30 protein-coding genes and 9 pseudogenes are annotated in these 49,138 nt (G+C 60.1%); 14 read left to right on the top strand and 25 right to left on the bottom strand.

What is annotated here, in order from left to right; all coding sequences use genetic code 11:
• Nucleotides 1-1,856, top strand: a pseudogene (locus X743_RS1000000173105) (hypothetical protein); the annotation flags it as partial.
• Between the two features lie 285 nt (nucleotides 1,857-2,141).
• Here X743_RS1000000173105 and X743_RS01000000169670 read toward each other — a convergent pair.
• Together X743_RS01000000169670 and X743_RS1000000173100 are read right to left on the bottom strand one after the other, a co-directional pair.
• Nucleotides 2,142-2,822, bottom strand: coding sequence for a helix-turn-helix domain-containing protein (locus tag X743_RS01000000169670; protein ID WP_198028523.1), 681 nt, complete (start codon nucleotides 2,820-2,822; stop codon nucleotides 2,142-2,144).
• A 23-nt stretch (nucleotides 2,823-2,845) separates the two neighbouring features.
• Nucleotides 2,846-3,172, bottom strand: a complete 327-nt coding sequence (locus X743_RS1000000173100) for a hypothetical protein (protein ID WP_198028522.1) — start codon at nucleotides 3,170-3,172, stop codon at nucleotides 2,846-2,848.
• Nucleotides 3,173-3,270: 98 nt separating this feature from the next.
• Here X743_RS1000000173100 and X743_RS138850 point away from each other — a divergent pair, with 98 nt between their 5' ends.
• A complete protein-coding gene (locus X743_RS138850) occupies nucleotides 3,271-4,677 on the top strand; it encodes an FAD-binding oxidoreductase (protein WP_023769238.1) in 1,407 nt (468 codons plus the stop codon).
• Between the two features lie 568 nt (nucleotides 4,678-5,245).
• Here the strand turns inward: X743_RS138850 and X743_RS1000000170115 are convergent.
• Nucleotides 5,246-7,138 carry an adenylate/guanylate cyclase domain-containing protein gene (locus X743_RS1000000170115; protein WP_156934571.1) on the bottom strand — a complete coding sequence of 631 codons (1,893 nt, stop codon included), beginning with the start codon at nucleotides 7,136-7,138 and terminating at the stop codon, nucleotides 5,246-5,248.
• A gap of 313 nt (nucleotides 7,139-7,451) precedes the next feature.
• Nucleotides 7,452-7,816, bottom strand: a pseudogene (locus X743_RS1000000171680) (Tn3 family transposase); the annotation flags it as partial.
• Between the two features lie 552 nt (nucleotides 7,817-8,368).
• Here X743_RS1000000171680 and X743_RS138860 point away from each other — a divergent pair.
• A complete protein-coding gene (locus X743_RS138860) occupies nucleotides 8,369-11,029 on the top strand; it encodes an EAL domain-containing protein (RefSeq protein ID WP_031258776.1) in 2,661 nt (886 codons plus the stop codon).
• A 261-nt stretch (nucleotides 11,030-11,290) separates the two neighbouring features.
• Here the strand turns inward: X743_RS138860 and X743_RS138865 are convergent, their stop codons facing one another.
• Nucleotides 11,291-12,106, bottom strand: a complete 816-nt coding sequence (locus X743_RS138865; protein ID WP_198024008.1) for a DUF1194 domain-containing protein — start codon at nucleotides 12,104-12,106, stop codon at nucleotides 11,291-11,293.
• A gap of 228 nt (nucleotides 12,107-12,334) precedes the next feature.
• Between X743_RS138865 and X743_RS138870 the strand changes: the two genes are divergently transcribed.
• The gene (locus tag X743_RS138870; RefSeq protein ID WP_023769233.1) at nucleotides 12,335-17,146 is read left to right on the top strand and encodes a winged helix-turn-helix domain-containing protein; all 4,812 of its coding nucleotides are present in this window, start codon (nucleotides 12,335-12,337) and stop codon (nucleotides 17,144-17,146) included.
• Nucleotides 17,147-17,655: 509 nt separating this feature from the next.
• Here X743_RS138870 and X743_RS01000000169660 read toward each other — a convergent pair.
• The 3 pseudogenes from X743_RS01000000169660 to X743_RS1000000171675 all read right to left on the bottom strand — a co-directional run.
• Nucleotides 17,656-18,848, bottom strand: a pseudogene (locus X743_RS01000000169660) (IS91 family transposase).
• Nucleotides 18,849-18,851: 3 nt separating this feature from the next.
• Nucleotides 18,852-19,750: pseudogene (locus tag X743_RS1000000174070) on the bottom strand (site-specific integrase).
• A 185-nt stretch (nucleotides 19,751-19,935) separates the two neighbouring features.
• Nucleotides 19,936-20,220 (bottom strand): annotated as a pseudogene (locus tag X743_RS1000000171675) (hypothetical protein); the annotation flags it as partial.
• A gap of 215 nt (nucleotides 20,221-20,435) precedes the next feature.
• Here X743_RS1000000171675 and X743_RS1000000172580 point away from each other — a divergent pair.
• Nucleotides 20,436-20,603, top strand: a complete 168-nt coding sequence (locus tag X743_RS1000000172580; protein WP_023769227.1) for a hypothetical protein — start codon at nucleotides 20,436-20,438, stop codon at nucleotides 20,601-20,603.
• A gap of 34 nt (nucleotides 20,604-20,637) precedes the next feature.
• A complete protein-coding gene (locus tag X743_RS138875; protein ID WP_023769226.1) occupies nucleotides 20,638-21,825 on the top strand; it encodes a Fic family protein in 1,188 nt (395 codons plus the stop codon).
• Between the two features lie 2 nt (nucleotides 21,826-21,827).
• On the opposite strand, the gene X743_RS1000000173095 is transcribed toward X743_RS138875, so the two are convergent.
• From X743_RS1000000173095 to X743_RS1000000171665, 5 genes are all read right to left on the bottom strand, one after another.
• On the bottom strand, nucleotides 21,828-22,154 hold the full coding sequence (locus tag X743_RS1000000173095; RefSeq protein WP_198028521.1) for a hypothetical protein: 327 nt from the start codon (nucleotides 22,152-22,154) through the stop codon (nucleotides 21,828-21,830).
• Nucleotides 22,155-22,193: 39 nt separating this feature from the next.
• Nucleotides 22,194-22,949 carry a hypothetical protein gene (locus X743_RS138885; RefSeq protein ID WP_032923546.1) on the bottom strand — a complete coding sequence of 252 codons (756 nt, stop codon included), beginning with the start codon at nucleotides 22,947-22,949 and terminating at the stop codon, nucleotides 22,194-22,196.
• Between the two features lie 1,594 nt (nucleotides 22,950-24,543).
• Nucleotides 24,544-24,834: a DUF768 domain-containing protein gene (locus tag X743_RS1000000173090; RefSeq protein WP_023769223.1), complete on the bottom strand. Its 291-nt coding sequence runs from the start codon at nucleotides 24,832-24,834 to the stop codon at nucleotides 24,544-24,546.
• The gene (locus X743_RS138890; RefSeq protein ID WP_023769222.1) at nucleotides 24,831-25,691 is read right to left on the bottom strand and encodes an ATP-dependent DNA ligase; all 861 of its coding nucleotides are present in this window, start codon (nucleotides 25,689-25,691) and stop codon (nucleotides 24,831-24,833) included. Before X743_RS138890 ends, X743_RS1000000173090 begins: the two co-directional genes overlap by 4 nt.
• A 954-nt stretch (nucleotides 25,692-26,645) precedes the next feature.
• A complete protein-coding gene (locus X743_RS1000000171665; protein ID WP_023769219.1) occupies nucleotides 26,646-26,783 on the bottom strand; it encodes a KTSC domain-containing protein in 138 nt (45 codons plus the stop codon).
• Between the two features lie 461 nt (nucleotides 26,784-27,244).
• Between X743_RS1000000171665 and X743_RS138900 the strand changes: the two genes are divergently transcribed.
• A complete protein-coding gene (locus X743_RS138900; protein WP_245264352.1) occupies nucleotides 27,245-29,362 on the top strand; it encodes a PAS domain S-box protein in 2,118 nt (705 codons plus the stop codon).
• A gap of 640 nt (nucleotides 29,363-30,002) precedes the next feature.
• Here the strand turns inward: X743_RS138900 and X743_RS1000000172570 are convergent.
• From X743_RS1000000172570 to X743_RS1000000173815, 6 genes and pseudogenes are all read right to left on the bottom strand, one after another.
• Entirely contained in the window at nucleotides 30,003-30,335 is a 333-nt protein-coding gene (locus tag X743_RS1000000172570; protein WP_156934570.1) for a hypothetical protein, read from the bottom strand.
• A gap of 297 nt (nucleotides 30,336-30,632) precedes the next feature.
• On the bottom strand, nucleotides 30,633-31,970 hold the full coding sequence (locus X743_RS138910; protein WP_023769216.1) for an HlyD family type I secretion periplasmic adaptor subunit: 1,338 nt from the start codon (nucleotides 31,968-31,970) through the stop codon (nucleotides 30,633-30,635).
• Entirely contained in the window at nucleotides 31,967-33,667 is a 1,701-nt protein-coding gene (locus X743_RS138915; protein WP_023769215.1) for a type I secretion system permease/ATPase, read from the bottom strand. The genes X743_RS138910 and X743_RS138915 overlap by 4 nt, the downstream gene beginning before the upstream one ends.
• A gap of 180 nt (nucleotides 33,668-33,847) precedes the next feature.
• A complete protein-coding gene (locus X743_RS138920) occupies nucleotides 33,848-36,604 on the bottom strand; it encodes a VCBS domain-containing protein (RefSeq protein ID WP_245264354.1) in 2,757 nt (918 codons plus the stop codon).
• Nucleotides 36,504-36,941 (bottom strand): VCBS domain-containing protein, encoded by a 438-nt coding sequence (locus X743_RS1000000173085; protein ID WP_023769213.1) that lies wholly within the window; start codon nucleotides 36,939-36,941, stop codon nucleotides 36,504-36,506. Before X743_RS1000000173085 ends, X743_RS138920 begins: the two co-directional genes overlap by 101 nt.
• A 217-nt stretch (nucleotides 36,942-37,158) precedes the next feature.
• Nucleotides 37,159-37,611 (bottom strand): annotated as a pseudogene (locus X743_RS1000000173815) (VCBS domain-containing protein); the annotation flags it as partial.
• A 1,242-nt stretch (nucleotides 37,612-38,853) separates the two neighbouring features.
• Here X743_RS1000000173815 and X743_RS138930 point away from each other — a divergent pair.
• On the top strand, nucleotides 38,854-40,806 hold the full coding sequence (locus tag X743_RS138930) for a tetratricopeptide repeat protein (protein ID WP_023769211.1): 1,953 nt from the start codon (nucleotides 38,854-38,856) through the stop codon (nucleotides 40,804-40,806).
• Between the two features lie 262 nt (nucleotides 40,807-41,068).
• Here the strand turns inward: X743_RS138930 and X743_RS01245 are convergent.
• Nucleotides 41,069-41,277 (bottom strand): annotated as a pseudogene (locus X743_RS01245) (DUF3072 domain-containing protein).
• A gap of 137 nt (nucleotides 41,278-41,414) precedes the next feature.
• Between X743_RS01245 and X743_RS138935 the strand changes: the two are divergent.
• From X743_RS138935 to X743_RS1000000172565, 3 genes are all read left to right on the top strand, one after another.
• Nucleotides 41,415-41,672, top strand: a complete 258-nt coding sequence (locus X743_RS138935; RefSeq protein ID WP_023769209.1) for a hypothetical protein — start codon at nucleotides 41,415-41,417, stop codon at nucleotides 41,670-41,672.
• An 89-nt stretch (nucleotides 41,673-41,761) separates the two neighbouring features.
• Complete coding sequence (locus X743_RS0137555; protein ID WP_031258770.1) at nucleotides 41,762-41,947, top strand: hypothetical protein; 186 nt, start codon at nucleotides 41,762-41,764, stop codon at nucleotides 41,945-41,947.
• 198 nt (nucleotides 41,948-42,145) lie between these two features.
• Complete coding sequence (locus X743_RS1000000172565; protein WP_156934569.1) at nucleotides 42,146-42,301, top strand: hypothetical protein; 156 nt, start codon at nucleotides 42,146-42,148, stop codon at nucleotides 42,299-42,301.
• Nucleotides 42,302-42,628: 327 nt separating this feature from the next.
• Here X743_RS1000000172565 and X743_RS138940 read toward each other — a convergent pair whose 3' ends face one another.
• The 3 genes from X743_RS138940 to X743_RS138960 form a co-directional block, all read right to left on the bottom strand.
• Nucleotides 42,629-42,868 carry a hypothetical protein gene (locus X743_RS138940; protein ID WP_023769207.1) on the bottom strand — a complete coding sequence of 80 codons (240 nt, stop codon included), beginning with the start codon at nucleotides 42,866-42,868 and terminating at the stop codon, nucleotides 42,629-42,631.
• Between the two features lie 12 nt (nucleotides 42,869-42,880).
• Nucleotides 42,881-43,621 carry a Crp/Fnr family transcriptional regulator gene (locus X743_RS138945; RefSeq protein WP_023769206.1) on the bottom strand — a complete coding sequence of 247 codons (741 nt, stop codon included), beginning with the start codon at nucleotides 43,619-43,621 and terminating at the stop codon, nucleotides 42,881-42,883.
• A 1,417-nt stretch (nucleotides 43,622-45,038) separates the two neighbouring features.
• Entirely contained in the window at nucleotides 45,039-45,383 is a 345-nt protein-coding gene (locus tag X743_RS138960) for a hypothetical protein (RefSeq protein ID WP_023769203.1), read from the bottom strand.
• A gap of 1,047 nt (nucleotides 45,384-46,430) precedes the next feature.
• Here X743_RS138960 and X743_RS1000000173075 point away from each other — a divergent pair.
• The 3 genes and pseudogenes from X743_RS1000000173075 to X743_RS1000000173805 all read left to right on the top strand — a co-directional run.
• Entirely contained in the window at nucleotides 46,431-46,676 is a 246-nt protein-coding gene (locus X743_RS1000000173075) for a hypothetical protein (RefSeq protein ID WP_084018944.1), read from the top strand.
• Nucleotides 46,670-46,857: pseudogene (locus X743_RS1000000173810) on the top strand (hypothetical protein); the annotation flags it as partial. The gene X743_RS1000000173075 and the pseudogene X743_RS1000000173810, both read left to right, overlap by 7 nt.
• Nucleotides 46,852-47,264: pseudogene (locus X743_RS1000000173805) on the top strand (hypothetical protein); the annotation flags it as partial. The pseudogenes X743_RS1000000173810 and X743_RS1000000173805, both read left to right, overlap by 6 nt.
• Before the next feature lie 401 nt (nucleotides 47,265-47,665).
• Here X743_RS1000000173805 and X743_RS138990 read toward each other — a convergent pair.
• Both X743_RS138990 and X743_RS138995 read right to left on the bottom strand, forming a co-directional pair.
• Nucleotides 47,666-48,373: an SMC-Scp complex subunit ScpB gene (locus X743_RS138990; RefSeq protein ID WP_023769196.1), complete on the bottom strand. Its 708-nt coding sequence runs from the start codon at nucleotides 48,371-48,373 to the stop codon at nucleotides 47,666-47,668.
• Nucleotides 48,374-48,375: 2 nt separating this feature from the next.
• A partial coding sequence (locus tag X743_RS138995; protein WP_023769195.1) for a DUF1403 family protein occupies nucleotides 48,376-49,138 on the bottom strand: 763 nt, incomplete at its 5' end.

Genomic DNA, 49,138 nt, shown 5'->3' with positions numbered 1-49,138 from the left:
CCGCGCTGGTCCAGCGGGTCGTTGGCAGCGGGGAGCTGCCGAGCGACGTTGTCGCGGAGATCATCGAGCGCACGGATGGGGTGCCACTGTTCGTCGAGGAACTGACCAAGGCGGTGTTGGAGAGCGGCAACGCCAAAACAGTGCTCTCAAAAGCTGCCGCGACGGCGTTGAACGTTCCCGCGACGCTGCATGCCTCGTTGATGGCGCGGCTCGATCGCCTCGGCTCAGCCGTTAAGCAGGTCGCACAGGTTGGCGCGGTTCTCGGTCGGGAGTTCTCCTATGAATTGCTGGCAGCGGTCGCACAGGGAAATGCCGTTGAGCTAGATGGCGCACTGGATCAACTCGTCGGCGCCGGTCTGGTGTTCTGCCGCGGGACGCGGCCACTGGCCACTTACCTGTTCAAGCATGCGCTCGTTCAGGACGCAGCCTATGGCACGCTGCTGCGCGCTAACCGCCAGGAGCTACATAAGCGCGTCGCAGATGTGTTGGAGGAAAAGTGGACCGAAATCACTGAAGCGCAACCCGAGCTCCTCGCGCACCACTTTCAGGAAGCTGGGGATTGGGCGGGCGCGCTCGATCACTGGCAAAAGGCGGGAAGGGCCGCCCTGGCCAGAGCTGCCACTCGGGAAGCCGTGTCTCACTTTGCCAGTGCTATCGACTGCAGCCGGAGACTTGGCGACGTCTCCGTCGGCGCCGAACGGATGACACGTCTCCACCTTGCGATGGCCAATGCATTGATGCAGGCTGAAGGCTATCGTTCTGAGCGCATTAGGAAGGCGCTTGAAGATGCACGTCTTGCTGCCGCGAACACTGCATCTGTCGAATTGCAATGTGACGTTGCGCTGTCACTCGCTCCATTTTTTTATGCCACTGGGCGCAATCAAGATTACTTGACCTTGGCCGAAGGGCAGCTCGCAAACTGTGCCGATCTCCTTCCAACCGCCTATCTGAGCGGTCTTTGGGCATCAAAGGGGATCGCTCATTCGAACCGGGGAGAAGAGCCGCTGGCAGCGGAGGCCTTGCGCAAGGCCCTTGATCTGATTGATCCGGTTGACCCAAGTCGTCGTATTTTGTTCGCCGGTGCGGATCAACCCCGTTTGTCTGCCCAGGCATATCTCAGCGGATCGCTGACGATATTGGGTTTCTTTGATGCTGCAGTCGAAGAGAAAGAGCGCCTGATGCTAAATTTTGATCAGATCGATAAGCCCTTCGAAGTCGCGTGGCGTCTTCTCGGGCATTGCGAATTGTGCGCGCTACTTGGTCAATACGAGGAACTCCTTGAGAGCGCTACGAAGATCGTCGAGATTTGCGAACTGCATGGCTACACGGCGCGTCGAAGTAGCGGTATCAGGTGGCGTGGTCATGCCCGCTCGCATTTAGGCGAACTTTATGCCGGCATCGATGATGTCCGGGAGAGCGTGGTTCTTTGGCGTGGGCAGGGCGTCGTATTCCATACCCCTGAGAAAACATGCGAACTTTGTGATCTTCTCCTGCGGGCCGGTCGCATCGAAGAGGCATCGCAAATGCTTGATGATGTCGATACCCTCGTTTTCGATACGGACGAGGCGAGCTACCTGGCAGAATGTATTCGCCTTCGTGGCCAAATCGCCGCGGGCAGAGATGACCTGACAGGTGCCGCGCACCTATTCGAAACAGCAATTGCTACTGCCCGTCGGCAGCAAGCGAGACTCTTCGAGCTTCGCGCCACAACGCAGCTAGCACAAGTTCTGGCACGTCAAGGTCGTCTCCATGAGGCCGCGACGCGTCTGGAAGCGGTGGTCCACACATTTAACACTAGGTATCCAATCGTCGACCTCATCGCCGCACAAAGGGCGCTGGATGCGCTGAGCCGTTGAGGTCGCACCATCTGAGTCGGTTGCGACAACGTAGTTTGCGTCGATGTGATGCAAGCTTGGCTCGTTGCACGCCCGAGACTCGTGTTCGTTCGTTTGGACTGGAATGTAACGGAATGGTTGAGATGAGACGTTCACGCTTGTTCCCGCGTAGGTCCGAACATGGCTCAAGCGCGACCTTCAGTATGGTCAGCTGCGATGTCTGCTTTCGGGCGGACGCGAAATCCTCGGCTGCGGCCGCCATTGGGCGCAAAGCGGAATATGGCATCGCGCCGCGACGGTTGAGATTCAACCGCGGCTCAGCGCTCGCCGGAGAGCACTGAAACGAATGCGATATTGCGCCGGCGTCAGCCCGACCTTGCGGCGGAAGAGACGCCCGAAAAAACTCGCATCCTCGTAGCCGACTTCATTGGCCACCCCCTCGACCGCCAGGTCGCCGGTCTCCAGCAGTTCCTTGGCCGCTTCGAGCCGGAGCGCGTGGATGTAGTCGATTGTCTTCATGTCCGTGGCCCTGGCGAAGCGGCGCACGAAGGAGCGCCCGGACAGGCCTGACAGCTTGGTCATGGCGGCGACGGGCGAAGGGGTCCGGTAGTTGCGTTCGGCCCATTTCTGGCAGCGGTTGATCACCGCGTCGTCGGTCTGCCGAAAGCGCATCAGCGCGGCGAAGGGCTGCTGGCCCATGTCGTGCCACTGCAGCATGTAGACCTTGGCGACCTCCATCGCCTCCCTGAGGCTGACGAAGCGCGCGATCAGATAGAGGGCGAGATCCTGCCAGCTTGAGCCGCCCCCGGCCATGACGATGCGCTGGGCCTCGCCGCTCAACACGAGCGACTGGCCCGGCTTCACCTTCACGCCGGGATAGTTGTTCGTGAGCGTCTCGACATAGCCCCAGTGAATGGTGGCCTCGCGATTGTCGAGCAGCCCGGCCTCACCGAGCAGCACCGCGCCCGAACATGCGCTGGCCAGCATGGCGCCGTCGTCATGCGCTCGCTTCAGCCACGCGGCTTCGGCGTCATACTGCCCGGCAACGCTTTCGCCCGGATTGACGAAAAAATCTGGAATACAGACGATTCGGGTGGCGGGCAATCGGCAAGGCTGTGATCTGGGCGCACCCAGATGCCGTTTGCCGCGCGAAACGGGCTGCCGTCCCCGGCAACCACATAGGGCCGCATGCGTGGCGTGCCCGCGGCTCCGCTGGTGATGAACAGGAAATCCCTGCCGGGCGAGGAAAACAAGTCGAACATGCCGTAGATCGTGGAGGCGGTAGCCTGCGGAGCGGCAAGGATCGCTACATTCAATGGTCTGGTCTGTTCAATCATGGCAGAAATGACCGCCTTCCAGCATTTTCGACTTTAGCGGCCGTGCCCGTGCCGCGCTAGCGTGTGTGCATGCGTGCGTGAAACGAGGAGACCGCCCCATGGCCGCCACCGCTACCCTTGCACCATCGAGCATCGAAAGCTTCCGTTCCATCTTGCAAGGCGAGGTGCTGGAGCCGTCAAACTCATCCTACGACACGACGCGAACCGTCTGGAACGGCATGATTGACCGCCGTCCTGTCCTCATCGCGCGCTGCCTGCATACCGCCGATGTCGTGGCGTCGGTGAATTTTGCGCGCGAAAACGGGCTGGTGATCGCGATCCGCTCGGGCGGCCACAATGTTGCAGGCTACGCCGTCTGCGACGGCGGGCTGATGATCGACATGTCGCTTATGAAGGGCGTACAGGTCTCGCCCGACCTCGACCGTGCCTTCGTCGAGGGCGGCGCCACCTGGGCCGTTGTCGATGCGGCCACCACCCCGCTTGGCCGCGCCACGCCGGGCGGTCTCATCTCGGCGACGGGCGTTGCCGGCCTGACGCTTTCTGGCGGCATCGGCTGGCTGCGCGGCAGCCACGGTCTCAGCGTCGACAATCTGCTGGCCGCCGATCTGGTAACCGCCGATGGCAGCCTCGTCCATGCCGACGCTATGCACAACCCGGATCTCTTTTGGGCGCTGCGCGGCGGCGGCGGCAATTTTGGCGTGGTGACGAGCTTCGAGTTCAAGCTGCACCCGATCGAGCCGGAGCTGATGTTATGCGGTCCGGCCTATCCCGAAGAGCGCGCCAACGAGATCATTCCACTCTGGCGCGACTTCATGCAGACCGCACCCGATCGCCTAAGCGGCCTGGCGGAATTCTCCACGCTGCCGGACGATCCCTCGATCCCCGAGCATGCAAGGGGCCGGCGCGTCCTGGCGCTCGCGCATGTCTATGACGGACCGGCCGACGAGGGCGAGCGGGTCATGGCGCCGTTGCGCAGCTTTGGGGAACCGCTCGTCGATTTCAGCGGCCGCATGCCATATCGCACCATCCAGTCGCTCTATGACGGGCTGTTCCCGAAAGGCCGCGACCGCTGCTACTGGAAATCCACCTACCTCTCGCGCCTCGACGACGAGGTCATCGGGGAGATCACCGCGCGGATGGCGAAGCGACCCTCCGAAATGACCTTCGCCTCGATCTGGAAGTTCGGCGGTTTCGTCCAGCGCGTCCCAGCCGATGCGACCGCCTTCGGCGACCGCTCCATGCCCTTCATGCTCAGCCTCGACGCCATCTGGCCAGGCGCTGACGAGGACGATGCGAACATCGGCTGGGTTCGCAGCTTCTGGCAGGAGATGCAGCGCTACTCGACCGGGCGCCTCTATCTGAACTTCCCCGGCCATGGCGAAGGAGCGGATCTCGTGCGCGACGCCCTGGGAGCCGAGGCCTACGCGCGGCTCGCCAAGATCAAGCAGATATACGATCCGGACAATCTGTTCCGCCTCAACCAGAACATCCTGCCAATGCACTGACGCGCAACTTCAAGTCGGGCGTACGGTAGCGACTCTTGCCTGGGTCGTAGTGGCTTTGAACGCGCTGAGCCGCGAGGGACGCCCAGCGTCATCGCCACGATGTCGGCTTTCAATCAGTGACAGATCTGTCCGCAACGACCGAGATTGAGGCGCGAAGCAGTCGATGGTCACTGACCTTTGGTGGCCGCTCTCCACCCTATCTCAGACGGCGACTTTTGCGTTTACCGCTGAGCACGGACGATGCGAGCACTATCGGAAGTCCCGTGTCTTCACCTTGATTGGCTCGACCTTCAGCGTTGGATCGACGAGGTCCCGTGGCCGCAGAACCTTCGGCAAGCTGCGAGGATCGATTCCAGGCCCACCATGATGGGCTCGTGACGGCATGGCGGTGTTCGGAGAGTGGGCGCAGTGAATGCTATAGGGGACCGCCAGTCTGAGAACGCGGCTATCCGCAAGTGTGGAGGAACTCGAGCGGGTGACGACAAAAATTGCCTCGGTCGATGTGGACGAGACTGAGCATTGAGTCTGAGCAGAAGCGTCTTCAATAACGGAGAACGGAACACGACGCTCACACGTCCACGCCGGCTTTGCGAAACCCCTCGAGCCACAGTTCACGGTCTTCGGCCAGCGCGCACATGCCTGCACAATTGCGGGCGAATGCCGGAATATCGAAACCTGTCGGTGCCTCGCCTAGAATTGCTTTTGCCTCATCGATCCTCCCCAGTTGGGAGAGGCACATCGACTGAAGCAATCTTACATAGAAAGGTGCGCCGTTAACTGTTTTGTAGGTCTTAAGGGCTCCTTCAAAGTCACGCATTAGATACTGTACGTCTGCCAAGGTAACCGTCCATCCCGGCGGCACGCGTGGCTCAGCCCGACATACACGTTCAATTATTTCCCGTGCGCGATTGTGTTCGCCTATGAAGGCGAGAACTAGTGCGCGTGTGGCGGCCGTGGAGATGTCTCGCGGATTGAGTAAACTTGCACTATCAGAGTATCGTCTTGCATTGTCTCCATCACCGAGCATTAGGTACGCAGCTGCTACCTGTTCAAGCACGTAGGCGTCTGTCTTGTCGGTAGCGATAGCTCTTTCGGCGTATCCGCGAGATAGCTCGGCGATTTTCATATGAGTGTCACGTGCGGATCCGGTGAATCGTCCATAGCCATACAGGCAACTCAACATCGCCAACGCTCTCGCATATTGAGGATCAACATTGATCGCCTGATTCAGGCAGCTTATAGCATCCTCCTCATCGCCATTTCTCGAAGCCTGCCTGCCGCGCAACCACAAACTATAAGCGGTGGTACTTGTCGTCGGATTTCGCTGACGAGCTTTGCTTGCTGCTTCATCTAGATTGTAAAAAAGCCGACCAAGAATAGCGTCAACGATCTCGTCCTGAACTTGAAATATGTCTTCAATTTTCCGATCGAAGTTTTCTGCGAACGCATGAGTCCCAGTTTGAACGTCAATGAGTTGAACTGTAGCACGGACCCTGTTGCCGGCCTGCCGAATGCTTCCCTCGATCACGAAATCAGCCCGAAGCTTGCGGCCTATCTCCGCCACGTTTATGGACCGATCCTTAAACAGAGCTGTCGTGTTACGTGCAATCACTGACAGATGTTGATAGTGGGAAAGCTCCGTGATTATGTCCTCGGTTATTCCATCCGAGAAATAGTCTTGTGCTGGGTCGCCAGACATATTTGCGAATGGCAATACCGCCACTGTCGTACGCTCGTTGCCCCTTAAAAATTGGGCTTCTTGGACTCCTTCTGCATCTCTGGGCCTGATGCGATAGGCGCGAATTGTCCGGGATATATTCTTGAGGGAGCTTTCCCCAATATCCTCGATTGAAATCTCGAGCTTTCCTTGGATCGCGTCGTACATTTGGCCCGAAATGCAAATACCTCCCGGCTCGGACAGGGTTTCAAGCCGAGCGGCGATGTTAACACCGTCACCATAGACATCCGACTCGTCCTCTATGATGTCGCCTAGGTTAATGCCTATCCGCAATCTGATCCGGTTAGCATCTGCTAGCGTTTCATTTGCCTTGGCCATGCGGAGCTGAAGTTCAAGTGCACAACTCACCGCATTTACCGCGCTAGCAAATTCGGCCAGGATTCCGTCGCCCATGAACTTGACAATTCGACCTGCGTGCTCTCGAACGGCCGGCACCACGATCTCCCTTCGCCGGTCCTTGATCGCATCAAAAGTGCCGAGCTCATCCGCCTCCATGAGGCGGGAGTAACCAACCACGTCGGCCACTAGGATGGCAGCCAAACGGCGCTGCGCAGCATTTCCAACCACGCCGACCAACCTCTTCGTTCCCATCGCCCCTAACCAGTCTACAACACGGCGCAAATGTCTGCCAGAAACTTGCCTCAGCCGGTCGAGCAGGTTTTTGGCGAGCGTGGTTCGCCCTTCACGCCGGAGACAGCGCCCTGGCGTGCGATCAGCTAACAATTGCCGTTGTCGCCCCGATAAACGCCCGACAGCGGCGTTGGGATTGTGCCTGGTGCCAGATCGCTCGTATCGACAGCAAGTACCTTCATCGTGGAAGCTTGCTGACCTGGTCATTACGACCCGGCTGCGCGGTATCCTGTTTCCGTCGCTGCGCCATGGCGGCGGCACCAACCTGGTGACCTTGTCGAAGCGACAGGGTCGCGACGATCCCGGTCACCGGCTGCCGAACGATCAGTCAGGCCTTGAGTTGCTAGCTAGGGTCGGAACAAGAGCAGTGCGAAATCGTACGCTAAGGTCGAACGGAGCAGGAACGTTATGCGGCGCGCCTTAGCCCGGCCGGGAGCCGAAGCGACCTGAAGCCTTCCGGGAGATGTTGCTCGCTGTCCCAGGTGTAGATGCCCGTCGGTTGATGTGCTCCCAACTCAGCGGCGAGATATGCTTCAACAGTGTATCTGGGATGTTCCTTCCCGCTCGTTTGAGCTCTGTGACTGCGCGGTCGAGATAGACAGTGTTCCAGTGTACGATCGCGCTGACGACTAGATTGAGGCCCGATGCGCGGAATGCCCGACTTTCGAACGACCGGTCGCGGAGTTCGCCACGCTCATGGAAGAAGACTCCGCGTTTGAGTTTGTGCGCTACCTCGCCCTTGTTGAGGCCGGCTTGGCAGCGTCGCTGAAGTGGTCACGCTCATCGCCTCCAGCTGGAAGCGCTCGCGCATGCCTTCCTCGTTGTTCGCCCTTTGGTTCATTGTAAAGGATCAAGTGGTCTAATGCTAATCGACGAGGCGGCTTTGGGGCCGCAAGGCGGCGGGCAGCTTTTTGCCACCGAACTGCGACAGCGGCCACGAAGCCTTTCACCTCCTGGCGCGCCGCGTCGATCCAACTGGCGACGGCCGGGAGAAAGGTCGGGCAATCGTCATAGATCACCGGCTGCAGCTCGAAATAGACCTGGCGGCGCTTTGCCCGGATCGGCGAGCGAGCGCGAAGACCAATTTGTGCGCCCGGCAGGGCGTCATCCGGATTGCCCCCCGCTCGGCCGATGGGTCGGCTGCGCTGCCCGACACCTGCGACGCACGTCAGAGGCTGTTGGAGACGCGAAAGGCCGTCGGGACTGCCATGTGATCTCGCTCTCTATGTGCCTTGCTAAATATTGACTGGAAGCACCAAGAATCGATTAAGTGTGCTCCGGTATGCTGCGCCAATAGGAAGTTGCTCTGACCGAGACTCCACGTTGGCAAATGCTATTCATCAGCGCTTCCACGCTTTGCTGACCTGGACCCGTGTCCCGGCAGTGATTGCCCTTATCGTGCTGTTGCTCGCTGGAATTTTTGCCGACCATCAAAACAGCATTGTTGCCGATCAGGCATTGCGCGTTGACGTCGCGAAGGAGATGAACCTCATCCGCGCCAATCTTGAGGGCAACGTCAATGGAGACCTTCAACTCGTGCGCGGTCTGGTCGCGACGATCGTCACCGAACCGAATATGAGCCAAGACCGCTTTGCCCAGCTGGCAGAGAGCCTCTTTCGCGAGAAGATACACCTCAGAAACATCGCCGCTGCCCCTGGCCTGGTCATCTCGTTGATGTATCCGATGCAAGGCAATGAGAAGGCCATTGGACTGGACTTTCGCAAGGATGAAGAACAGCGTGAGGCAGTACTTCGGGCACGCAATACCAAACAACTGGTGTTGGCCGGACCGGTAGAACTCAAACAAGGAGGTCAGGCATTTATCGGGCGATTTCCTGTCTTCCTTGACCGTGACCGCCCTACCGAGACGTTCTGGGGCATAGTGGCTGCCGTGATCGACATTCAGAGGCTGTACGAGGACAGCGGTCTTTTAGACAAGAAACTGCCGATCGAGATCGCGCTGACGGGCAAGGACGCTCTCGGCCAAAGCGGCGCGCGATTTTACGGTCCCGCGCACGTGATGGAAAGCAATCCCGTCACGGCCGAGGTGCGATTGCCAACAGGATCCTGGAAGATTGCCGCTATACCCAAAGGTGGTTGGAATGCGGCGCCCCGCAGCGCCTGGATTTTGCGACTTGCAATGCTCATCGGCGGCGCTCTGGTACTGGTTCCAATCGTCATTGCAGGGCTGCTTCTCGAGCAACGGCATAAGCACTATGCTGATCTACGGCGCAGCGAACGACGGCTTGCACAGCTCTCCGAAAGGCTGGAGCTTGCGCTTGACGCATCACAAATTGGTGTGTGGGAGCAGGATCTCGACTCGGACATCATATCCTGGGACGACCGCCTGAACGAAATCTATGGAAAGCCGGCGGATGGCGAACCGAGGACCTTCGAAGAGTGGTCGAGGTCGATCCACGCTGACGATCTTGAGCACGCCAAGCAGGATTTCGCACAAGGGATTGCGACCGGCCTATACTCATCGGAATATCGTGTAGTGCTTCCCAATGGTGTAGTTCGACATCTTCGCGCGCGTGCCAAAAGTTACAGGGATGATACCAATCACAAAATGGTCGGAGCGGAATGGGACGTGACGGCGGATGTGGCCCTGACCCGGGAGTTGGAGCAAGCAAAAAACCTCGCGGAAACGAGGAATGCTGAGCTAGAGGCGGCGACAGCGCGCAATGAGCATACCGCACTACACGATATGCTGACTGGTCTTCCAAATCGCCGCTACCTCGACACTATGCTGGAAAGGCATGCTGTCGCAGATTCAACGGCTGCCGGCGGCGCTGCACTTCTGCATCTTGATCTCGACCGTTTCAAACAAATCAATGACACACTTGGACATTCGGTTGGCGACGCCGTGCTAATCCATACCGCGAATGTGCTGACATCAACTGTTCGGTCAGGAAACTTCGTTGCCCGCGTGGGAGGCGATGAGTTTGTCGTACTGTGCACCCGCGATATCTCAACTGACCAACTCAGCCAGCTGGCCGATCGCATTCTACAGAGATTGCGACAGCCGGTGCCCTATAAAGACCACCAATGTCGTATCGGGGTCAGCATCGGCATCGCGGTCGAAGCGGACGGTCCCGTCGACGGCCCACGCTTGATGGTCAACGCGGACATAGCCCTCTACCGGGCCAAGAGCCAGGGACGCAATCGATATGAGTTCTTCACCGAAGATCTCCAGTCCGAGATCGTTCGGACCAAACGGGTCGCCGATGAGATCCTCGCGGGGTTGGAACGCAACGAATTTGTTCCGCACTACCAGCTGCAGTTCCACGCGAAAACGTTAGAGGTTGCGGGCGTCGAGGCACTGGCGCGCTGGAACCATCCGATCGCCGGGCTTCAGACGCCAGCCTGGTTCCTGAGGATTGCGGAAGAGTTGAATGTCGTTTCGATCATCGACCGGCTGGTGCTCGAACAAACTCTCCAAGACTTCGATCGGTGGCAAAGAGCCGGCCTGTCGATGCCGCGCGCTTCGGTGAACGTCTCCGCGACGCGGTTGCAGGACGGGGAGCTGATCAATAGCCTGAATTCGCTTTCAATAAAACCCGGGACCGTTTCGTTCGAGCTTCTAGAGTCGATCTTCCTCGACGACAATGATGAGCTTGTGGTCTGGAACGTTAACCAGATCAAGGAACTCGGAATCGATATAGAAATTGACGATTTCGGCACCGGCCACGCCTCGATTGTCAGCTTGATGAAACTTCAGCCGCGACGGCTGAAAATTGCACGCCAGCTAATTGGTCCAATCGCAGAGTCAGCCCAGCAGCGGCAGGTCGTACAGTCGATCGTGCAGATTGGAAGGTCCTTGGGGGTGGAAGTCATCGCCGAAGGTGTCGAGACGATGCAGCAGGCCAAGATCCTTAAGGACCTGGGCTGCGACATCCTGCAAGGCTATGCGCTGAGCCGGCCGATGAACGCACACGGCATCGTGGAGTTCTTAAGCAGCCCTCGAAGGCGCACAGCATCCTAATACCTGAAATGGGCGATTTTCAACCGAAAGGTACAAGCTTGCCAGCCGTCTCGGCCCAGCCACGTCCGCTTGGTCAACGGATCGGATGGCTGGAATGACTGACGTGGGCCCGTAACTTGCCCTTCCGGGTTCGGAACCAAGTTACCAAAATGCAGCCCTTCAGCCCTTGACGGCGTTCATCGCTGTTGATCCCCCCTGCTCTGTTGACTGTCGGCAGTAATGCGCGAAGCCATTCCGTTGCTGGCACCACATTGCCGAGCCTCATCGGCCTGGCAACTGACCGATGATGTTGCAATCGACCGTGGGGCCGGAACGCTCGGTGTACGCGGCGTAGATTACCTGATCCATGTTCATCGAGATTTCACGAACCAGCTTTCGACGGACTGCGGTGACGAACATTGCGGCGTCGGTGACGCCGATTGCGAATGCGTCCGGTCCGCCGATGACGCAGCGCTCGAAATAGGATTGCAGCCTGGAGGGGTCGTACCGCGCAAACCCGTCGGCCTCGCCAATGCGGGGTAGTGTAATAGGCAGCCCGTTGATCGTCACACCTTCCGCGAGAAGAAACTGCCGAATGGGGTCAATGAGTGCTCCGGCATTGTTCGGTCCGTCGCCGGATACGTCAATAACACGGCGCGGGCTGCGCAAGCCGCTCTTCGCGAACAGCCCATTCGCGGCCTGCAACGCGCCGGAAATCGACGTTCCCCGGCCTTCAGTCAACGACAGAGCAGCGAGCCTGTCCGCCAAAGTCAGAGTATCCTCTCGGCTTTCGACAATTGTCCACGGCACGATGACGGTTTGCTGATTTGGTCCCGCCCACTCCAGATAGAGCACTGCGATTCTTCCCAGTTCTCCCGCCTTGATTGCCATCGCGATGTCTGCGTGGCGGAAAGCATCAACATAGCCGTCGCGCTGCACTTTTTGCTCGATTCTGCTCATCGACGGCGAGACGTCCACGGCAAGGATCAATTGCAAATCGACTTCGGCCAGGCCGTCCGCGGGACGATCCGTCGAGTGGGCCTGTGGCGCTGTCGCGAAGAACAGGGTGAGCAGGAAGGCGGCCGTGAGCCGCAGCACTGGTCTTGCACCCATGCTTCCAGCAATCCATACTAAGCAGTCCATGGCGAACCCCTCTCACCGACAATGGAATGTGGAATTGTCGGTCCGGGGCGTTTGCCAAGTCACGAACGGCTTACGATCATTCGCCGAAATCCGCGCTCCCCGCACGGTCTGGATGATGATCAGTCGTCGCAGCGCGAAACCGTGCTAGTATGGGACTGCGGCTTCGTGCTTAGGGGAACCGGCTTGAATAGCTCGCCGCCCACGACGTTCGTGCTCAACGGCGTGACCGCCGACGTGAGCAGGGAGACCTTGCGCGACCAGTTCAATAGGACAATCGCAGTTCGCCACCAGACCTTCGCGGTACTTCGCCACCTTCTGGAGAATGCTGATCGCGTCATCACCAAGGACGAGCTGATGAAGGTGGTCTGGAATGGGCTAGCCGTCACCGATGACAGCCTGGTCCAATGCATTCACGAGATCCGTGCGGCGCTCAACGACAGTCGCCAGGCCGTCGTGCAGACAGTGCCGAGGCGCGGTTACAGGTTGGTCCTTCCCTCAAATGCCGGACCAAGATTGGTTACAATTCTGGCGGCAGAATTGGCCGGCGAAGTCCGGCCGGCAGGCAAGGATGAGCGGAGCATTGCTGCACTTACCCCGGCGTACAGGCAGGTCCTTGATGGGCTGCTGATAAAACATGCCGGTCGTGTCTTCGCGAGCGTCGAAGAGACAGTCCTTGCGGAGTTTGCTGGCCCTGTCGAGGCGTTGCGGTGTGCGAGCGAGATCCAGCATGAGGTCGATAGGCGGAACTGCGAGGTTCCCGAGACAAAGCGGCTGCGCTTCCGCATCGGCGTTGACCTAGGTTACGTCGTCGCCGAGGGCGACCACCTCAGGGGCGAGGCCGTCGAGGTTGCAGCTCATCTTCAAACCTTGTCACGCCCCGGCGGGATTTGCATCACGGAAGCGGTCCGCGTCCAGGCTCAGGCCCACCTCTCGCTGGAATTCATCGATCTCGGCGAGCACAAACTGAAGGATGTCGCCCGTGCCTTGCGCATCTACCGCGTATGCCTTGCGTCCGAGGAACCGGTCAAATCGCCATTTCGCGGTCTCGATGCCTTCGAATTCGAAGATGCCGATCTATTCTTCGGCCGAGCGCGGGCGATTGCCGCCTGCACTGCCAGACTGGAGCAGCAGGCAGCAAGCGGCACGGCATTCCNATTCCTGCTCATCTACGGAATGAGCGGTTGTGGCAAGTCGTCCCTCCTGCGCGCTGGCCTGCTGCCGTCATTGACGCGACCTGGAGCCGTGGCAGGCATATCCTTGTGGCGCCGCTGCCTGATCCGCCTCTCCGAAGGACCGGATGCATTCGCTGTGTTGGCTGCGGCGCTGCTTCACGACGCTGCTGTGCCGGAGCTGTCCTCAGAAGTAACAGCTGCGGAACTCGCTCTGCTTTGCAGGAGCACGCCGGATCGAGCCCTGGCGATGGTCCGACAGGCACTTCGCAAGGCCGCCGGGCCGGCCCGCTCACAGATCAGACTGCTTGTGGTCATCGATCAGCTGGAGGAGCTGTTCACGACGGAGAGGCAGCCGGCGACGCGCGAGGCCCTTGTGCGGTTCATGGCGGTGCTGGCGGCGAGCGGACTGGTCTGGGTGATAGCGGCGATCCGTTCGGATTTCTTCCACCGCTGCGGCGAGGTTCAGGGCTTCTCGGCTCTCAAGGACGGCCTCGCCAGCTACGAACTCCTGCCGCCGACTGGCACAGAGATTGGGCAGATCATCCGCGAACCCGCCCGCGTTGCCGGCCTCCGCTTCGAGGAGAACCCCGAGCGGGGTCGACTCGATGATGTCCTGCAGGAGGCAGCGGCTGCAGATCCCGGATCATTGCCGCTTCTCGAGTTTGTCCTCGACGCGTTGTACCAGGCCAGTGGCGACCGACGCGTTCTGACCTTTGCACATTATCGTGCGCTGGGCGGCCTCGAAGGCGCAATCGCGCGCCGCGCCGACGAAGTCCTGGACTTGCTGGCGCCCGGGATCCAGGACGCCTTGCCCGCGGTGCTGCGCGCCCTCACCACGGCGAGCCTGGCCGATGAAACAGTCACGGCACGTCCAGCCCTGTATACCGAAGTTGCGGGCACTCCCGCGCGATCGGCCCTCGTCAGTGCCCTCATCGACGCACGGCTCCTCGTCAGCGACGAGGACGCCGCAGGGCATGTTTTCGTTCGTCTTGCACATGAAGCACTGTTGAGCCGTTGGCCGCGCGCCGGTGACATTGTGAATGCAAACCGGAACTTTCTCGCGACGCGCGAACGCCTGAGGGCCGACGCCCACCGATGGCACCTGGAAAACAGGAATCGAGAGCTTCTCCTCCCGTCCGGCAAACGTCTGGCGGAGGGCGAAGAGTTGATGCTTACAAGGCGGCAGGAGGTCGACGATGCCGTCCTTGAATACATCGAGGAGTCCTTGCGTGCCCATCGGCAGAAGGAGGAGAAGGACCGTCACGCAGAGCTAGCACTGGTCGCGGCTGCCGAAGAGGCAAAACGCGAGCGCCTCGAGCGCGAGGCCGATCGCCGGAGCCTAGCGGCTGCCGCGGCAAACCGGCTTGCCCGACGGATACGGAACGCCGCTATCGTCGCAATAATGCTCGCTGTCATGGCGGGTGCAGGCGCATTGGTCGCCCTCAAAGCGCGCGAGGAAGCAAGGGGGCAACGCGATCAGGCGCTGCGCAATCAGTTCCTTTCGCTCTCGTTCCTTTCCGAGCGGTCCGCCGCGGCAGGCAATACCGAGGCTGCGATCCGGCTGGCGCTTGAGGCGCTACCCTCGAAAGAGCAACCCGAGCGGCCATATCTATTTGAGGCGGAGGCAGCTCTCTACAAGGCTCTGCTGGCGCACCGGCAGATCAAAATCCTCCGCCCTGGCGCCGCTGTGGCGCATGCGGCATTCAATCCTACAGGTGATCGCATCGTCACCGGATCCTATGACAAAACTGCAGCCGTCTGGGACGTCTCCACCGGTGCCGAAACTGCAATTCTAAAAGGTCATGAAGGGGCCGTGGAAAGGGCCGAATTCAGCCCCGACGGGAGCCGTATCCTGACGGCCGCGAGGGACGGCACTGCACGTCTCTGGGACGCCGTCTCGGGAGAGCAGCTCCACATCCTGCGGCCGGTAGGCAATTTCCCGACGGCAATCTTCAGCCCGGATGGCACTCTGGTGCTGACGGCGGGGGAGAACAGCGATGCAACGCTCTGGGATGCTCGGACCGGAAAGAAAGTCCTGGGTGTAAGCAGCGACGCATATACGCGTGCTGCTTTCAGTTCAGACGGCCGCAGCTTCGCGACGGCAGGCAAGCGTTTGGTTTCGATCTGGAATACCGCGGACGGCGCGCTGACGCGGTCGATCCGAGTGATCTCCTGGCCATTCACCCTTGCGTTCAGCCCGGACGGAGGCCGGTTGCTGGCCGGCCCGTGGGGTTGGCATTCAGATCGCGACACTTCCAGCCTTTTCGATTTGTCGAAAGGAATGGAGATCGCAAAGTTCGCCGGCAGCAAGAGCGACACGCAATTGAACGGCGTGATTTTCAGCCACGGGGGTCAACGGATCGCAACGGTATCACTGGATGGCACTGCCCGGATTTGGGATGGAGCGTTGGGAACGCTGGATGATGTGCTCGGCCAGGAGGTTTCGGGGTTGAAGCCTGACATCGATACAGATGAACGCGATGTGGAGATGAACGGTGCCTTCTCCCATGACGACCGCTTCCTTGCGACCGCGTCGATCAATGGGCCGATCCGCATCTGGGACGCTGAACGCGCCTCGATAGTGACGACGATCGCCGGTCATGAATCCTTGGTCGAGCATCTGGAATTCAGCCCGTTCGACAGCAACATTCTACTGACTGCTTCACACGATGGCACCGCTCGGCTTTGGGATGTCGACGGCGCCCTGACGACGGCGCTTTCACATGAATATCGGCCGACTTTCGCGGTCTTCAGCCCCGACAGCGTCCACCTGCTTACCGGCGGGGGCGACAGCGCGGCGCACCTGTGGGATGTCGTCAGTGGGCGCGAGATAATCCGCCTCGATACGCATGAGATAATTCAAAACGCGACGTTCAGCCCAGATGGGAGGCGCGTCGCCACGGCATCGCTTGAGGGCGTGGTCCGTATCTTTGATGTGGCCACGGGGCACGAGACCGCCCAGTTCCGATCACATGCCGGACTGATCAAGATCCAGTTTGGTCGCGATGGCAAATCGCTTGTTTGCGCATGGATCAACGGTACCGCCCAACTGTGGGACGCGACGACCAGCATAGAGCTAGCCGACATCAATACAAGCAGCAATCTGCCGCAAGCGGTTCTTAGCCCTGACGGACGTCTGATCTTTTCGGCCAGGGAAGACAATGTGGGACGCCTCCTCACGACCAGCGGAGCCGAACTCCGTGCTCTGGTGGGGCATCAGGATCGCATCACGGCAGCGGCCTTCAACCCCGACGGTCAACTGGTCGCCACGGGCTCACTCGACCACACGGCCCGAATTTGGTCGATCACGGAGGGGAAAAACGCCCGAACCCTTGAGGGACATACCGGCGCGGTGACGGCGGTCGCCTTCAGTCCCGACGGCCGGTCGTTGCTGACTGCTTCACGCGATGGAACCGCCCGGATCTGGAGCGTCGCCGGCGGTCTGGAAAGGGTTCTCAGGGGCCACAGCGGCGCGCTGGACAGCGCCGAGTTCAGTCCCAATGGGTTGTATGTCGTGACCGCGTCGACCGAAGATCGAACGGTCCGATTATGGGCGGCGCAATCGGGGCGACAGATTGCCGTCCTTAGCAGCCAGGACGATGCAACCGTTCGACGGGGCTTTACACGCGCGGCTTTCAGCGCCGACGGCACCCATGTCGCGATTGTTTCCGGCGAAAAGAGAGTCAGCATCGTTCGCCTCTTCCAAACACCCAAGGAGCTTATTGAATTCGCCCGCCGTACTGTGCCTCGCGAACTGACCCCTTGCGAGCGGCGAAGCTTCTTCCTTCCTGAAGACCCCGCACACGGCACCTGTCCGGACTGAGGTCGACAACGATCGGATGTTGCCCATTAGGCCGGCTACTCGAACCGCCCAACCGTGTGACCCAAAGTGATGATCGCCCTGGATCCGGATGGCGTGGCGCATAACCGTGGGATTTCGCTTGCCCTACCGGTTGGCGTTCGGGTCCGACCAGAGCGTTTACCTGTGACGTCTGCTTTTGGAAAGCGTCGGAGGCGACCTTGACGGCTCCAATTGTGAAGGGTTTCGGGTGCCGTCAGGCGTACGAAAGCCTCCCATGCAGGAACCCGCGGGCCGCATGCTGTGCGCTATGGGGATTTGTGTGGCGGGTGTGCCAGCGTCTGTCGCGAACGCTCACATTTCGTGCTGCGAGCGTGTCGAGGAAGTAACGTCCGGCTTGGTCGGGGAGCTTGTTACGGTGATTCTGACTGGGTTCGCGCGCCTGATGACCGGCGCAACAGCAAAGCGCACATGCGTTTCCGTTGACCTGCGGCGGCGTAGCGCGGTCGTGGGGGCAAGCGGGCCATGCCGGGTCATGGAGAGTTCTCCCGGCTCGCTGCGGTCGCGTTGGGCGGTCCGCGCGGTTGCCTCCACCGTTCGAACACCTCGATGACGACCATGCGTCCGCCGCAGCACGGGCATGAGGGGCGGAAGTCTTCCGGCGCGTGCGGGGTGTCGTCATCGGGAGGTGTGGCAACGCTCAGCAGTTTGCGGGCGAGCGCGAGGCTGGCCTTGCGGGAGCCGCCGGCAAGCAGGCCGTAATGCCGGATGCGATGGAAGCCGTGCGGGAGGACATGGAACAGGAAGCGGCGGACGAACTCATCAATCGCGAGCACCATGACCTGCTGGCTGTTGGCGCCGTCACGGCGGTAATCCTTGTAGCGGAAGGTGACGCTGTTCTTGTCGAAGGCGATCAGGCGGCTGTTCGAGATGGCGACCCGGTGGGTGTAGCGCGACAGGTAGGCGAGCACGGCTTCCGGCCCGGCGAAGGGCGCCTTGGCATAGACCACCCAGCGCTTCTTCCGGACCGGCGACAGGTGCCGCAGGAATGCCCGGCGGTCGCCCAGGTGCGCCATCGATCCGAAGAAGCTGAGCCGTCCGGCCTCGTGCAGCGTAACCAGCCGGGTGAGGAAGAGCCGGCGGAACAGTTTGCCGAGCACGCGCACTGGAAGGAGAAAAGCCGGACGCTACGATATCCACCGGCTTCCGTCCGGCGCGATGCCGCCGCCTGGTACGATCATGTGGACATGCGGATGCTGCGTCATTGCCGAGCCCCAGGTGTGGAGGACGGCGGTGATGCCGATGCGCGCGCCGAGGTGCTTGGGATCCGCCGCGATCGTCAGCATCGTCTCCGATGCCGCCTTGAACAACAGATCGTACACCTGCGCCTTGTTGTGGAACGCGATGTCGGCGACCTCGGCCGGCAGCGTGAACACGACGTGGAAGTATCCCACCGGCAGCAGGTCGGCTTCGCGCTCTGCGAGCCATGTACGCGCGGCCGCGCCCTGGCACCTGGGACAATGCCGGTTGCGGCAGGAATTGTAGGCGATGCGCCACTCGCCGCAGTCCTCGCAGGCTTCGACATGCCCGCCGAGGGCCGCGGTACGACATTGCTCGATCGCCGACATGACCTTGAGTTGCTGCAGACTCAGATGACCTGCATAGGCGGCCGATAGGCGGGCCCAGCGGCACGGAAGATGTCGGCGACCTCGATCGAGGCGCGCACGGATCAGCCGGGCAGCGACTTGCCTTCCATCAGCGCCATCAGCCGGTCGAGCGGCCCGGCGGCCGCGTGGATCGTCCGGGTCGAGACCTTGGTGTAAAGCGCGGTCGTATCGAGCTTGCTGTGGCCTAGCAGCACTTGGATGACGCGGATGTCGACATCCTGCTCGAGCAGATGGGTGGCAAAGCTGTGCCGCAGCGTATGCGGGCTGACGCGCTTGGGGATGCCTGCGACTTCAGCAGCCTCCTGGACGGCGCGGTGCAGTTGCCGCGACGAGATCGGATCGGTTCAACTGCGCCCCGGGAACAGCCAGCCATGCGGGAGCATCACCCCGCGCCGCTTGCCTTCGCGCCACCACAGCCGCCAGAAGCTGCGGCGAGAGCATGGCGTTGCGGTCCCTGCGTCCCCTGCCCTGTTCGACGCGGATCAACATGCGTGTGGAGTCGATATCATCGACCTTCAGGTGCGCGACCTCGGACACGCGCAGGCCCGCGCCATAGGCGACGCCGAGCGCAGCCTTGTACTTGATGCCTGGTGCTGCCTCGAGCAGGGCGCGCCGCTTCCTCCACGCTCAGCACATAGGGCAGCTTGCGCGGATAGCGCATGATCACCAGCGCACGCGCCAGTTCCCGCCGCATCAGTGTCACCATGAACAGGAAGCGCAACGCCGAGACCGCACCGTTGATCGTCGCGGGGCCGACACCGTTCTCATGCTGGTGCAACTGGAAGCGCCGGATATCCTGGGGCGTCGCAGTGTCGGGAGCGCGCCCAAGGAATGCGGTAAAGCGCCGGACGTGACGTACGTAATCCTGCTGTGTATGCGGTCCCAGACCTCGCATCAGCATGTCTTGCTGCATGCGCTGACGAAGCGGTGATATCGGTGCATTGGTCGGCAGGGTAGCCATGGCGAGTTCCTCTCGTTGAAGGGAACTCCATGGCCTGGTCAGGCCGTAGGCACTCAAAGCCGAAGATTACCATACCGCATTGCCAACCGCGCCTTCGCGAAGCGGGTTCGTGCACTGGGCGCGAAGCGGTCGTTGGCGATGCGACTTACCTCAAGAACGCGCCGCCAACAACAATGCCGTTCGAATTACCCGAGTTCGTGGATCATCACGTCGGGAATGACCGCCTTGGCGATGTCGCATAAGTGCTGATGATGGGTCCGGTAGATTACCTGGCCTACGCTGGCCATCTCGCCGAACAGGCGGAAAACTTCCTCCGACCGGAGATGGTCGAAGGTTTCCATGATGTCGTCGGCGATGAAAGGAACAGAGGGCCTGAGCTTGGCAAACTCATAATATCCGGCGAGCCGCAGAGCCAGGTAGAGCTGGAAACGCGCGCCTTTCGAAAGAGCGTCTGCGATCTTCGATTGGCCAGGCGCTCGGACAGGACTGCCTTGTCTCTTTGGATATGCGCTTCGGTGTGATCATCCTCTTTGGCCATTTGTTTGGATCTGCCTCGATTTATCGGCCATGTTACCTGAGTCCTGGCAACCCGCGAACTTCGGCCAAAGGATCGGCCAAATGTTCCCGCCGCTTGCGGATTCGTGCATGAATATCAGCACGCTAGGCGTGCCGGTTATCGGCCATCGTGATCCTGGTCATCGTCGGCATCCTGCTGGGATCATCGTCGGCGGCATCAATGGTGTCCAGGTTTGGCAGCGGTGACGGTGCCAGGGCCCGCGAAGTCGGCAAGATGCCGGTGATCGGCCAGAAGATCGGCCAAATATCCTGGCAAATTCAAAATATATATTTATAATTACGCATTTAGCAGAAACCAAGATCGGCCAATTATGGAAGAGAGTGTACAGCGCATCGAACCGGCACGCCTAACCGATGTATCCGAAACTATCTCCGATGCGCTGGCGGAGCTATCGGCGACGTCGGCGGTTTTGGGCAAAAGCCTTCACCCGCGTACCGCTGCCAATCTCGCCGATCTCGTGCGCATCATGAACACTTACTACAGCAACCTGATCGAAGGCCACGATACGCGCCCGCGCGACATCGAACGGGCGCTGGCCGGAAAGCTCGATCGAGACGAGAACCGTCGCAACCTGCAGCTCGAGGCGGCCGCGCATGTTCGCCTGCAAGCCGAGATCGACCGTATGGCGGCCGAGGGCCGGTTGCCAGAGCCGGCATCGGTAGATTTTCTGCGATGGCTGCACGCGGAATTCTATCGCGATGCCGAAGCGCCCATGCTGACCATCAAGGGTGCCGGCCGTGAATTTGTCATGGCGCCAGGCGAGTGGCGATCGAAGCCAGAGCATGACGTCGCCGTCGGTCGGCATGAACCGCCTTCGAGCGACCGGGTCGACGATTTCATGCAGTACTTTGCCATGCGTTATCGCTTCGACAAGCTGGGCAAGGCCGGACGGATCCTGGCCATCCCTGCAGCGCATCATCGGTTTAACTACATTCACCCCTTCCCCGACGGCAATGGCCGCGTCAGCCGATTGATGAGCCACGCCATGGCGCACGAGGCCGGGATCGCCGCCCACGGGCTGTGGTCGATCTCGCGCGGCCTGGCACGCGGCGTGAAAAGCCGCACGGACTACAAGCGCATGATGGATCATGCCGATATGCCCCGCCAAGGTGATCTCGACGGGCGGGGCAACCTCTCCGAGCGTGCACTCGGCGACTTTACCTCGTGGTTCCTGCAGGTGTGCACCGACCAGGTGAGCTTCATGAGCGGATTGTTTGATCTCGATACGCTCGCCAAGCGACTGCATCGCTATGTCGAGCGTAGCGGCTTGAAACCAGAAGCCGGTCGTCTTCTGGAAGAAGCGCTCATGCGCGGTGAGTTTGACCGCGGCGAGGCATCCCGCATTAGCGGACTGCCTGAGCGCACGGCGCGTCGCGTGTTCAACGATGTGATCGCGCTCGGTCTGTTGGCGTCGGAAACGCCCAAGGGCCCAGTGTCGCTGCGCTTTCCGGCGGACGCTCTGGACGCGCTGTTTCCGAAGCTGTTTCCGGAAATGTAAGATCATAGAGCGCTCACGATCTTACGGCGCTTCTCCTCGACGTCCTCCAAGATTTTCACCAGATCACCCGGAAGCGGGTTTTCCGGTTCAGGCAAATGCGCGAGATGGCGCCACCTCCTGTCCAAGGCCTTCAAGGAAACCTCATCGGTCATCCCTCGTTTGGCCTGCGACCAGAACAATGCACGAAGTTCGGGAGAAATCGGCTTTCTCTCCTCCAGCCGCTTTGCCAACCAAAGGGTGACATCAACCAGCTCAAGACCGGCACTCTGATCTCCTGACATGAATACGGGCGGCGTTTCCGGCATGTGCGAGTAATCGGCCTTGGGCATGCCGGGACCCATATCAGACTTATGGCCTCGCAATCTCCGCTACCATTCGGACAATTCGGCTTGGGCGCCGTTGAACTCCGTTTGCCGATCGACCGTGATGCGGTTGACCCGGCTCTTTTGTGGATTGGATTGTATAGCAATTGCCTGCAGGACCTGCTGAAACCCGATCAGGTTCGGCGATATCTGCAGTGTCGATTCATAATTGCTGGAGCCGAAGCTGATCTCTTTGGGGTTTGCCGCAGCCCATTTGATAGCACCCGCCACAAGCTCCCTTGATCGCGCGTCCGGCAATCGACCCACGCGCTCGAGCAGACCTGCGTAAAGCTTCTTGAGCCTTTCCTCGCAACGTGCGGGGTTCTGTTCGCGCCTAGCGCTCCATGCCTCTTTCGCAAGGTCTTCGTCGAAAAGGAACGACACTTTAAACAGCAGGACATATCGCATGGGCGTCCAGTAATGGTGCCATGGAACAGCATCATTCAAGCCGGAATCAAAAACCTGATCGAAGAAGGTGATGATCGCATGGTCCGGCTTCGAGACCTTATAAAGAGAAAACCGCAGATCGTTCTTTTTGCTGAACCGGGCTATTTTTTCAGCGATTGGCGTCAGTCGTCCGACACCGAGTTCATTGGCGTGGAGGCGTTTCACCCCGAGATCTCGCCGCAATTCTTTCAGCAGCGGCTCAGCGATGACGTCAAGATTCGCGCGGCAGCCCAGCACACCGTAATCGAGCTTCGGCTGGTTCGCGTCGAACAGGTTCAGCCCTGTGTTGCCGCTTTCGTCGACGAAATAAAACACCTTGGAAGTCGTCAAAAAGCGGGGGCCGCGTTGGAGCAATAACTTGGCTGGCGATATGTCGCCGAATGTAGAGAGCGAGACAGATCGCTACAAGCAGCCCTCGCCCGCAGCGTTGCACAGCTCAGTAAAATAAAAGGGACTCCCAGAGGAGGCTGCTGAATCGGACGTTTCTTGGATTATTCCACACTTGGGTGTGAACCGGCCACCCGGCGAGGCGCCGTTGAAAGTCCGTCCCTGCGACACCTATAATATGACCCGACCGGATTGAATTGTCGAGAAGAGAGCCATTCAACGCCAAGTTGGCGTCCTCGAACTACGATGGGATGGAGGCTCTGCCGGTCCGATGGTTCCAGATGTCTTGCGGAGTTAATTCGTTTCGACACGCGATAGCGCTTCCGTCCTGGGCAGCGCCAGCTGTTCCCCTCGGGTCTACCCTGCGCGCTTCGTGACAGGTGGGTAGCAGCGGAAGCACGGGAGATGGGTCAGCTAGAGTTATCACCTACCTCGGGTTGCCGTACCCATTGCGCTGGCACCGCAGTCCCTCTTATCTCTCGGACAAGCAACCAACCCGAGTATTCCTATGACCACATCCCCGAGAACGGGGGCGGCGCCGGGGTGAGGTTGAGGAAATGACAGAAGTTAAGGCCTTAACGCCTTGTTCAATTTATCTACCTTAGAATTCGCCAATGCGCTTCTCACTCCTGCTTTTTGGCTGGGCGGCATTTTGCTGTTGGGATTTCGCCGCCAATGATGGTCAAGCCATTATTGGCCTTGGCGTGCGAGTTGCCAGGCTCTTCCACCGACTAATTTGAACGTCAGGCGCTGTTGCGCTTCGCGCTAGCGCGGTTTTTCCGTCGTTGCGCGGGCGATCCTTGCCGGACGCTACCCAGCCGCAGGGGCCGAACCGGTCCCGTGGTATTCCACCGGATGAACTCGACCTCCTTCCCGGTGACTTGCCGCACGGCCTTCAACAGCACCTCATGAGTTCCAGCCTCATGGGGTCAAAGCGCTACCTCCCCTTCGGCTTCGGCGTGATCTCCTCGACCCGCACCTTGTCGCCGATCTCCGTTAGCGTCCGGAGGCAGGCTCGTCGAGAAAGGCCCCCGCCTTATTTAACAGCTCTCGACGAGCCGTGCGCCCCTTTCCCCCCGGACGGCCAAACGCTGGGGCAGTCTGCCTCAATTCAAGCGACTGCTCCGTTCGCGTGTTCGTTCACGCAATCAGGTGGCGCTAATGTCACATTCGATGGACGCGTACGAGCGAGCGCCCTCTTGCGTTAGGCCCTATCATCCTCGTCGGCGATCCCCTCAAACGGAGTTGCCAATGGCTAGGCCAACGATAGCTAGCGTTGCCAGATGCCTGCCGGTTTAGCGGTCGCCAACACGGCTTATGTCTTGCCTGGTCGGTGCCTTGGGTTCAGCCAAGGATCAGTTGAGCTAGTACCATAGTGAGAGCCATCGATACGGGAACGGCTATAAGGCAACACGTCTCAATGATCTTGTTTTCTCGCTTGTCCATCTTCGCCGGCTCGCGTTTTGCGTTCTCATTTTGACGTCTACGGGCAGCCTTGGGAAGCGGTTCCAGGCGGAGGCGGTCAGAGATGCCGCCGGTGCTGCATATTAGCAACACCTTGTCGAACCCTCGGGCTGCCGAGCATTAGTCTTCCTCGCAGCGGCGAAGCGTGGCGCCCCGCAATGCCCTCATGATGGTTTCGAACAAGTTCGCCAATTTCTTCATCGATCTCGTCACCAGGAATGCCTTGGGCCTCTGCTGCCTGTTTAGCCTCGGCCATATCGATAACCAGCAGCACCGGGTCGTTGATCGGCCCATCCGCCAAGTGGTCAGACATCCAATGGTAGAGAAAATCACCGCCGCGCTTGCTCATTTTTCCCTGAAATCCAGCAGCTTGGCATGGCGCAGCTTCTCCTCGCCCTTCAGGAACCGCACCCGGCCGACTAGACCAGGTTTCAGCCATTCGGCCTTGTCGCTCTTGAGCCTTACAGGCGCCGGTCCGCCTATCTTGCCTTGGACGCGGTCCCAAAGGCGCTGCCGCTTGTCTGCCTTGAAGGTAACGAAGGCGGCGCCGGCATACCGACCCTTGTCGGCCATCAGCACCATCGCAGGCTTGCCGGCTTCCCGCTGCACGCCAATGATGTCCATGTCCTTTTCGGCATAGCACTTTATCTTGCGCCAGTTCATCGTCGGGCCGCTGCGGTACGGGCTGTCCTTGCGCTTCGACACCATCCCCTCCAGGCCAGCCTGGTCGACAAGGTGATAGACAGCATCCCCCGTGCCTGGCATAGCCTCGCTGAACTGAATGCGGTCGCCGGTAGGAACAAGCTCCTGAAGGATCTCGCGACGGTCCTCTGCCGGGATGTCGCGCAGATCGTGTCCGTTCAGGTGTAGAAGATCGAATGCAACCAGATACACGTCGCGCGATGGATTGCGGCTGGTGACGGCTGACTGAAGCGCGTGGAAGTCGGACAGGCCCGCCTCATTAATGGTGATCGCCTCGCCATCGATGATGAAGTCTTCCGCCTCGATCGCCGCCGCTTCGCCTGCGAGCTGGATGTAGCGGCCCGTCCAGTCGTAGCCGTTCTTGGTGATCAGCCGGATGCCGTCTTCGTCCTTGATGACCTGGGTGCGGTAGCCATCAAACTTGATCTCGTGGAGCCAGTCATCGCCGTGCGGTGGCGTATCGACCAGTTCGGGCTCCATCGGATGGATAAACTTCAAACGCATGAAACTGACTCGCGAATCGCGACTCAATTAGAATGCGCTTAATTAGTTCCGGAAAATTTTAACGAATCGTTGACCGCGCTGTCCCATTCTAGGACGGCGCGGTCAANGGTTGAATCAACCGTTACCGCACGTGCTTTCCAGTGTGCGTTCCTGATCATTAGACTTTGACGGAACGGAGGGATGGGTATCGCGCTAAAGTAGTTCCGGGAACATTTTAGATGAACTGAAAGTTCGATGGGGATGACGAAGCTATCGGACCTCGGCCCGCCGATCCCCGGAAAGTTGCACGGCGGCGCAGACATCCCGGAACATCAGCATTTCTATCCTTGCCCATATTGCGGGCAAAAGGTTGACCAGCGCGATTTGCGCCAAGTGTTTTGGCATGAAACGCCAGGGCACGAACCGCTGGAGATGACGGGGGCGCCGAGATAATCAATCTCCCGAAGCGTGCGAAATGACAGCACCTTGTGCACCGGCGACCACCAGTTCGGCCGCCAACCAGAAGCCAGCGGCCATGAAAAGCAGAACCACAAAAGCCAGGCGGGCTGACGGAATGCCCTAGCAGAACCGCTGACCCGTGTACTGCGCACCCTCCACCCACAAGGAGAGTGCAGTCGCCGGGGAACGTCCTTTCACCTCGAAATCGCGGCCCCGATGATGTCCTGCCGCGATCCAGACCGTCTTTGACCGCTGATAGATTTTAATGCCTCGTGCGCTCGCCCAAGCGCACAGGTATGCAAAGTCTCGCTTCATGATTTCCCCACACTTCGCTAAAATCTGAACGCTAATAACTGCGGAGCGTGGAGGTATGTTCCACGAGGGCGTTCACATTTTAGCATCTGCTTACAAGGCAAACTCGCCTGCTCGGAGTTTGAATCGGCGTGGCTAACGGCAGCATCAACATAGGCGATGAGGTGGCAATCATGGCGAGCGTCCGGCAGCGGGCTTTGCCCTTTATGTCACCAGCCGAAATGCAAAGCGGTTGCGGATGTGGTCGTTGAAATAGCGGCCCTTGGCAAAGGCAGATTTGAACCCGGCAAAGCTCTCCGGCGGCACGTCCAAGAACTGGTAATGCCTGCCTTGGTGGCACATCGCCGCAAAACCGCGGCTTGGCAATGGGCATCTACACGGCCTTTCTGGATGTCGCGATGGCTCTTGGAAGCCCGGCTTTGGGATGGGCTGCCGATCGAGCAGGTTTGAGCGCCGTGTTCTTTATCAGCGCCGGTGTCACCTATTGTACAACCCCATTGCTTTGCGGTTAGCGTACAATGCGCAACGAGCCGAAAGGCGCACTGCGAGCGCAAGCCTAGAGGATGCAGCCAGCCGGTCATCCTGGGTTTCCGACCGGCAATCAGTTCTCCGAGGAGCCGGACAAGTTCTTCCGGTTCGGTCGGCTTCATCACCACCGTCCCGAGTGAGAATGCTTCATCACTCTGCTCGGGGCCTAGGCCGGAATAAACGACGAAGGGCACTCCACGGGCAGCCAGCATTCTTGCAGCCTCGACGCTCTCGCCGTCCCACAATCTGACGTCCAGGACCGCGGCGGCGGGCATGTGGTTCGCGAGAAGCGCTCCTCGGCCTTTGCAACACGACGATCCCAAGGCTGCGGTGAAGCCCCCCTCGGAAAGAGCAGTCTCCATCTCCACGGCAATCAAAGCTTCGTCGTCGACGACCAGGACGAGAGGTTTGTCCATGTGAGGCACGATTGCACGTTCGTTGATGAAACACGTGCCAAGGTGGTTTCCGTCCGAGCTCAGATTTGCATGCCGCCACAGGCTCAATCAAGAGGAGCCTCGTGGGCAGCCGCAAGGGACGAGCTACAGGAACAATTTGGCGACACCCCGCGTTACCACCCGTTGAGCAGAAAGGGGTTTTGGATGAATGAAGTGCCGCGGGCGAATGTTGTCGCGTTCAAGAACCAAGAAACATCCGATGGGGATAGCCGGAACTTCAACTACCAGGATTTCTTCGAAAACGGCGCCGTCGCCCTCCACTTGGTAAGTGCCGATGGTGTTATTCTTCATGCCAACCAGGCCGAGCTCGACCTTCTCGGGTTTCCGGCGCAGGACTATATCGGTCGCCACGTCGCGGAGTTCTATCCCGACCAGGAAGTGATCGAGGACATTTTGAACCGCGTCTCCCGTGGCGAGAAGATCGCCAGATATCCGGCGCGATTGAGAGCCCACGACGGCTCGATCAAGCACGTCGAAATTTCTTCCAGCGGGCATTTCCGCGACGGCAAGCTAATCAACACACGCTGTTTCACTGTCGATGTAACCGACCTGGAACGCACCCGCACGGAGCTCAAGCGGCAGGACAGCACCTATCACCAGGTCCTCGACAGTCTCCCGGTCGCCATCTACACGACTGACGCGGATGGGGTCATCACCTACTACAACCGAGCCGCCGCCGAAATGGCGGGCCGCGAACCCGAGATCGGCAAGGACAAGTGGTGCGTGACGTTCAAGCTGTTCACACCGGACGGCAAGGACCTTCCTCACGATGAGTGCCCCATGGCGATCGCGCTGAAGGAAAACCGCCCTGTGCGTGGCCAGCAGGCGATAGCGCAGCGCCCTGACGGATCTTTTTTCCCATTTCAGCCCTATCCGACACCGCTCCGCGATGAGACGGGCAAGCTGATCGGTGCCGTTAACATGCTGTTTGACCTCACCGACCGCCAGAATGCCGAGGAGGCCAGGCACCATTTGTCGGCAATCGTGGAATCCTCGTTCGATGCCATCGTGAGCAAGGACCTGAACACCATCATCAAGAGCTGGAATCGGGGCGCCGAACGGCTGTTCGGCTACACCGCCGAGGAAGCGATCGGCCGCTCGGTGACGATGCTGATCCCGGATGACCACCAGGACGAGGAACCCCGCATCCTCGAACGCATCCGCCGTGGGGAAGTCGTCGACACATACGAAACGATCCGTCAGCGCAAGGATGGCAGTCTGGTTCCGGTCTCGCTGACGGTATCGCCCGTGCGCAGCGCAACCGGGCAGATCATCGGCGCATCGAAGATTGCCAGGGACATCACATCGGCAAAAGAGAACGAGCAGCGCATCCGCATGCTGATGCGCGAGGTCAACCACCGGGTCAAGAACCAGTATTCCGTCATCCTTTCGATGATCAGGGAAACCAACAAGCGCGCCGAGAACCCCGCGGTGTTCGAACGGCAGGTTCGCGAGCGGATCATGGCCCTGTCACGCTCGCACGATCTGCTTGTCGCTGGCGATTGGAGAGGCGTGACCCTTTTCGAACTGCTGCTCTCGCAAGCCAAACCGTTCGGCAATGAGGGGCGGATTTCCATGTCGGGACCTTCCATCGTGCTGAGCCCCAACGCCGTCCAGTATTTCGGTATTGCCTTCCACGAACTCGCGACCAACTCAGCCAAATACGGCGTACTTTCGGGAGACAGGGGCACGATTTCGGTTCAATGGAACGCGACCGGTTCCGGGGATTCGAAGCTCTTCCACCTCGCCTGGGCCGAAACCGATGGGCCGAAGGTCCAGGCCATCGGTCAGGGCGGCTTTGGAACCGTGGTGCTGAAGCGGGTAGCGCCTGAGGCTGTCGGCGGGAAGGCCGATCTTGAGTGTGGCTCGCATGGGATCAATTGGACGCTGGAAGCGCCGCTGGCTGCCGTGGAGGCATCTGTTGTGAGCGAGGCCTAGGAACTCAGCATTCGGTGGGTAGGTAAATGGACCGTCCCCTGGGGCCTCAACTAGCGCCGCTTCCCGGACCGCCACCAGCTGTACTTCAGGATCCAGCCAGAAACCCAACCCTGCGCGAGCACAAGAAGCTCGCACTGCGCCAAGCCGAATGACCAGCATCGTGGCCGCCCCATTTTGCAGAACTTGACGCACACAACCGAAGTCGAGTTCATCCGTGGGACACTACAGGACCGGTGCTGCCGCCTGGAGATGGGTGGCGCCTCGTAACAACGGGTTTAACGTGGGGATAACCGCCAATTAAGAAAGGGGCGCTTCGTCCCATGTCATCAATTTGAATTGAATCTGCAATCACAAAATATTAGATTGACGCTGCTCAAGTATGGGTGTCCCTTCTCTGAAGAAAACGCGAAGCATCTCGCGTCGCGCAAACACCGAGAACGGGGATGGTGGCTGGAGAACCAAACGAGGTGCTGGTTAAACACGTCGAGAACCGGTGGATTGTCCGTGTCGTTGAGAGTGGCGAGTCAATGGTCGAAGTGTTCGCGACGCAGGCTCTTGCCGAGGACTACGCACACAATCATCGAAACAGACTTGGGCTTCCTGGGAAGCCGCCTGTAGAACCGGTGGGATTTCGAAACATTTAGGGCAAAACAATTGGACAAGACAGTCGATTTTGTCGAAGGACGTCTTGGATCAGCCCGGACAATCCGATTCCGGGATCTTTGTTGAACTCGTTGACCCCGAAAGAGGCCACGTTCGTCTCCACCTCACGACTGCTACTGCGGAGCTCCTTTGCGAGCGCATAGCCGATGCGCTGGAACGCCGCTACGGCGATGCCGCCCATTAAACGGCAGTTTTGATATCCACGGGAAAATGCCCCCGCACCGCGATCAATTCCCGATGGTAAGAAGAAGGTCTCGAGCGAGCGGTCCTGAGCAGGTACGACAGACAGGTGAGATTTCCAACCGGGCATTTTTACTTGCTGCGGACGTTTGGTATCGTGGCCTGTCTCTAGACTGGAAAGGTACAACGTTGTGGCCGCGCTTGCGCATTTCCAGCTCGCGATAGATCGTCATCGTCATCGTCATCTCGGCGCTGCCCGCGACCCGAAACTCGGCTCCCCGGCATTGATCCGTTTTCAGGTTGTGCGGGCTAGAAAACGGACTGAGGCGTCCAGCAGAACCGCGTCTGCTTGCGATTCGTGGCGTCCATTTCGACAAGATCAAGGATGAGACGTTGATAATGCTGAAATCGCGCCGCCCTCCTGATATTATTTCTGCCGGAAGGCAGTATGCAGCGAGGTCGACAGGGGACTGAGAATGTAATCCAACGCGGTGCGTTCCTCGGTCACGATCATCACCGAAGCCGGCATACCTGGATAGAGCTGGATCTGCGGCGCGGCGGCGAGTTCCTGCTGATCCACCGCGATGTCGGCGACATAGTAGGGAAAGCCGGTCTTGGCGTCGGTGACACGGTCCGCCGAAATGCGGGTGACGCGGCCGTGGATGACTGGTGTGGTGCGCTGCTTGTAGGAAGTGAAGCGGACCTCGGCCGTCATGTCAGCGTGCAGGCTGGAAATGTCCTCGACCTTGACCTGCGCCTGGACGATCAACGAATTTTTGGTTGGCACGATATCGAGGATGGTCTGCCCGGGGGCGACAATCGCGCCGGTCGAGAAGACGGTGAGGTCCATCACCTGGCCGTCATAGGGCGCGTGCACCTCGGCGCGGTCCACCGTGGCTTGCGCGGCGAACATCTTCGGCACCAGGTCGGCTAGGCTCGACTGGGTGTCGATCAGCATGGCCGAGAGTTTTGCGCGTCGCTCGTTGGTGAGCTGCGCAATCTGGCTTTCGAGCTCGGCCTTGCTCTGGCGGTTTCCCGCGATCTCGCCGATGGCCTGGTCGATGAGGCCCTGCAAATCGGAGGCGGAGCGGTCGAGTTCGAGGATGCGCGTGCGCGTTGTCAGCCCGGCCTTCAGCAGCTTGTTGAGGCCTATTTTTTCGTCGGTCGTCGACTTGAGCTGGGCGCGAAAAGATTCGACGCGCGCCTGCTTCCCGTCGATCTGCTCTTCAAGCTCGGCGATCCGCCTCTGCAGGATCTGCGTGGCACCCGCCATCGAGGCGCGCTGGCTCTCGAGGTCAGCAATCTGGTTGGCCATCGCGTCCTGCAGATAGGCCTGGTGTTCGGCGGTGATGTCCTTCGGAAAGGCAACCGCCTCATGGCCCTCGAGCTCCGCACGGATGCGGGCATCGGTGGCGCGCAGCAGAGCATATTGCTGGGAATAGAGATTGAACTCGGAGCGGGCGCGGGTGTCGTCAAGCACGACCAGCACATCACCTGTCTTGACGATGTCGCCGTCCTTCACCCGGATTTCCTTCACCGTGCCGCCGTCGAAATGCTGAACGCTCTTGCGGTTGCCCTCGACCTTCACAATCGCGTCCGCGAGCACCGCGCCGTTGAGCGGCGCTATCGCCGCCCAGCCGCCGAACGCGCCGAAGAAGGCAACAATGATAAGCACGCCAACCCAGACCGGTCCTCGGATCGAATCCGGGTTGCCCGCATCTTCGGCGCTGGACAAACTGCGATAGGTGGCGGCGATGTCGGTCATTGAGTTGCCACCGCCATGGGTGCCGCGCGCTGGTTGAGCAGCGCCACGATCTCGTTCCTCATGCCGAAGGCTTCGACCGCGCCATCCCGCAGAAGCAGGATCTTGTCGACATTGGCCAAAGTCGAGGGCCGGTGCGAGACAATGATGACCGTACTGCCGCGGCGCTTGAGCTCGAGCGCGCATTCGGCGAGCGCGCGGTCGCCGTCGGCATCAAGATTGGAGCTCGGCTCGTCGAGCACGATGAGGTTCGGCATACCGAATACGGCGCGGGCAAGCGCGATGCGCTGCCGGTAGCCGCCGGACAGCACCGCGCCGCCCTCCCCAATCTGCGTCTCGTAGCCTTGCTGCAGGCGGATGATCATCTCATGTACGCCGGCCAGCCGCGCGGCCTCGATCACTTCGCGGTCAACATCGGTCTTGAAGCGGCCGATGTTAGCGGCGACGGTGTCGGCAAACAGCTCGATGTCCTGCGGCAAGTAGCCGATATGGTCGCCGAGCGCCTCGCGTCCCCATTGCGTCAGATCGGCGCCGTCCAGCCTGACGGTGCCGCGGCTGGGCTGCATGATGCCGGCGAGATGCCGCGCGAGCGTCGACTTGCCGGCGCCGGAAGGACCGACAATGCCAAGCGCCTCGCCGGCATCGAGCCTGAACGAGACATCGCGCAGCAGCAGCTTCTGCAGGTTGGGAATGGCGAAGCTGAGCTGCTCGACAGCGATCTTGCCAGTGGGCTTGGGCAGGTTGAACGAGCGTTCGCCCTGTGCGCCAGCGTCGAGCAGCTTCTCGACCCTGCCAAGCGCGGCCCGCGCCAGTATCAGGCTACGCCAAAGGCCTACGATCTGCTCGACCGGTTGCAACCCCCTGCCCAGAAGGAGGCTCGCCGCGAACATCGAGCCGCCGGTGATCTGTCGCTCGATGACCAGATAGGCGCCGAGGCCGAGGATCAGCGACTGCATGGTGAGGCGCAGGAAGCGGATCAGCCCGGACATCAGTGCTGCGCGGTCGCTGGCCTGTCCCTGCCGGCGGAGCGCAAGGCCGCGGTCGCGCCCCCAGCGGCGGACTAGGCCGTCGATCATGCCCATGGCGCGGACGACTTCGGCGTTTCTCAGACTCATTTCGGTGAAATTGTAATTGGCGGTGGCAAGGTCGTTGGCTTGCTTCAGCGGCACCCGCACGATGTATTCGTTGAGCACCGCCATGGCGATGAGAAGCAGCGACGAGCCCAGCGCAAAGAAGCCAAGCCAGGGATGCAGAAGGAAGATGATGCCGATGTAGATCGGCGACCATGGCAGGTCGAACAGGGCATGGACGCCGCTGCCGGTGATCACCTGCCGGAACGTGTCGAAATCCCGGATCGGCTGGCTTTGCGAGGCGCCCAGCGACGGGGTTTCGACGGAGGCCGCAAGGATCTTGGCCGAAAGCAGCCGGTCGAGCCGCGCGCTGGCCCGCGTCAGGATGGCAGCCCGTACGAGATCGAGGCCGGCCAGCGCCAGGAAAGCCGCAAGCAAAACCAGCGTCAGCATCACCAGTGTCGTCTCGCTGCCGCTGGTGACCACCCGGTCATAGATCTGCAGCATGTAGAGCGGGGATGCGAGGTAGAGCAGATTGATGGCCAAGCTGAATGCCGCCGCAAAGAGGAAATAGCGGCGGCAAGCGCGAAGCGCTTCCCTCACGATCTTGGATTTGTTGTCGAGACTCAAACTACCTAGCGGAGAACCGCCCCCTGTTTAAACCGCATACCCGAACCGATCCTACTCCTGATCCTTCAACCGGCCACGCGATCCACCCGTAAACCTGCTGTAAACCTTAATTCGTAAGCTGAATCCGCCGCCGGCAGGGAACGAAACGAGCTCCGTGTGACCGCGGGCTCGATTCCTTCTTCACACAGCGAACTCACTTGTTCCGCCGTTGATGCCGGTCAGGGTGAATTCAGCCGGATTGTAGGTCACAACGGTGTGTCCCTGGCCGTCATCGGCGAGCTTGAAGCCGTTGGCGTCGTAGGATCCAAGCAGATGCAGAGTGGCGCCGTGCGTGCCGTCGGTCACAGTCAGAGTGCCGCCACTGCCGTCCTGGCTGGTCTGGTAGCTGACCGTCGTGCCGGTGCCGAACAGGATGTCGTTAAGATCCAGCTTGTCGTCATTGGTGATGCCGCCGATCCGCCCGCTGAAGTCGAACGAGTCGTCGAGCTCCAGCGTGCCGGCCGTATTCTGCGCGAAGGTAACATCCGTCGACGAGGCTGCGCCGAATTCCAGCTTCGACAGGTTGCCGATCGTGGCATCGCCCTCGCCGGTGACCGCGCCGTGGATGTTGATGTTGCCGCCATTCGCCCACAGCATGCCGGAATTCGCGATCCCGCCGGCGACGACCAGGCCGCCCGAGCCGGTCGCTTCCAGCGTGCCGGAATTGGCCACGACGCTGCCGCCGGTGTCGATGACCAGGGCGTTGGTGCCCGAGGCGATGATGGTGCCCCTGTTGTCGAGGCTGAGCATGCCATCCCCCAGTTGGCCGGCGCCCGAGATCGTGTTGTCGACATTGACCAGCGTGACGTCCGGACCGGTGCCTGAGATGATGTTGAAGGAACTGTCGGACAGATCGATCTGCCCGCCGCCCTGCAGCGTCACGCCGTGCTGGATGACCTGCAGCAGGGTTTCGCTGCCGGTCGAATCCAGCGAGATGGTGCCGCTGTTGTTGACGGTGCCGCTCAGCGGCAGCAGGGCGCCGTCGCCGATGGTCATCGTGCCGGTGTTGTTCACCACCGGCGTCTGGTCGAAGGCGAAGTTGCCGGCGCCGAGAGCGGAGGAATGCACGCCGTCGAGCGTGATCGACTGCCCGTCGCCGAGCGTGATTACGGCGTTACCATGCACATCGTCGACGGTATGCGCCTGGACGTCGGCAAAGCTCTGGAAGCCGGAGTAGCCGACGAGGTCGATCTGGTCGGCCGCCGCGTCGAAGCTGTGCACCGTGTCGTTGCCGATCGGCTGCGAGAAGACGAACAGATCGTTGCCGGTGGAGCCGGTGAGCACATCGTTGCCCGACCAGGCGAAGATCGGCGATCCCGGCGCGTAGGCCTCGACATTGTCGGCGATCGATGCGCTTCCGGTCGTTCCATCGGCATTGGTCCAGGTCATTGAGACATCAAGCACAGCGGCGCCGGTGAAATCGGCCGGCGTGGTGACCGTCAGCTGGTGGACGGCGTTGGACTGCACCGTCCAGGACCCGTCTGCATTTTGCGTCGCACCGTCGATCGTCCAGCCGGAAGGCACGTCCTTCACCGTAACGGTGACGGCCTGGCCGTCCGACGGGTCGGTCAGCGCGAGATTGATCGGCGCGCCTGCGGTGCCGGCGGGGGCAGCTACGCTGATCGTGACATGATGGACAATGCTGGTATTGGCGCCGTCGCTGGCCACGATGTCAACATTTCGAGCCGGGCTAGGAACGTGCGAGCCAGGTTTGGTGTCGGAATACAGGACTCCCTGCAAAATGCTTTGATATGTGCTGACCGATGCAACGCCTGTGATGGACAGGGTAACGGGATCGGCATTGTTCGCGACGCTCGACGGAAATGTTACCGTCAGCCCGGCAGCGGTGGCCGCGGCACTCGCCGCTCCACTAAGAGACAATATCTCTCTTACGCCCCCGCCACCCGCACTGTTGTCCTGTGGATTAGTCAGCGTGACTGTCAAGGACGTTAGATTCCCTGAATCGGCGTCGGCGATTGTCGCTAATGGTGTGAGCGATAGCTGCGTGACTCCGTGAGGATAGCTCGCGGTGGCATCGCTTCCCGCGCTGGCTCCGTTGAGGTCGACAACCGGGGCTTGGCCTCCGCCTGTCACATTGATCGTCGCGATGGCGGCGCTTGTGTCCGTGCCGCCATTGGCGATGCCATCACCGTCAATCAGAGTGTAGGTAACAGTCTTGGTGGCGGTTGGGCTGGTCGCGTTGGAATAGAGGATGTGGTCAGCCAAGGCCGCTGCCGCCGCTTGCGTGGCGCTGGCATTGAACGTGATGATCAGGTTCGACCCATTAGTGCCGCCCGTGAACGTTCCGATGATGGTGCCGCCATACGTAACGTTGCTGCCGCTGGTACCGATCTGGCCAGCGCCGGTGCCCTGGTTCTGGATGGTCAGTTGATCCGTCGCGGTGCCGTTTGTGGTGAAGGCGACGGTAAGCTTTCCGCCATTGAAGTCGGCCGAGTCGATGTCCGTCACTGTCGCCGAAGGCGCGATGGCGGTGGCAGCGGAACCGGCAGTGTAGCTGATGTTTGTGGAGGTTCCTGACGTTCCGCTGTTCAAATCTATGAACGGCGCGTCGTTGGTGCCGGTGATGGTGACGTCTATAGTCTGCGTGGCAGTGCCGTCGAACGACTTCACCGTCAGCGTGTCGTGCACCTGGATACCGCCTGCCAGCGCCTGAACATTGGCCTGGTTATTGGCCAGCGTGTAGCCCCAAACCCCGCTCGTCGCATTGAACGTAAAGGTGCCGTAGGTACCGGCAAGAGAGCCTGGCGTCTGAAAATGGTTCTGGCCGCTATCCACGTCATTGACGGTCAGCGTGCTGCCCGCCGTCAAGGTGACGTCCTCCGTCGCCGAGCCCGTGGCCGATGCGGTGATGGTGGCGGCGTCGTTGGTGCCGTGGATGGTGACGGTGATGGTCTGGCTGGCGGTGCCGNTTGCCGGCGCCGGCTTCGGTGACCGAGGTGTCCTCGGTGGCCGATGCGGTGATGGTGGCGGCGTCGTTGGTGCCGTGGATGGTGACGGTGATGGTCTGGCTGGCGGTGCCGTCGAGCGAGCTCACGGTGAGCGTGTCGGTCTGGGTGTCGCCGGCGTTGAGCGCTTCGGTCGCGGCCTTGCTGTTGTCGAGCGTGTAGCCCCACACCCCGGTGGCGCTGTCGAAGCTGAAGTTGCCGTAGGTGCCGGCGAGCGCGGCGGGAGCGACGGCGGCGAAATGAGCCTGGCCGGCGTCGACGTCGTGCACGGTCAGCGTGCCGCCCGCCGTGGCGTCGCCAGGCGTCGCCGCGGTCGTTGCATTGCCGGCGCCGGCTTCGGTGACCGAGGTGTCCTCGGTGGCCGATGCGGTGATGGTGGCGGCGTCGTTGGTGCCGNTTGCCGGCGCCGGCTTCGGTGACCGAGGTGTCCTCGGTGGCCGATGCGGTGATGGTGGCGGCGTCGTTGGTGCCGGTGAACTGAATGGTGGTCGTGGCCCAGCTCAAGGTGCCGTTGCCGAGTTGAATGGCGTAAGTCAGCTTGTCGGTGAGAACCTGGCCCTGCGCAAGCGACTGCAGCAGCGTGTTGATATCTGCGGTATTGTAGTGAATCGTCCCATCGCTGGCTATCCAGATACGTGCTCCGAGCAAGCTTTTGTCGGTGGTTCCGGCAAGTCCGGCGCTGTCGTTGGTGCTGGAGTATGTGGTGTCGCGGACAAGCAAGTCCGACGGCGCAGGTGTTTTGGTCGCGGTCGAAGCACTGATTGAATTGTCGATGGAGTAGAGCTGCTTCGCGGCCCCACCCAGGTCGTTCGCCAGTACATTCAGGATCAGGACGCCAGTCGAATCTTCAGAGAAGTAAAAGGCGTCGTCCGTGGCCTGCGGCGTGTTGGAGAAGGAAACAGTCGTACCGCCTGCGCCTGCAACCTGCTGAGTGGCCATCTTTTATCCCCCTGTCGGCAGACGCGGCGCATCTGCTCGTGGCCGCACGTGGCGGCCGACAATCCCATGCCGAAACCTGTATGGCGATCGGCGCTCAGTTACGTGAGGTGGGAGTGACCATTCACCAAGCCGCAACCCCTCGCTCCGGCCCGTGAACAGCCCGGACAAAGGTGGCGATCCACAGACAGGTGGTGCTCAATGATGACAGCTACTACGGCTATGATCGCCGCCTTGCGTTCCCCAACCCCAGTAGCGCCATGACTCGTTGTTGCCGGTCGAGAGATGTTCACGCTACCCTTATATTAGGACATTATTAACTCTGCAGAAGCGTGCGTCAACGTCCAATCGACTGAAGGGTTAATGACAGTATTCGTACCCGTACGCGAATGCTTCTAACTCGCCCTTCGGGACCTGACCCATCGGCCCTACGACAGGATGCGCTCCGAGGCGCCATCTTGATTCATCGGGAAACGAACGCCCTTGAACGCTCGCTTCCGGCACAACCAGAATTTCCAGTTCGACGGCCCCAATGTCCGCTTTCGGGGAATGGGAATATGGCCCTGCGGGACGGGAATGCGGCGTGAGGCAGACCCGCCGATTTGCACGCCATAGCACGCTGCAGCCCCGTGCGTGGCCGAACAGGATTTACTTCCGGAGCAAGGAGGTATCTGATCAGCCAATGGTCAGAAAGAGCATAGAACGATCGAAGTATCTATGCGCACACGACGACGGAGGTCGAAAGTTCCCCCAAAACTGGAGTGCGCCCCTCGGGCCGGACAGGTTGAACAAGCAGAATTGACTTGGAAGCCGGGCTTTCGAAACGTTTAAACTCGATGCTGTGCGTGCGATAAGTCACCATGGGCTTCCATCCTACGGTCGATTTTTTGCACTTTTGCGGCTTTCGAGAGAGTGTCTCTGCTGTCTGGAAAAGTACCGTCACGCACCTCTGCAATCCGTTGTCGACCATGCCACTTTAAAGGCACAAACCATAAACACTGCGGTCGAGCTGCAAGCCGACTAAGTGGCGATTGGAAATCAACGATCACTCGCATGTTCCGAAATGGCCGCATTGGGGCCGGAAGCGGACTTGCGGCTTGGAGGCTTGGAATGTGAGAAGCGGACGTTCAGGCGCCCCCATGCATCGACGCGATCTGACCCATCTCGTAAGTCGGGCCGGATAGACTCCAGGCCAGATGACCAATACAATCCCAGGTGCCGGGTTTCTGAAAGTATTCAACCCACATGGCCGAGATTCGAACCCAACGCCGCCTTGCCGCAATTCTGGCTGCTGATGTCGTTGGCTTTTCGCGCCTCATGGAGCACGACGAGGCTGGCACACTGGCCGCTCTCAAAGCGCGGCGGCGCGATGTTCTAGTTCCATTGGTGGCCCAGCACCACGGCCGCGTGGTCAAGGTGATGGGCGACGGTGTGCTGGTGGAATTTGGCAGTGCGGTTGATGCCGTCCAATGCGCCGTCGAATTACAAAAGGGTTTCACCGAGGCCAACGAGAGCGTGGCGAAGGCCTACCGCATCGTCCTGCGTATCGGCATCAATCTGGGCGACGTCATCGTCGAGGGCAGCGAGCTCTATGGCGACGGTGTCAACGTGGCAGCCCGGCTGGAGGGTCTGGCTGAGCCCGGCAGCATCTACGTCTCCGCCACCGTGCACGATCATGTCACCGGCAAGCTGACATTGGCGTTCGATGATCTCGGCGAGCACGCGCTCAAGAATATCGCAAAGCCGGTGCAGGTTTACCGCGCTGGAACCGGCGGGACCGGCAAACGCGCGGTGCAACCGGTGCCTCAACTCCCGGATAAACCCTCGATCGCGGTTCTGCCCTTCGTCAACATGAGCGGCGACCCGGAGCAGGAATATTTCTCCGACGGCATCACCGAGGACATTATCACCGACCTTTCGAAAGCGTCGGGACTCTCCGTCGTGGCGCGCAATACCGTCTTTACCTTCAAGGGCAAGGCGGTATTGATCGAGGAGGTGGCGAAGAAGCTGAATGTCGCCTACGTCCTGGAAGGAAGTGTACGCAAGGCTGGAGGGCGAGTGCGTATCACGGCTCAGCTAATCAATGGTCGTGGCGGTGACCATATCTGGGCCGAGCGGTATGACCGGACGCTGGACGATATCTTTGCCCTTCAGGACGAGATATCCAAAAGCATTGTCGACGTGCTCAAAGTGAAGCTGTTGCCCGAAGAACTGGCGACAATTACAAACCGCTCGACCGACAACCTAGAGGCTTACGAGACGCTGTTGATGGGCAGGTCGTTCCTCAATAGGGGAATCGAGACCAAGTTTATCAAAACAGCGCAGCGACTGTTTGCCAGAGCTGTTGAAATTGACCCAAATTATGCGCGCGCTTATGCCGCTTTGGCTGATTGTGAGTGGCTTCTGTTGACTTGCAACGATCCCGACGCCAGCTTCGAGGCAGTCCTTTCCAACAGCACACGGGCGCTGGAACTTGAGCCAGGTCTCGCCGACGCCCACGCATCACGCGGCGGGGCCTTGTTCGTAAATGGCCGGTATGCCGAGGCGGAAGTGGAGTTCGAGCGAGCTTTAGAGTTAGACGCCAGTTCTTCCGATACCTATTTCTCTTACGGCCGGAATTGTTTCATTCAAGGTCAATACGAGAAAGCTGCCGCGCTGTACCAGCGTGCCGTATCGTTGTCACCCGATGACTATCGGGTCTGGACCAATCTAAATATGGTCTATGTTTCACTTGGCCGCAGCGACGACGCCAAGGAAGCAGCAAGGCAAGTTGTGCTGGGAGTGGAAAAGGAAGTCAAAGCGCATCCCGATAATGCCACCGCGCTATGTTACGGCGCCTCAATGCTGGCGGAAATTGGCGAGATTGAACGCGCGCTGTCGTGGGTCTCCCGTGCTGAAATGTTCGCCGGAGACAACATTGCGGTTCAGTACAACATAGGCTGTTTTTATGCGAGGCAGGGCAAGGCGGAACAGGCTATCGATTGCCTGGAACGTCAGCTAACTGCATCACATGCCTACCTCATTTTACGCATGCCTTGGATGCGCCAGGATAGCGACCTCGACTCGCTCCGCTCTCATCCCCGTTATGTCGCGCTTGTCAATCGGATGGGGGCCCAAATAGCCGCGACTGGGGCTCGAATATCAGCAGGCCACGAGCAGAGTGAAGCAACAACCCTGAATATGAAGCCCAGAAAATGAGCTGGTTGAGGCAAGTCCGTTCCTGGCGCAACTACGCCCTCAAGCGCGGTCGCCGGTAATGTCCGCTGTCAGGTGGTGGCACAACTAACTTTAACGGCCGACATGAGGCGCTAAGCGGACAATCGCTTAATCCCAGCCCTGCTAAATCGAGCCGGCCATTCGCAGGCTGCAGGCGGGAGGCCATACTTCGGAAAGCCATCTGCGGCCGCGACGGGCATTTGTGACCGTCCTTGACCACACATTTCAACCCAGAGCGGCGCCATCAAAGCTTCAGCTTCGCCCTTAGCGCATCAATTCGCTTGGAGGCCTCTGCTTTGCTAAAATCTTCGGCGTAATTTTGTCGTCGTCCGCCTGTTCGCACAATGTTTTGAGGTAGGAAGCCTGCGACGGAGTCATTGGCTCGTCACCAGTCGTCCACTCGTCAGGATCCTTCTTGATCTCGTCGCTTTTTGCACGGTCTGAGGCTTGCATTTCGTTCTCCTCATTCGGAACGACAGAACGCGTTTGATCTGCTTTTGTTCCTGTTCTAAGCCGCCGTATGCATTTGGCAGGCTAGGAACGAGGTAGGCCGCCAGGAAACATTTCTCCGGGTTTGTGATTAGGAGCGCATGGCCCGCTTCTTCTTCGATCTAACCGACAACGGAACCTCATTCCCGGACACGGAAGGCACCGACCTTCCAAGCCTAGAAGCTGCCGAAGACGAGGCGGCAAGGGCGCTGCTCGAAATAGCTCGAGACAACATGCCCGATGGCGCGTACCGCCAAGTCGTATTGCATGTTCATGACGGTACGAGCGCCCCAGTTTTTGTTGTAAAGGTCACGTTCGAGCTAATGCGCAACGGGTCTCTACCTGCCCGATCAGTCTGATTCCGTACAAGCATTTATTATTGAAAGATGGCCTTCAGCGGGCTTACAAATTCGGCTTGACCATTACTTTCAGGGGAGGCTGCGCTGGATTGCGTGAAGCCAAATGGCTTGCTCACCCTAGCGTTGAATTGGTCGAAGCCTGCGGAGAATGGCAGGTCCATGTAGTCGAAGACGGGCAGGAAAAATCCCTTTCATTCGACCTTAAGGCCTTCGCAGTCGCCTTTGCTGAAGGCCAGCGAATACGCCTGCATCTCGACAAGATCGTGCGACTGTAACGGCGATGGAGAGGCCACCAGATTTGCGCCCTTTTGGCCGCTACCAGTCCCGCCAATGGAGTGTGCTGTCCGCTGCCGCGAGGTCGACCACTGCCCAGCATAGACGTTCCATCACTCCATACGATGCCCAGGATTCCTGAGTGCGAAGAGGGAACTCTTCCAGCATCTCGAAGTTCGGGCTCGCACAGGAGAACCGAGATGCCCATCAATACAGCTGCCAACGACAATCGTCTTGCGAGCAAGAGGCCGGTCAAGGCGACCGAAGCCACGCTTAAAAATCAAATAGAAGAGGCCAGAGCGCGGCTTAGATACAAAATGGCACGGCGGGCGATGAAACTTAAGGCGAGACACTGAGATGCCGTGGTCGAGCGATGATAGGCGTAACGAGCAGGCAACAGCGGCTGCGGCACTTATTGTAGAAAAAGAAAGGGCCGAACGCGTTGCCAAAACTGCGCGGTTGAAAGAAGCCCGTCTGGCACAGGAACCAACCGTGCCATCGCCGATGAGGCGCAACTCAAAAGCTACGAAGAAGGTGCGCCGGATTTTTGTGGCAGGCTAGGAGGTGCATGACTCGCAATCACAACCGCCCAGCAGGAGCGCAGGTGGCTGCCTGTTGGCAGGCCCAACGATGCCTATGGCGGCTTCACGCGCTCGCACGACCTAGAATGAAACGGGGTAACCTCAAAGCCCGCTCAGCTTCTTCTGAAGGGTGATGCTCAAGCTAAGCAGCCGTTCACCAGTCTCGTCCCTGACAAAGATCGCTAATTGCTGGCCATCGAGGTCCTTAAGGAATTCTCGCGCCAAATCTCTGAGCCCCTCCATGCCCTCTCGGCATGCTGCCTCTATCCCATCACATTCGATCCCCTCATCATCTTTCATGACCTCGTCGCGGACACTGCTGTCAAAGAAATATCTCGCCATGGAACACCTCTATTACCACAACGCTTCAGCGGCCCTTTGGTGCAGATAGGTGCCATCAAAATCCCCGGCGCGAACGAGCCCAGCCCAGTCGGTTGCATGAAAACGCGAGCCCACAGTGGATATCAGACCGTCGCGTCTAAGATCCTGAAGGATTCGGTTGACGTGCACGGTGGAAAGGCCAAGCGCATCGCCAAGCGCAGCCTGCGTTATCGGAAGGCGGGCCACATGATCTTCGATGCGGCCGACCGCGCGGAGGCGGACAATGAGTTCGCACAAAATGTGAGCCATGCGAGCATAGCCGTCGCGTCTTCCGACGTTGGTGACCCACTCTCGATAGATCGCCGCGTCAACTACTGTCGAGCGCCAAAGGACGGTCGTTATCGAAGGATGCTGGTCGCAAATAGCGCGAAGAGCGTCATGCCTCATGAAGCCCACCTGAGAGGCCATCAGAGGCGTAAAACTGCAATCCATAACGGACAGGTGCAGTCCATGAAGGTCGGGAATGTCGCCGGGAACAAAAAAGGAGGTGATTTGGCGTTTGCCGTCGCCTGTCATTTTTGTCGACCCTATCAAGCCGTCCAGAACAACAAACGAAAGCGTCGGACGGTCGCCCTCGCGCAGAATGTCTGCGTTGGCCTGATATTCCTTCTCCTGAATTGCCACGTTTCCCAAGATCGCAGTGTCTGATGGTCCGAGGTCAGAGATCGTCTGGAGCTTGCGGATCAAAATGTTTGAGGAGGGAATTTTTGTCATCAAGAACCTGATTGGGTTGGTGCCCAACTTACAGTGGGCACTAATGTTCCCCCGCTGCCCAGCCCGAAGAGAGGACAGCCAGTGGTCGGCATTACGACCCTAACGGGAGCTGGACGGTGTTCGACGTGTTTACCGGGCAGCCAGCGGATGCATGGGGGGCACCGGCAGAATACCTTAATCAGGGCTACGCCGAGGATTTGGCAGCCCTCCTGAATTCAGAAGACCTCAAGCGTCGTTTGTCGCAAGGGAGAGTCGCCTGATGGCAGACACCGACAGGTCCGGCGCGGGTCAGTTCCGGCTGCCAGTAGATATTCCGGTTCAGTACCTATGCATCCGGGAATGGGGACCGAGCGCAAACGCATGCCGTGGCCACTCTGTATTTTTAGGCAGACTCGAGGTGCATGACTATCATAGGTGATTGTGCCTGCGGGTGACGCTGCGTAATGGACAGCTCACAGTAGCTTCCGAGAGAGGACCGTATGTTGTATCCGGGTCGATTTTTGGGGCCGAGCGATATCGTGAAGCTTGCCCACGTGTGTGAGACGGTCTGCAATGAGCGCGGCGTAGCGCTTGCTTCGCAGAACGGAGAGCGCATAGCTGCACACGTACTCCGGCTTTTTATGAATGGCATGACCGCGGAGAGCGAACTGCTCGACGCTGAGAGGAACTGGGCTAGGCGGCCTGACCTGTCGCGACAGGAAATTCCTGCCAACTACGCGGACATGAGGAACGCCGCGTGACTCGTACTCCTCAAATGAGGGGTAGCGGTCTCTTGTGTCGCCACCATGAGCGAAAGGGCCGTGTCCCTTGAAGACCTTGGAGTCGAGGCCATCAGCGTCGCTGGCCTTGCCACCACAGGCGTTTGCCAGCGAAGGCTCCATCTACTGGAACCGGAGTTGTCAGTCGGTTGAGAGTAGGTGCCCGCCGCTCTCGCGAAATGGCGGGCACTGTGTTGCCGGAGCCGCCCATGCAGTTTGGTGAGATCGTCGCGAATTTGTGCGCAACCGTTTTCCTACTGAGCCTTGCGGCAATCGTGTTCCTACTGTTCGGGAAACCGATTTGGCCGGAACGGATGGGCCTCATGGTGATTGTCCGATTGTCCTGCCTGCGGATGCAATGCAAACCGGTGCCGTCAAGACCATGCATCTGATTTGCCACACAGTGTTGATGTCAAAGTCGCTCAGCCGCGACCGGTTGGCCGCTGACGGAGATTTCCATGGTCGGTGGCAGTGAAAGCAGGAGGACGAAGCTGGATCGGCTCGCCTCGTCCGTCCCAAAGCATGAATTCGAATTTCTGATGAAGCTTGGCAAAATCACCCGCGAGGAAACGATCTGGCGCGCAACGCCGCTCGGCGAGCTTAACCGAGCCGTTGCTGCGCGGGATTTCCTAGCGCGTCAGGTCCAATGTCCGACCTTGTCAGTACGGGCAAACCCGAACGCGTTCCTGCACCCGGTGGTGATGACGCCAATGCCTCACCCACCTCACGTGGCAACGGCCATAGTGCCGATGCCGGTAGTAGTAGCGATGCGGGTAGCGGGCAACGTAGCCGGGATAGTAATCGCGATAGCGGGGGCCGTAATAGCGGCCGCCATAGTCGTAAAACGGGCCGCCGCCGTAGAAGGGGCCACCGCCGAATGGGCCGATGCCGCCGAACGGACCAAAAAAGCCCATGCCGGGGCCGAAGAACTGCGCATCCGCAGGCATGACCGTGACTGCGGCCGAGGCGACGGCAATCACCGAAGCAAGTAGCAGGTTTCTCATAGCAACCTCCCAGAGAGCCGATCACCCAGTAAACCTCCGCAGGGGCCGTATGTTCCCAATCGCTAATATTCTCTGCGCGCCATCTGCAAGTAACCTTCGTCAGGAGAGCATACTTTGAACCACTCCGCTGGCTTCATAACGCCCGTCGCTCCAGGAACCCGACTCAGCCGTTACGCCTCTGTCTTTGAGCATTTTAGACGATTGCATCCTGACCGTTGTTTGTCAGGAATGACAGAGAGGCAGGCTTGCCACTGGCCGTGATGCCACCTGAGCGAAGTCCGAAGCTGTTCAAAGCGGGGCCGCTCCGGGCCGCTCCGGGTGCACCGTCGCAGAACCCGAAGGGATGATGCCCGGCTTGCCTCGATGGCGGAGTGGGATTCGGCTCTTCAGCCGAGGCGTCTGAAGAATGTCCGACCTGCAACATCCTAAGCAATTGGGACCGAAGTCCGATGTCGCCGTAGCCATTGGTCCCAGCGCGCAACAAACACCCGCCGAGCGCATTTGCCATACGGACTGGCGACCATGAGTCCCTTCGTCGTCAGTTTGGTCGAACACCCGCCGCATCGGCGGCGGGTGTTCATTTGCCACGGAGCGAGCGATGCAGATCGGCGAAATTATCGCAAACCTATTAGCCGCCGTTCTGTTGATATGCGCGATCGCAGCCATATTCCTCGTAGCCGGAAAGCCGCTATGGCCAATTCGCGAGGCCAAGATGGTCATAGTGCTGCCACCGGACGCAATCGCGACGGCTTCCATCAGCGCGCCGACGCATCCCCCTCTGCCCGATAGAGTCGATACCAGAATCGTGCAACCCAGACCCCGACAGCACTGATTGCTGTAGGCTTGGCTTGCGGGGTTCTTCTCTTTCGACGTCGGAGTTGATTCACGGTCTCCCCCAAAAATTCAAAGGCATTTCGTCGGCGAAGAGCAGAATGCCTGTCGCGTCGCCTGACAGGGAACAAACCTGAATCTGGAGAGTTAATAGAGCCATTCAGCGGGCGACAACCCAAATGCGGCCGCCGTTTTGGCTGGCAGGAGCACCACTGCGTGTTTCCGGTCGACCTGCTCGCGGTCAGCCGGAAGTTGGTTGACGAGGGCGTGCCCCCGACATCGTACCACCGGGTAGGCTTTCGTGATCGGGACCTGCATTTCGCCTTTGGCGTGATTGCGAAACACGGCGACCGCAGCGATCTTGGCAGGCTGCGGCGTGTAACTGCAGATCACCCGTTTGCACAAAAGGCCGTTGAGGTCATCCGCGCAATCGAGACATCTGCAGCCGCCGCCAGCGGATAGAGGCTATGGCCGAGCCAGGCGGAGTCTGCATCTCCGGAACCGCATTCGATCATGCCGTCCACAAGGTGGATGTCGGCTTTGCCGTCTTGGCGAACAGCGCCTCAAGAACATCGCCGATCGGGTTCGCGCGTATCGGCTTCTGCTGGATCCCGCAGCCTCGGGCAAGGTAGTAGCTGAGCGCCTGCTGCGCGCTGCGGCCCACGATGCGCTGCAGCGCTTCGTCTGCTGTACCAACAAGGTCGGCGCGAACATGGTCCCGGCGCTGTTCGATCCCGCCGAGGTCGCCGGCCGGCGGCTCAGCGACGTGCGCATCTATTATTCGCGCCGGACCGGACCAGTGAAGCGCAGCCAACGTCACAAAGCATCGCGAACGGCTCCACGGCATCGTGGACCTCACAGGTGTGCCCGAACCGCAGTTGCATGCGAAGTTTCTGGCCTGGGACTCCGACCACGTCGTCGTCAGCAGTCTGAATTGGGGGTCCCAGTCAGGACTCGAGGACAACCCGCTCGATGAAATCGGCCTCTATCTTGAGGGTACCCAAGTTGGCGACGTGGTTGCTCGAGACCTTCGAGCGTGAACTCGAATGAGATGGGCGCGGCGCTCTGCTATTTCAGGCGTGCCGTATCCTCGTAGTTGGGGAGCTGGCTGCAGCCCAGAAAACGGCGATTGGCGGTTCCGGTCCGCTCGACCAAGTAACCGGCCCGACACCCCGGACACTGGCGCAGAAGGTCGCCGGCGACAGTCTCGAAGCGGAGGTTGTCACCAGCGATCTCGGAGAGCTCTCGGATGTATCGGGATGGTTCCCGGGCGTTCCCCATCGTGGAAGCTTGCGGATTTGGCTATCACGGCCGAACTTCGGGGCATCCTGTTTTCCTCGCTGCGCCACGCAGGCGGCACCAACCTAGTGGTCTTTCCGGCCAATCGTTCGGCTGAGGGCATGACTCGGGCAACGCCCGATCAAAATACCTGGTCCTCAAGATTATGGCCCCTAGCCTTCTCCCTCTTCGGCGCCCCTCTCCCCAACAAGCCCCACCGGAATATCTCCCGCCAGCAGCTTCTCCTTCGACAGCAGGCCAGCATCCTCGAGCGCCTCGAAATCCGGCAGCTGGCGCAGCGTGTCGAGCCCGAACTGCGACAGGAAGTTTTTCGTGGTCACATAGGTATAGGGCGCCCCTGGCTGCGGCGAGCGCGGCCCCGAGGCGATCAGGTCTTGCGCGCGCAGCACGCCGATCAGGTCACGCGACACCTCCTTGCCGAAAAAGCTCGACAGCTCGCCCCGGGTGATCGGCTGGAAATAGGCGATGCACATCAGCACGAGCGCCTCCGCCTGCGACAGTTCTTTTGCCTCTTTTGCCTCTTTTGCCCCCTCGCCCGCTGCCGTGCCGAAGGCGGCGCGGATGGCGTCGCCAAAAATCTTCTTGGTCCGGTGCTGCCAGCCGCCGGCGACCGCGACCAGCTCGTAGGGGCGCCCGGCGAGCTCGGCGCGAATGTCGTCGATGATCAGCTCGATGTTGCAGTTTCTTCCCACCACCCGCGCGAGGACACTGCGTGTCACCGGTTCATTTGCCGCAAAGATCACCGCTTCGACGCGGCCCATCCATTCGCGCCAGCGCAGCTCTGGCGGCAGGTGGTCCAATTCGGTGTCGAGCAGCACAGGCTGTTCGTTCGGCTTGCGGCGGGCGAAGGGTTCGTTCATCGCTACAGCCCAAACAGCCGGAAGCTGGTGCGGCCAGAGAGCTCGCGCACGGCATCCGATTGCTGCAGCCGCTCGAACAAGCGCCGCGCCGCAAAACGGGACAGGTTTTTGGTCGTCAGCGAACCGGAGACGGCGTCTTCACTGAGCAGCAGAAAGATTACGTCGCCAGCGCCTTTCGCGCGCAGCTTTGGCGCTACCGCCAGGAGTCTTTCGGCGCGGCGCGACAACTCGGCAGCCAGCCGGCAGGACTCCGCCGCCGCTTGTACCAGCGCAACGCAGACGGCGCGCTCAAAACGGTTTTCGCCGGGTCGGATGCGCTTGCCGCCGGCCTCGCCGCGGAAGGCCGGGCCAAAGGCTTGCGCCATCAGCAGCGGCAGCGGCCGCGGCCAGCGCAGGTTCTTTGCCAGCACCAGGTCGGCCAGCCACCAGGCCAAAAGCTCGGCATCGGGGCGCATGGCCACGACCTCAGCGGCGATCGCCGCGGCAGCGAACGGGGCCGGCCGCCGCGACTCTGCTAGGGTATCGACCTCCACGCAAAGCGCGGCGATCGCTGCGCCGTCCCAATGGAGGCCAAGCTGGTCGAGTATCTTCCCGAGCCGGTCAGGGGTAGCGACGGGCGGCTCCCCGGCCAACTGCCGCCAGGCGCCAAAGATGGTGCCGGCGGGTCCGGGGTCGGACCCGGCTTGGCGCAGATACCAGGCGTCGCGTAGGGCGGCCCCGTCCTCGGCGCGGCCGGCGAGCCGCATGCTGGCGGCGGCGCAGCGA

It is taken from the genome of Mesorhizobium sp. LNHC232B00 (assembly GCF_000502435.1).
GTDB classification, from domain to species: domain Bacteria; phylum Pseudomonadota; class Alphaproteobacteria; order Rhizobiales; family Rhizobiaceae; genus Mesorhizobium; species Mesorhizobium opportunistum.
The sequence above is the reverse complement of the archived record's forward strand: the minus strand, read 5'-3'. Positions and strand labels throughout refer to the sequence as shown.

What these genes read in the sequence shown, in the direction of transcription:
- X743_RS01000000169670 (WP_198028523.1), bottom strand. Translation starts at nt 2,822, where the DNA reads ATGCTGGCCAGCGCATGTTCGGGCGCGGTGCTGCTCGGTGAGGCCGGG.
- X743_RS138890 (WP_023769222.1), bottom strand. Translation starts at nt 25,691, where the DNA reads ATGCGTTTGAAGTTTATCCATCCGATGGAGCCCGAACTGGTCGATACG.
- X743_RS1000000172565 (WP_156934569.1), top strand. Translation starts at nt 42,146, where the DNA reads ATGCCCATCAATACAGCTGCCAACGACAATCGTCTTGCGAGCAAGAGG.
- X743_RS1000000172570 (WP_156934570.1), bottom strand. Translation starts at nt 30,335, where the DNA reads ATGCCCGGTTGGAAATCTCACCTGTCTGTCGTACCTGCTCAGGACCGC.
- X743_RS138935 (WP_023769209.1), top strand. Translation starts at nt 41,415, where the DNA reads ATGGCCCGCTTCTTCTTCGATCTAACCGACAACGGAACCTCATTCCCG.
- X743_RS138875 (WP_023769226.1), top strand. Translation starts at nt 20,638, where the DNA reads ATGGAAGAGAGTGTACAGCGCATCGAACCGGCACGCCTAACCGATGTA.
- X743_RS138910 (WP_023769216.1), bottom strand. Translation starts at nt 31,970, where the DNA reads ATGACCGACATCGCCGCCACCTATCGCAGTTTGTCCAGCGCCGAAGAT.
- X743_RS138945 (WP_023769206.1), bottom strand. Translation starts at nt 43,621, where the DNA reads ATGACAAAAATTCCCTCCTCAAACATTTTGATCCGCAAGCTCCAGACG.
- X743_RS138940 (WP_023769207.1), bottom strand. Translation starts at nt 42,868, where the DNA reads ATGGCGAGATATTTCTTTGACAGCAGTGTCCGCGACGAGGTCATGAAA.
- X743_RS138960 (WP_023769203.1), bottom strand. Translation starts at nt 45,383, where the DNA reads ATGAGAAACCTGCTACTTGCTTCGGTGATTGCCGTCGCCTCGGCCGCA.
- X743_RS138990 (WP_023769196.1), bottom strand. Translation starts at nt 48,373, where the DNA reads ATGAACGAACCCTTCGCCCGCCGCAAGCCGAACGAACAGCCTGTGCTG.
- X743_RS1000000173090 (WP_023769223.1), bottom strand. Translation starts at nt 24,834, where the DNA reads ATGAGCAAGCGCGGCGGTGATTTTCTCTACCATTGGATGTCTGACCAC.
- X743_RS1000000173095 (WP_198028521.1), bottom strand. Translation starts at nt 22,154, where the DNA reads ATGCCCAAGGCCGATTACTCGCACATGCCGGAAACGCCGCCCGTATTC.
- X743_RS1000000171665 (WP_023769219.1), bottom strand. Translation starts at nt 26,783, where the DNA reads ATGTGCCACCAAGGCAGGCATTACCAGTTCTTGGACGTGCCGCCGGAG.
- X743_RS138930 (WP_023769211.1), top strand. Translation starts at nt 38,854, where the DNA reads ATGGCCGAGATTCGAACCCAACGCCGCCTTGCCGCAATTCTGGCTGCT.
- X743_RS138850 (WP_023769238.1), top strand. Translation starts at nt 3,271, where the DNA reads ATGGCCGCCACCGCTACCCTTGCACCATCGAGCATCGAAAGCTTCCGT.
- X743_RS1000000173100 (WP_198028522.1), bottom strand. Translation starts at nt 3,172, where the DNA reads ATGATTGAACAGACCAGACCATTGAATGTAGCGATCCTTGCCGCTCCG.